This is a genomic window from Mucilaginibacter sp. P4_A11, assembly GCF_056402535.1.
The window spans coordinates 57,672-109,249 of sequence record NZ_JBFUHE010000022.1 but is presented as its reverse complement, the minus strand read 5'-3'; the positions used below and the strand labels follow the sequence as shown (position 1 = coordinate 109,249).

At 42.4% G+C, this 51,578-nt stretch carries 45 protein-coding genes and 1 tRNA gene (1 of these 46 only partly in view); 24 read left to right on the top strand and 22 right to left on the bottom strand.

Annotation, left to right across the window (positions count from 1 at the left end):
- On the top strand, positions 1–173 hold a 173-nt coding region (locus tag AC1DUD_RS28940; protein ID WP_477381043.1), incomplete at its 5' end, for a sugar transferase.
- 78 nt (positions 174–251) lie between these two features.
- A complete protein-coding gene (locus tag AC1DUD_RS28935) occupies positions 252–494 on the top strand; it encodes a PA2169 family four-helix-bundle protein (RefSeq protein WP_477381040.1) in 243 nt (80 codons plus the stop codon).
- 378 nt (positions 495–872) lie between these two features.
- On the opposite strand, the gene malQ is transcribed toward AC1DUD_RS28935, so the two are convergent.
- The 4 genes from malQ to glgX are packed head-to-tail and all read right to left on the bottom strand — an operon-like array spanning position 873 to position 8,961.
- Positions 873–3,149, bottom strand: a complete 2,277-nt coding sequence (gene malQ, locus AC1DUD_RS28930; RefSeq protein WP_477381038.1) for a 4-alpha-glucanotransferase — start codon at positions 3,147–3,149, stop codon at positions 873–875.
- An 11-nt stretch (positions 3,150–3,160) separates the two neighbouring features.
- Complete coding sequence (gene treY / locus AC1DUD_RS28925; protein WP_477381036.1) at positions 3,161–5,014, bottom strand: malto-oligosyltrehalose synthase; 1,854 nt, start codon at positions 5,012–5,014, stop codon at positions 3,161–3,163.
- Positions 5,007–6,839: a malto-oligosyltrehalose trehalohydrolase gene (gene treZ / locus AC1DUD_RS28920; protein ID WP_477381034.1), complete on the bottom strand. Its 1,833-nt coding sequence runs from the start codon at positions 6,837–6,839 to the stop codon at positions 5,007–5,009. Before treZ ends, treY begins: the two co-directional genes overlap by 8 nt.
- Positions 6,832–8,961 (bottom strand): glycogen debranching protein GlgX, encoded by a 2,130-nt coding sequence (glgX, locus tag AC1DUD_RS28915; protein ID WP_477381032.1) that lies wholly within the window; start codon positions 8,959–8,961, stop codon positions 6,832–6,834. Before glgX ends, treZ begins: the two co-directional genes overlap by 8 nt.
- A 203-nt stretch (positions 8,962–9,164) precedes the next feature.
- Between glgX and AC1DUD_RS28910 the strand changes: the two genes are divergently transcribed.
- The 5 genes from AC1DUD_RS28910 to AC1DUD_RS28890 all read left to right on the top strand — a co-directional run bounded on the left by AC1DUD_RS28910 (position 9,165) and on the right by AC1DUD_RS28890 (position 13,885).
- A complete protein-coding gene (locus AC1DUD_RS28910) occupies positions 9,165–9,548 on the top strand; it encodes a TraR/DksA family transcriptional regulator (protein WP_477381030.1) in 384 nt (127 codons plus the stop codon).
- A complete protein-coding gene (locus AC1DUD_RS28905; RefSeq protein ID WP_477381028.1) occupies positions 9,545–9,769 on the top strand; it encodes a hypothetical protein in 225 nt (74 codons plus the stop codon). Before AC1DUD_RS28910 ends, AC1DUD_RS28905 begins: the two co-directional genes overlap by 4 nt.
- Complete coding sequence (locus AC1DUD_RS28900) at positions 9,769–10,500, top strand: DUF72 domain-containing protein (RefSeq protein WP_477381026.1); 732 nt, start codon at positions 9,769–9,771, stop codon at positions 10,498–10,500. Before AC1DUD_RS28905 ends, AC1DUD_RS28900 begins: the two co-directional genes overlap by 1 nt.
- Positions 10,501–11,223: 723 nt before the next feature.
- Positions 11,224–12,351, top strand: coding sequence for a redoxin domain-containing protein (locus AC1DUD_RS28895; protein WP_477381024.1), 1,128 nt, complete (start codon positions 11,224–11,226; stop codon positions 12,349–12,351).
- Position 12,352: 1 nt separating this feature from the next.
- Positions 12,353–13,885: a trypsin-like peptidase domain-containing protein gene (locus AC1DUD_RS28890; RefSeq protein ID WP_477381022.1), complete on the top strand. Its 1,533-nt coding sequence runs from the start codon at positions 12,353–12,355 to the stop codon at positions 13,883–13,885.
- Positions 13,886–14,341: 456 nt separating this feature from the next.
- Here the strand turns inward: AC1DUD_RS28890 and AC1DUD_RS28885 are convergent.
- The 6 genes from AC1DUD_RS28885 to AC1DUD_RS28860 all read right to left on the bottom strand — a co-directional run bounded on the left by AC1DUD_RS28885 (position 14,342) and on the right by AC1DUD_RS28860 (position 18,087).
- Positions 14,342–14,428: transfer RNA gene (locus AC1DUD_RS28885), tRNA-Ser, on the bottom strand.
- A gap of 98 nt (positions 14,429–14,526) precedes the next feature.
- The gene (locus AC1DUD_RS28880) at positions 14,527–15,507 is read right to left on the bottom strand and encodes a YihY/virulence factor BrkB family protein (protein WP_477381020.1); all 981 of its coding nucleotides are present in this window, start codon (positions 15,505–15,507) and stop codon (positions 14,527–14,529) included.
- Between the two features lie 11 nt (positions 15,508–15,518).
- On the bottom strand, positions 15,519–15,926 hold the full coding sequence (locus tag AC1DUD_RS28875) for an acyl-CoA thioesterase (RefSeq protein WP_477381018.1): 408 nt from the start codon (positions 15,924–15,926) through the stop codon (positions 15,519–15,521).
- Positions 15,926–16,978, bottom strand: coding sequence for an endolytic transglycosylase MltG (mltG, locus tag AC1DUD_RS28870; RefSeq protein ID WP_477381016.1), 1,053 nt, complete (start codon positions 16,976–16,978; stop codon positions 15,926–15,928). The genes AC1DUD_RS28875 and mltG overlap by 1 nt, the downstream gene beginning before the upstream one ends.
- A 28-nt stretch (positions 16,979–17,006) precedes the next feature.
- On the bottom strand, positions 17,007–17,315 hold the full coding sequence (locus tag AC1DUD_RS28865) for a rhodanese-like domain-containing protein (RefSeq protein WP_477381014.1): 309 nt from the start codon (positions 17,313–17,315) through the stop codon (positions 17,007–17,009).
- Entirely contained in the window at positions 17,293–18,087 is a 795-nt protein-coding gene (locus AC1DUD_RS28860) for a PASTA domain-containing protein (protein ID WP_477381012.1), read from the bottom strand. The genes AC1DUD_RS28865 and AC1DUD_RS28860 overlap by 23 nt, the downstream gene beginning before the upstream one ends.
- Positions 18,088–18,329: 242 nt before the next feature.
- On the opposite strand from AC1DUD_RS28860, the gene AC1DUD_RS28855 reads away from it, so the two are divergent.
- From AC1DUD_RS28855 to AC1DUD_RS28845, 3 genes are all read left to right on the top strand, one after another.
- Positions 18,330–19,313 carry a D-alanine--D-alanine ligase gene (locus tag AC1DUD_RS28855; protein ID WP_477381010.1) on the top strand — a complete coding sequence of 328 codons (984 nt, stop codon included), beginning with the start codon at positions 18,330–18,332 and terminating at the stop codon, positions 19,311–19,313.
- 111 nt (positions 19,314–19,424) lie between these two features.
- Positions 19,425–20,060: an ABC transporter ATP-binding protein gene (locus tag AC1DUD_RS28850; RefSeq protein ID WP_477381008.1), complete on the top strand. Its 636-nt coding sequence runs from the start codon at positions 19,425–19,427 to the stop codon at positions 20,058–20,060.
- Positions 20,060–21,169, top strand: coding sequence for a hypothetical protein (locus AC1DUD_RS28845; protein WP_477381006.1), 1,110 nt, complete (start codon positions 20,060–20,062; stop codon positions 21,167–21,169). Before AC1DUD_RS28850 ends, AC1DUD_RS28845 begins: the two co-directional genes overlap by 1 nt.
- Before the next feature lie 3 nt (positions 21,170–21,172).
- Here the strand turns inward: AC1DUD_RS28845 and prmC are convergent, their stop codons facing one another.
- Positions 21,173–22,042 (bottom strand): peptide chain release factor N(5)-glutamine methyltransferase, encoded by an 870-nt coding sequence (gene prmC / locus AC1DUD_RS28840; RefSeq protein ID WP_477381004.1) that lies wholly within the window; start codon positions 22,040–22,042, stop codon positions 21,173–21,175.
- A 33-nt stretch (positions 22,043–22,075) separates the two neighbouring features.
- Here prmC and ribD point away from each other — a divergent pair, with 33 nt between their 5' ends.
- From ribD to bioB, 5 genes are all read left to right on the top strand, one after another.
- The gene (gene ribD, locus AC1DUD_RS28835; RefSeq protein WP_477381002.1) at positions 22,076–23,131 is read left to right on the top strand and encodes a bifunctional diaminohydroxyphosphoribosylaminopyrimidine deaminase/5-amino-6-(5-phosphoribosylamino)uracil reductase RibD; all 1,056 of its coding nucleotides are present in this window, start codon (positions 22,076–22,078) and stop codon (positions 23,129–23,131) included.
- Entirely contained in the window at positions 23,132–24,010 is an 879-nt protein-coding gene (locus tag AC1DUD_RS28830; RefSeq protein WP_477381000.1) for an EamA family transporter, read from the top strand.
- A gap of 9 nt (positions 24,011–24,019) precedes the next feature.
- Entirely contained in the window at positions 24,020–24,634 is a 615-nt protein-coding gene (locus AC1DUD_RS28825; RefSeq protein WP_477380998.1) for an IMPACT family protein, read from the top strand.
- A gap of 92 nt (positions 24,635–24,726) precedes the next feature.
- The gene (gene mgtE, locus AC1DUD_RS28820) at positions 24,727–26,079 is read left to right on the top strand and encodes a magnesium transporter (RefSeq protein WP_477380996.1); all 1,353 of its coding nucleotides are present in this window, start codon (positions 24,727–24,729) and stop codon (positions 26,077–26,079) included.
- A 179-nt stretch (positions 26,080–26,258) separates the two neighbouring features.
- Positions 26,259–27,266, top strand: a complete 1,008-nt coding sequence (gene bioB, locus AC1DUD_RS28815; RefSeq protein WP_110582511.1) for a biotin synthase BioB — start codon at positions 26,259–26,261, stop codon at positions 27,264–27,266.
- Between the two features lie 77 nt (positions 27,267–27,343).
- Here the strand turns inward: bioB and AC1DUD_RS28810 are convergent, their stop codons facing one another.
- Positions 27,344–28,117 (bottom strand): hypothetical protein, encoded by a 774-nt coding sequence (locus AC1DUD_RS28810; RefSeq protein ID WP_477380994.1) that lies wholly within the window; start codon positions 28,115–28,117, stop codon positions 27,344–27,346.
- A gap of 144 nt (positions 28,118–28,261) precedes the next feature.
- The gene (locus AC1DUD_RS28805; protein WP_477380992.1) at positions 28,262–28,753 is read right to left on the bottom strand and encodes a YajQ family cyclic di-GMP-binding protein; all 492 of its coding nucleotides are present in this window, start codon (positions 28,751–28,753) and stop codon (positions 28,262–28,264) included.
- 193 nt (positions 28,754–28,946) lie between these two features.
- On the opposite strand from AC1DUD_RS28805, the gene ppk1 reads away from it, so the two are divergent.
- The 3 genes from ppk1 to AC1DUD_RS28790 all read left to right on the top strand — a co-directional run bounded on the left by ppk1 (position 28,947) and on the right by AC1DUD_RS28790 (position 32,610).
- Positions 28,947–30,992, top strand: coding sequence for a polyphosphate kinase 1 (gene ppk1, locus AC1DUD_RS28800; protein WP_477380990.1), 2,046 nt, complete (start codon positions 28,947–28,949; stop codon positions 30,990–30,992).
- Positions 30,993–30,994: 2 nt separating this feature from the next.
- Positions 30,995–31,873 carry a Ppx/GppA phosphatase family protein gene (locus AC1DUD_RS28795; RefSeq protein WP_477380988.1) on the top strand — a complete coding sequence of 293 codons (879 nt, stop codon included), beginning with the start codon at positions 30,995–30,997 and terminating at the stop codon, positions 31,871–31,873.
- A gap of 173 nt (positions 31,874–32,046) precedes the next feature.
- On the top strand, positions 32,047–32,610 hold the full coding sequence (locus AC1DUD_RS28790) for a UbiX family flavin prenyltransferase (protein WP_477380986.1): 564 nt from the start codon (positions 32,047–32,049) through the stop codon (positions 32,608–32,610).
- A 71-nt stretch (positions 32,611–32,681) separates the two neighbouring features.
- Here AC1DUD_RS28790 and AC1DUD_RS28785 read toward each other — a convergent pair whose 3' ends face one another.
- Positions 32,682–34,181, bottom strand: a complete 1,500-nt coding sequence (locus AC1DUD_RS28785; RefSeq protein WP_477380984.1) for a malate:quinone oxidoreductase — start codon at positions 34,179–34,181, stop codon at positions 32,682–32,684.
- Between the two features lie 304 nt (positions 34,182–34,485).
- On the opposite strand from AC1DUD_RS28785, the gene AC1DUD_RS28780 reads away from it, so the two are divergent.
- Complete coding sequence (locus tag AC1DUD_RS28780; RefSeq protein WP_477380983.1) at positions 34,486–35,028, top strand: hypothetical protein; 543 nt, start codon at positions 34,486–34,488, stop codon at positions 35,026–35,028.
- A gap of 19 nt (positions 35,029–35,047) precedes the next feature.
- Here AC1DUD_RS28780 and AC1DUD_RS28775 read toward each other — a convergent pair whose 3' ends face one another.
- Complete coding sequence (locus tag AC1DUD_RS28775; RefSeq protein ID WP_477380981.1) at positions 35,048–39,343, bottom strand: hybrid sensor histidine kinase/response regulator; 4,296 nt, start codon at positions 39,341–39,343, stop codon at positions 35,048–35,050.
- A gap of 165 nt (positions 39,344–39,508) precedes the next feature.
- Here AC1DUD_RS28775 and AC1DUD_RS28770 point away from each other — a divergent pair, with 165 nt between their 5' ends.
- Positions 39,509–39,721 (top strand): VF530 family protein, encoded by a 213-nt coding sequence (locus AC1DUD_RS28770; protein WP_477380979.1) that lies wholly within the window; start codon positions 39,509–39,511, stop codon positions 39,719–39,721.
- 156 nt (positions 39,722–39,877) lie between these two features.
- Here the strand turns inward: AC1DUD_RS28770 and AC1DUD_RS28765 are convergent, their stop codons facing one another.
- From AC1DUD_RS28765 to AC1DUD_RS28750, 4 genes are all read right to left on the bottom strand, one after another.
- A complete protein-coding gene (locus tag AC1DUD_RS28765) occupies positions 39,878–41,176 on the bottom strand; it encodes a DEAD/DEAH box helicase (protein ID WP_477380977.1) in 1,299 nt (432 codons plus the stop codon).
- Between the two features lie 81 nt (positions 41,177–41,257).
- A complete protein-coding gene (locus tag AC1DUD_RS28760) occupies positions 41,258–42,055 on the bottom strand; it encodes a tRNA pseudouridine synthase A (RefSeq protein WP_477380975.1) in 798 nt (265 codons plus the stop codon).
- A 108-nt stretch (positions 42,056–42,163) separates the two neighbouring features.
- Positions 42,164–42,388, bottom strand: coding sequence for a CDGSH iron-sulfur domain-containing protein (locus AC1DUD_RS28755; protein WP_110583172.1), 225 nt, complete (start codon positions 42,386–42,388; stop codon positions 42,164–42,166).
- A gap of 99 nt (positions 42,389–42,487) precedes the next feature.
- On the bottom strand, positions 42,488–42,715 hold the full coding sequence (locus AC1DUD_RS28750) for a hypothetical protein (protein ID WP_477380972.1): 228 nt from the start codon (positions 42,713–42,715) through the stop codon (positions 42,488–42,490).
- A gap of 146 nt (positions 42,716–42,861) precedes the next feature.
- Between AC1DUD_RS28750 and AC1DUD_RS28745 the strand changes: the two genes are divergently transcribed.
- The 4 genes from AC1DUD_RS28745 to AC1DUD_RS28730 all read left to right on the top strand — a co-directional run bounded on the left by AC1DUD_RS28745 (position 42,862) and on the right by AC1DUD_RS28730 (position 47,978).
- Positions 42,862–43,893: an aldo/keto reductase gene (locus tag AC1DUD_RS28745; RefSeq protein WP_477380970.1), complete on the top strand. Its 1,032-nt coding sequence runs from the start codon at positions 42,862–42,864 to the stop codon at positions 43,891–43,893.
- Between the two features lie 169 nt (positions 43,894–44,062).
- Entirely contained in the window at positions 44,063–44,881 is an 819-nt protein-coding gene (locus AC1DUD_RS28740; protein WP_477380968.1) for a peptidoglycan-binding domain-containing protein, read from the top strand.
- 257 nt (positions 44,882–45,138) lie between these two features.
- Entirely contained in the window at positions 45,139–46,470 is a 1,332-nt protein-coding gene (locus tag AC1DUD_RS28735) for a Gfo/Idh/MocA family protein (protein ID WP_477380966.1), read from the top strand.
- Between the two features lie 146 nt (positions 46,471–46,616).
- Positions 46,617–47,978, top strand: a complete 1,362-nt coding sequence (locus AC1DUD_RS28730) for a 3-keto-disaccharide hydrolase (RefSeq protein WP_477380964.1) — start codon at positions 46,617–46,619, stop codon at positions 47,976–47,978.
- A 161-nt stretch (positions 47,979–48,139) separates the two neighbouring features.
- On the opposite strand, the gene AC1DUD_RS28725 is transcribed toward AC1DUD_RS28730, so the two are convergent.
- The 3 genes from AC1DUD_RS28725 to AC1DUD_RS28715 all read right to left on the bottom strand — a co-directional run.
- Positions 48,140–49,168, bottom strand: coding sequence for a GntR family transcriptional regulator (locus tag AC1DUD_RS28725; protein ID WP_477380962.1), 1,029 nt, complete (start codon positions 49,166–49,168; stop codon positions 48,140–48,142).
- 119 nt (positions 49,169–49,287) lie between these two features.
- Positions 49,288–50,298: a cytochrome d ubiquinol oxidase subunit II gene (locus AC1DUD_RS28720; protein ID WP_477380960.1), complete on the bottom strand. Its 1,011-nt coding sequence runs from the start codon at positions 50,296–50,298 to the stop codon at positions 49,288–49,290.
- Positions 50,299–50,300: 2 nt separating this feature from the next.
- Positions 50,301–51,578: the 3' portion of a cytochrome ubiquinol oxidase subunit I gene (locus AC1DUD_RS28715; protein ID WP_477380958.1), read on the bottom strand. The gene runs 39 nt beyond the window's last position; 1,278 of the gene's 1,317 nt are visible here — the last part of the coding sequence; the start codon falls outside the window, past its right edge; the stop codon is at positions 50,301–50,303.

Below are 51,578 nucleotides of genomic sequence, written 5' to 3'. Positions count from 1 at the left end.
AACCAGGCCTTACTTCTATAGGTCAGGTAAATTATGGTTATGCAGAAAACGTTCRGGAAATGAGGCATCGGGTTCGTTATGACCTTATTTATTTGAAAAACATTAATTTTAATAACGACTTAAGTATCATTTTTCAAACCATAAAAGTGATGGTTCAACTTAAGGGTAAATAATGCGAAAGCATCTACCTGAAGAAATTATTTCAGGGCTAATCGGAACAAAGCGGTAAAAGCGGACGGGATCTGGTCGCATTGATTGGCGACAGCGCGAGCGGTACTGTACATGGCACCTGGATTGATGTGAAGTCGCTTTTTGGTGGAAGCAACCGCGCCGGTATTTTGTCTGAAGCGGAGTGCGATGAGGATGCGCTCAAAAAGGCGTATAATGACACGTTAACTAAGGGTGTACTACGTGCAACTGTAAATGGCCAGGCTCAGGAGATCTATGCGGAACGTAACCAGATCAAAGTAGCACGCGATGTTCCTGAAGTATGATTTTTGATTCATCAAATAATAAAGTGTTGCCTAAAACCGGCTACTCTTTATGGTTGATTCTTCAGGAAAAATGCTTGTTCAACTGTTCAATGATCTTGTGTTTTGAATAAATCGGTTCGCGCCATTCCCGAAGTAACTTTCCATCGTGTATATTTGTCTTCGAAATGGCGGTTGAACCAGGTTCGTTTCACCGATAATATTATAAGCTATATAACAGGAAGCGGTAAGATGTTTATATTATAATTTATCGATCAAACCTGTTTTTTCCGGATGACTTTTAAAACATCCTTTTTTAATAACATCCGTTTAAGTGTTTTTAATTTAAAAATGAACTCACTTGAAACAAATCGCATACTCATAACGCATAATGCCCGATAATTAACGATTGTATTTTCTTACCATTTCTCTTAGTGAAGCCGACAGCTCTTCAGTAAGCAGAAAATCATTCATACGCCATGTCCAGTTTCCTTTTCTAGAGGCAGGCACATTTAACCGGGACCGCTGATCAAGTTTGAGAATATCTTGCATTGGCGCTATTGCTATCGCGGAAACTGAGGCATAACAGGCTTCCAACATCAGCCGGTTCAGGTTATTGCGGTTTACATGATTGCTGAAATAACCATTCAAATTATCTCGCTCCTGAGCACTCAGGTCTTCCTTAAACCAGCCGAGTAAGGTATTATTATCGTGGGTGCCGGTATAAGTTATACTGTTTACGACATGATTATGGGGGCTATGCACCGAAACCGGCATATCATTACCAAAAGCGTATTGCAATACGTTCATACCGGGAAGCTTGAACCTGTCCCTGAGCTCATAAACACCATAGTTGATGTCGCCGAGATCTTCGGCAACAAAAGGCAGATCGTGCAATTCTTTTTTAAAGACCTGAAAGATAGCTGCACCAGGCCCCAGTTGCCACGAGCCGCGTAAGGCGTTATTTTCCTCCGCCGGTACCTCCCAGAAATCATAGAACCCTCTGAAATGATCCAGACGGATCAGATCATAAAATTCCATATTTTTTCTCATTCGGTTTAGCCACCAATTGTAATCAGTCGCTTTGTGTTCTGCCCACGAATAAACAGGCATGTTCCATAACTGGCCGGCAGCATTAAAATAATCCGGTGGCACGCCCGCAATGCCGGAGATATCTTTATTGGCATCCAGTTTGAAAAGCTCAGGATGTGTCCATACATCTACCGAATCATAGCTGATGTAAAAGGGGAGATCTCCAAACAACTGCACGCCATTTCGATGCCCAAAGGCTTTAAGTGCCTGCCACTGACGGGAGAAGATGAACTGCTCCCACATGGATCTGTCCATTTCCTGTTCATGTTGATCTCGGAATATCCGGATGGTTTCCGGATCACGGTGTTTAAATGGGGCGGGCCATTCATGCCATGGGGTACCTCCGTGATGCGATTTTACAACTTCATACAATGCAAAGTCTTGTAGCCAGGCCTTCTCTTTTATTTTAAATGTCCCATATTCATTCTTTAAGTCATCTGGTTCAATTTGGCTGAAGCGATGGTAAGCGATTTTCAATAAGCTGCTCTTTTTAGATGCCGCACGGACGTAATTAATCTTCGTGCCGTTATATCTTCGGCATTTAACTATTTCCCGTTCTGTTAAAAGCCCATCATTTACCAGGTCATCAGGGCTGATGAGCAGTGTATTGCTAGCCATGCTGGAAAAGGCGCTATATGGTGAATTCCCGGATGACGTGGTTGTTGGGTTAACAGGCAGCAATTGCCAGTAACGCTGATGCGAAGAACTGAGAAAAGTTACGAAGCGCCTTGCATCTGGTCCCATGTCACCGATGCCATAAGGAGCAGGGAGGGCTGTTATTGGCAAAATGATACCTGCAGCTCTTTCTTTAGATGATATGTCCGATCTTAGTAGTAAAAAGGGCAGATCAAACAATAATTCCTTCAAGAAGATTTGCTCATTCCATATCTTCTTTTCATCGTTCAACACATTTCTCCATTCAAGTGGGGCGTCATGAGGTAGTATGATTTTGGTGTCGGCCCAATCTGATGTATTGATGGCTGCTGTGTGCAAGGCGGATACTACTATCAGCCATTGCCTTTGATATACGCGGGCAAAAGCGATAACCTGGTCTTTGTAAACACCTTCAATTAATAACGGAATATAATGCCCTTCGGTAAACAGCTTAGGGTTATTTTTACGTTGAAGTAAAAGCTTGTGCGTTAACCATAATTTGATTGCACCATTATGCCTGGTTTGCCAAAGCTGACCAACATGCTGGGTCTTTGCATTTTTTAATAAAGCGGCTCTCGATGTATAATCTACAGGACGCCGGTTATCGGGATCTACAAGGCTAAAATCCCACAATTCACAGCCCTGGTAAATGTCCGGCGTGCCGGGGCAAGTAAATTTCAATAAAACCTGCGTGAGCGAATTGCTAATGAAAGCGTCTGCGATCCGTTGCTGAAAGCTTGTCATGCTTTTCAAAAAATCAATATCGTTTACCAGTTTCCTGGCAAAGTTTAACGTGGCCTGTTCATATTGCTCATCAGGCGCAGCCCATTGGGTATGCGTTTTAGCTTCCCGGAGCGCCTTGGTCAGGTAAGCTTCCAGCCGATCGCCTGTCTTATCATCCGGTTGCCCGGGTAGAGCGATGAAACCAACCAATGTTTGGTATATTAATATTCGTCATTGGTGTCGGGCGTATTTATTGTTTTAAATTTGTGGTTGTCCCGCTGCCAATCGCGGACCTGGTTTAGCCATTTATCCGGTATGTCTGTTAGTACATTCAGCCTGGCCCGTACATCTTCGCCACGTTTAGTATCATGGCTGGATGTACCGTTCATTGACACTGGCCACCGATCCTGCCGATCTTTCATCAGGTGGTGAAAATGACGAATTGTGATTCCGAATTCTTGCGGCGAATCACCCACTTCATTGTGTCCGATAAAACGATCGTATGTATACATCAGCGTATCTTCCACACCTTTGGCCATCAACGGGCCGGTAAATTGCATACAGCGCTGATAAAATTTCAGGATAGCTACTTTATCTTTATTCTTGTGCTCGCCGATAAACAGGTTACTTAAATATCGGGCTGTTATCGAAAGTTCAGGATTGGCGTTGACAATAAGTTCAAAAATTGCTTTTACAGCCGCGGCTTCAACCGGGGCAAGAGGCATTTGATTACCATAGTAACGGTACATCGGGCATCTAATAAGAAAGCCTGCAATAGTTTCCTTCCATTTTTCAGCAGCTATGCTTGTTATATTCGGATCCGTTGGTTTCAAATTTCGGAACATGTCATAAAGGTTATCCAATTCACCAGCCATATGTCCGTAAAGAATATCACTTTTCTTTTCAACTATTGCCCTTCCGACAGGTTTATGATCGGAGGTCAGCTCCCGGTAAAACTCTGTAAAAGTTTTTTTGCTTTTGGGCTCACTGAAGAGGTTGTTAATCACGCCCAAAAAATCGTAACCAGTATTGCCCTGAACCGGCCAGTCTTCCGGAAACTGTTCGCCCTGCTCCAGTATTTTCTCTACCACAATATATGTTTGCTCGCCGGCCATTGATCGTAACCTTTCAAGATAGGCTTTGGGGTCAAACAACCCATCAATGTGATCAACACGCAATCCCTGGACCAGGCCCTTATCCAATAATACTTTTAAAAAGCTATGATAGGTTGTAAACACCTCTTCATCCTGAATATTCAGGCATATCAAACCATTTACCGTAAAAAACCTACGGTAGTTGATCTGATGGTCACTGTCCTGCCAGAAGCTGAGTTGGTAATATTGCGCGTCAACGATTTGATGAAGCAAGGCTTTATCTTTGTTAATCCGGTTAATTGCCGATTGAATATAATCGTCCATCTCTTCTAACTTTGGTTTTGCAAGCCCGGTGATTAGTTCAGCTATACCCTCAACTGACAAACTGCCATTTAATCCTGATAGCGATTTCTTTAACGCGATTTGTGTGGAGGCATCGCCCGATCTCAGGATTTGTGAGACAGATTTTATGTTTAGGGGATACTGCTGTTTGGCATAGTTGAGCCTGAATTTACCGTGCTTGTATGAGATCTGTAATTCATCATTAGCAAGTGCTATTTCTGGCGAGCTTCCGAGGATGGGTACCATTAACTTTCCTCCAAAAGCCATAGCATCCCAGGTGATATCGAAGAAGCGCGAAAATAGAGATTCCTGTCCTTTCTCCAGAACATCCATCAGCCATGCATTGCCCGGATCAAAAGCCATGTGATTGGGTACAATATCCTGTATCCAATTCATCCCCAGATTTTTCAGTTTGTGGCTGATGGTTTCCAGTTCCTGTAACGAACCAATCTCGGGATTAACACGGTGGGGATTAATAACATCGTAGCCGTGGTTACTGCCGGGTACCGCTTCAAAAATTGGTGAAGCGTAAATGGTACTTACCCCAAGTTCGTGCAAATAGGGGAGAATGTCTATCAGGTTTTTGAAGGTAAAACCTTTATTAAACTGGATACGGTAAGTGGAAACGGGATCAAACATGCTGCTTAAATATTAAAATGCTTTCGGGCGATAGTGTTATCAATGAGTCATTAATACTAAATTCTGCGTCGAAAACGGGACCGTTCCATTGCGTGGAAGCTGAATTGAAAACAAGGCTAACTTCAGACTGTAACTCAATAATTTGTTGTTCTTTTGAAAAATTTAGCAGGCATTGTAAGGTATGTCCTCCACCAAAGCGAATCACTGTTAGTATGTTCTTTTCCTTGTCGGCTGTAACCCGTAGGTTCTTTCTGTCGGGTAAGCGTAAAGCTGGGTGCATTTTACGCAACCGGATCAATGCCTGGTAATAGTTAAAGAGGGTTCGGTGCGGTTCTTGTTCGGGCTTATCCCATTGAAGTTTGGATTGCCGGAATGTGTCTTCATTTTGCGGATCAGGCGCTTCGCCTTTGTTATGGAATGCTGCGAATTCAGCTTTGCGGCCTTTGCGAACCGCTTCGATCAGTTCAAGGTCTGTATGGCTTACAAAATATAAGAAGGGGGAAGGTTCGGCATATTCTTCTCCCATGAACAACATTGGCAGAAAGGGGGCGATCATAACCGCGGCGGCCATGAGTTTTTGCATTTCAAAATTGAACAGCCGGGCCGACCTTTCACCCAACATCAGGTTGCCAACCTGGTCATGATTTTGTGAAAACACCACGAATTGCCGGCCCGGATTTTCCAATGGGTCGGTCCCAAAGGTCTTTTCCCGGTGGTTAGAATATTGACCATGATAAACATAAGCATGTTCAAAAGCGCTTTTAAGATCGTTAATACCATTAAAGTCACTGTAATACCCTTCCTTACAACCTCCGGCGCAAACACGCAAAGCATGATGAAACTCATCGCTCCACTGGCCATCCAAACCGTATCCGTCTTTTAGTAAAGGGTCAATAAATCGATGGTCGTTCAGGTCACATTCGGCAATCAGATAGTGCGTTTTCCCAGTTTTCTGCATCAATTCATCAACGTTTTCTTTTAGTTCCTTCAGGAAATACTTTGGGCTAAAATCCTTGATAGCGTGTACCGCATCCATTCTTAAGGCATCTACATGGAAATCGCGAAACCACATTAAGGCATTCTCTAAAAAATAACGCCTTACCTCATCACTCCCCGCATCGTCAAAATTGATGGCATTGCCCCACGGTGTTTGGTATTTATTCGTAAAATAGGGGCCATATTGTTGAAAATAATTCCCTTCCGGTCCAATATGATTGTAAACCACGTCTAATATAACTGCAAGTCCTCTTACATGGCAAGCGTTCACAAATTGTTGCAAACCTTCTGCTCCGCCATAGTTTTGCTGTACTGCAAAAGGGAAAACACCATCATAACCCCAGTTTCGTTCACCCGGAAATTGTGCTACAGGCATAATTTCAATGGCGGTAATGCCAAGAGTGAGCAAGTGATCAAGCCTTTCTTCAATTCCGGCAAAGGTACCTTCAGGGCTAAATGTACCGGTATGTATTTCGTAGATCAGATATTCATCCAGCGGGATGTTGATCCAGTTATGATCAGTCCATCTTATATTGTGTACATCCACCGCGCGGGAAGCGCCATGCACTCCGTAAGGCTGATGCAAAGAATAAATGTCCGGGCAGGCTTTCCCGTCAATAACAATATGATAGTCCACGCCAGGTTTCAAAATATTATTGGTAAGCAACTCCCAGTAACCGCGCATTTTTCTGGTAAGTGGAAGCTCGTGCCCGTTGCCTGTACGGATAGATACCTGTGTCGCATTCGGTATCCAAAGCAATACCTCTGCCTCGCCTGTGCCGTTAAAATTTGTACCTAATGTCCTCTTATGTACTATTAAGTTACTCATGATCATCTTTTACATCCTGCAATAAAACAACCGAACGCCCTTCTACATGTACCGCCTGTTGTGGGTGGAAAATTTGATCAAAGACGAAGTCGGACTTGCTGGTGTCAATGATTACCTTCCACTTGCTGCCGTATGTTTTATGGGGTAGTTTATAATCAAGCCCCTGGTCATGTGCATTAAAAACCAGGTAGAAGTTATCATCCGTTACTTCTTTACCTTCAGAATCAACACCGTGAAGCCCTTTTCCGTTCAGGTACATGGCAACTGATTTTGCAAAATTTTGTTGCCAGTGGCTTTCTTCCATCTGAGTGCCATCAGGAAGAAACCACGCTATGTCTTCAATATTTGAGTCCTTAACGGCCACGCCCTTGAACCATTCTTTCCTTGAAAAAACCGAATGGGTATTGCGCAGTTTGATTAGTTGACGGGTAAACGCCAGCAAATCCTGGTCAGCCGCGGCCCAGTTGAGCCAGGAGATCTCGTTGTCCTGGCAATAGGCGTTGTTATTACCCTGTTGGGTACGGCCCGATTCGTCGCCGGCCACCAGCATTGGTACACCCTGCGATAGGAAGAGGGTAGCCAGAAAATTTCTTCTTTGGCGCTGTCGCAGATCATTGATGCCCCGGTCATCGGTAGGGCCTTCGGCTCCACAGTTCCATGAACGGTTATGACTTTCCCCGTCATTATTGTCTTCGCCGTTGGCATCGTTGTGTTTTTCGTTGTAAGATACCAGGTCGTTCAGCGTAAAGCCATCATGTGCTGTAATAAAATTAATACTGGCAGTTGGACGCCGGTAATCTTTATACAGATCGGCGCTGCCCGTAATACGGTCGGCAAATTCAGGCAAGGTATTTTCTGATCCGCTCCAATAATCCCGGATACAGTCACGATACTTGCCGTTCCATTCAGCCCAGCCGGGAGGAAATTTACCAACCTGGTAGCCGCCTTCGCCTACGTCCCAGGGTTCGGCTATCAGCTTAACCTGCGAAATCACAGGATCCTGATGAATGATATCAAAAAATGCCCCAAGTCTGTTCACTTCGTGTAGTTCCCGGGCCAATGTAGCTGCAAGGTCAAAACGGAAGCCGTCAACATGCATTTCAGTGATCCAATACCGGAGGCTATCCATCATCAGCCTTAATACGTTCGGCAGGTAAGCGTTAAGTGTGTTCCCGGTACCGGTATAATCATTGTAATATCGTTTTTCGTCGGTGAGGCGGTAATACGTAGCGTTATCTATACCCTTAAAAGAAAGCGTTGGCCCCATGTGGTTGCCTTCGGCAGTATGGTTATACACCACATCCAGTATCACCTGGATCCCGGCCTTGTGAAGTTCCTTAACCATCGTTTTAAACTCAGTAACCTGTTCCCCTTTAGAGCCCGAAGCTGAATACCGTGAATCGGGTGCAAAAAAGCCAATGGTATTATAGCCCCAGTAATTGCATAGCCCTTTCTCCTTCAGGTGCCGGTCTGAAATAAACTGGTGTACAGGCATCAACTCAATAGCGGTAATGCCGAGTTCCTTAAGATATTTTATAGTGACCGGGTGCGAAATCCCTGCATAGGATCCTCTCAACTCCTCCGGGATGTCCGGATTAAGTTTTGTAAAGCCTTTTACGTGTGCTTCATATATAACGGTATTATAATATTGATAAGCAGGAGCTGTGTCTTCTTCCCAGTTGAAATGATGGTCAATAACTACGGATTTTGGCAGATAGGGGGCGCTGTCCGTTTCGCTGAAACTCAGGTCTTCCTGTTGATCGCCCAAATTGTAGCTAAAGAGGGCGTCATTCCATTGGATTGTTCCGGAGATCGCTTTTGCATAAGGATCCATCAATAATTTATTGGCATTAAAACGGTGCCCGTTTTCAGGTTCATAGGGGCCGTGAATACGAAAGCCATACAATTGCCCCGGCGCAAGATCTTTAATATAAATATGCCATATAAAATCTGTTCTTTCCGTTATGCGTATTTTGGCAGTTTCCTGCTGGTCATTCTCCGCGTCAAACAAACACAGTTCAACACCGGTGGCATTTTCTGAATATAACGCGAAGTTTACGCCGTTACCGTCCCAAGTCGGGCCAAGAGGAAACGGTTTTCCTGGTAAAATATTTTCTTCCATTAATTGATATTAAGTAGTTGCCCGGTGTCGTACCGGTCAATCGCCTATATAATTTATTTTAAGCCAAAAAGTTTTTGCAGTAGGATGAATTTTTGTATTTGTAATTAAAATAATTACATATTTTGCAATATTGATTATTTTAACAGATTATTCCCATTAAAGAATTATGTCAACCATTTTTATAAATGTTTGTTAACCAAATCATGGAACAGGAAATTACAAAAACGAGGTACAACGACATTGAATTAGTTGAATTCAGGACATTGATCAATGAAAAGATCAATATTGCGCGCGAAGAATTGCTGGACCTGGTTGGGACGCTCAGCGCTTCCAACTCTAACGGCGATGACGCCGCAATCGCCGGCAAAACGCTGGAAGATGGTTCAGCTACTTTTGAAAAAGAACAGATCAACCAGTTGGCTGGACGGCAGAAAAAGTTCATTGAGCAGCTTGAAGCCGCACTGACACGTATTGAAAATAAGACTTATGGAATTTGCCGTTCTACAGGTAAACTGATTCCTAAAGAACGTCTGAAAGCGGTTCCTCATACCACCCAAAGTATGGAAGCAAAACTTAAACAAGCATGAGCTCGGCATTTGTAAAGGAAGGGGAGGCCAGGCACCTTAAAGATGTAGCGCCGAATCTCGGGGCACTGCTTTTCTTTTTGCGTGTAGAAAATAACGGCACGGTAATACGTGATGAAAAAATCTACTTTAGCCAAAGGCATGCCCGTGATATTTATGAAATGAGTGACGGCTTGGTCTATGCATTGGATGATGACCATCACTGGTATATTATCCTCGACTGATGGAAGGAAAATTCTTTGGCGGCACCAGCGGTTTACAGATAGATGTGCCCAAGCGCGATTTTCCGCCTAAATACAGCCACCTGTCCCGGTTGGGTTACTATGCTTTGCAGGAAAACAGTATTGAGATCAATAGCTCATTTTATAAAGTTCCACAGCCAAAAACAGTTGCGCGCTGGGCCACTGAAGTAAACGGTGATTTTCGCTTTACTTTTAAACTTTGGAAAGGGATCACTCATGTGAAAAACCTGTTTTTCAATCCACAGGATGTTAGCTCCTTTAAGGAAGCGATCCAATTACCCTCCACGCAACAAGGATGCTTATTGGTTCAGTTCCCACCAAGCCTGCATGTAAAAGCTCTGCCACAGTTAGAGATATTGTTGGGCATGCTAAATTCCGAAGCGTGGCCTGTTGCTGTTGAATTCCGTCATTCTTCATGGTACAGGGACGATGTGTTGGAATTGTTAAACAAGTATCAGGCAGCTATGGTATTACAGGATATGCCTAAGTCTGCCACGCCGATGGAAATAACCGCTGATAAACTAATTTACCTTCGTTTCCATGGCCCGTCAGGCAATTACAAGGGAAGTTACAGTGAAAGTGTTCTTGCTGAATATGCCTCGTATATTGGTGAGTGGCAGGAGGAAGGTAAAAGTATTTATGCTTATTTTAATAATACAGCTGGAGCTGCACTGGAAAATCTACATTTTCTGAAAAAATGTATTGAAGAATGAGATTTTGATATTCAAAGTGATAAAACTGATTTGGTGAGTAACATGAAGCTTACAAATTTACTCACCAAATTGCTCTCATTTTAATGCTAACTGAGCTTTTTGGTGGGCAAAATTATACCAATAAATACAGCTCACAAATACCGACCTTTTCAGCAGAGAAGTATTTAAAGATCAGGAAACAGAAGAGCGGAAAGAAGATGGGACAACTGATCTGAAATTATTTGAGGAACATTCCCGTTAACGCGATTTCATGGGCAAAACGGCCGTAGTACTTCTCTGTAATTATCCAAGTTTACGTAAGAACCCAAATTGGGGTAATCATTTTGTTTCCTATACTAGTATTGTCAAACTTCTGGCTAAATACCAATCTCTAGTACAAGGTAAAATTTAATGCTTGAAGTTCTTATCTGTCTGTACAATCACGGGCTGCCCCGGAACTATCGCTTTTTATCGTCGACTACAGGTGGCCGGTGGACCAGGTAGTTGTGTTCGGTCCCTGATAGGATTCGTCTGGTCGATCTATTGAACCAGAGCGGAAGTTGCGTCCGTTAATGAGAAAATCTAAAAAAAATTCATTTCGGATGGGCGCTTTTCGTTTTCGGAGATCATATACTAAAGTACTATGATGAGATTTTGGTAGGCAATAATGCAAATTAACGGTGTATCAAACGATGCTTGAAATACTATAAACCCTGATCCAGATCGAATCCACAAAAAACTATTATGAAAAAACTATTAAACATTATTTTAAGCATGGCAGCGTTGAACGCTGCAGCGCAAACTTCCCACTTTACAATTAATGGGCAGATTGGTAATCTCGACGGGAAGAAAGTTTATTTAAGCTTTATGACAGATGGAAAAGGGCATGAGGATTCGACCGTACTGGCCAACGGCGCATTTCATCTTACCGGTCAGATGAACCCGTACAGTTCTGTACGGTTGGCACTTGATCATAAAGGCCTTGGGCGGGAAATTGCTACTCATGGCGGGGATGTTATCTATTTTAATTTTGCAAACGAAACGCTTAATATAACTTCTAAGGACTCTTTGGCGAATGCGCAAATGGGCGGTTCTAAAACCTATGAAGAATATTCGGCTTATGTGAAAGCGGTAGGTCCGATGCCCTGGGATATTGACCATATTTCCAATGCCGAGATCGCTGCTGCACCCGAACTTGTGAATGATACCGCATTCACCAACCAGGTTGCACGCCACCATTATAAAATGATCGCCGATTTTCAAACCAAAAATCTTGAATTCGCCAAAACTCATCCGGACTCCTACTTTGCACCGATTGCGCTGTTTGGGACTGCTTCAAATGATAAGACTGTTGCGATTGCCGAACAGGTATTCAAAACCTTTAGTCCGGCAATACAGTCAAGTGATAATGGTAAAAACATCAAGGAATTTATCGAAGCGCATTACCGGCTGAAGATTGGTGGGGCTGCGCCGCTTTTTACACAGGTTAGCCCGGCGGGTAAACCTGTGTCGTTAGCCAACTATAAGGGCAAGATCGTGCTGGTTGATTTTTGGGCCAGTTGGTGTTCACCTTGCAGGCAGGAGATCCCAAACCTTTTGAGCCAGTATAAAATGTATAAAGATAAAGGCTTCGAGATACTGTCGGTATCGCTGGACAATAATCGTGACAAATGGCTGAAGGCTATACAACAGGAAGGGATGGCATGGCCGCAAGTAAGCGATCTGAATGGCAATAGCAACAGTGTCGCCCGTCTTTACGGCGTTTCAGCAATACCTGCTACCTTTCTGGTAGATCGTGAAGGTAAGCTGATAAGCACGAACCTGCGCGGCGAAGATCTGAATAAAAAGCTGGAAGAAATTTTTAAGAATTAAAATGCACACAAGGTTTCTTCTGATCCTGTGCTGTTTCGTAATTACCCGTTATGCAGCGGCACAAGATATTGGCTCAGCAGTAGCTAAAGTTAAGCCAGCATGCGTTCGTATGTGGGGGTTTGATACCCTGCAACAGCAGCGTACCAGTGCACAGTTCAGTGGCGTTGTGGTGAAAGGCAATTTCATCCTCACAGCCGCTCATGTTATTTCGCCGGGCAGTACTTACAAGGTTTTTTTCCCTGATGGCGGTGAAGCCATTGCGCAGGCATTGGGGAAAATTGAACTGTCGGAAGACAAGACGCGTCCTGACGTCGCACTAATGAGGATTTTGAAAAGTAAACAATATCCCGGGGTGGCTATGAGTCTGGCTGATCTCCATGAGGACGAACCCTGCCTTAGCATTGCCTATCCTGAAAGCCTTGATCAAGCGCAACCCACCATTCGTTTTGGTAGGGTTATCGATCCGTTGAACAGTCGTGGGTTTATCCGCTCGACAGCATTGATGGAACCGGGTGATTCCGGTGGTCCTCTTTTTAATTTAAGCGGCGAACTCATAGGGCTGCACAGCGCAATTGAGGTCCCTGAATCAGCCAACTATGACGTACCTATAAACTTGTACCGAAAATATTGGTCTGCGCTCCAGGTACCGCTTGTTTACCACAATTGGCCGGACAAGGCGGATAGCCTCCAAAAAATGAGCAGAACCATCCATTTTGCCTGGCCCAAAGCCGGAACTTACGCCGGATCCTGTGTCAGGGTCACGAGCCGGTTGGACGGTAAAGCGCAAACGGTGCTTGGGGCGGTGATCCAATCATTCGTAGTTTCAAAGAGTTCAATGGTAGGTGATTCAGTTTTCATTCTTGGTAAACCGGGCATGGTGATATCACGAGATAAAGAGCATGATCTCGTGCTCATTCGCACGGCGCAAAAGCTTAAGGGCTTAAATATTAAGCAGATCGTCAGCCCAGATCCGGGGGATATCTTGTTTGCGCCCGTAATAGATTCAGTGGTGACAGGTATACTAAGTGGTGGCCCTACTGAGCTTCGGAAAATTAACAGTGCAGGATTTTTAGGTGCTACACCTGTACACGGCATCAGTCCAGAAAAAATCTATTTTGTTCGCCCCGGTTCACCTGCGGCACAGCATGATATCCGGGCTGGCGATATAATCCCTGGCCTGAACGATTCATTGACCAGGCATTGGCCGGGTGACACCTTGCAACTCAAACTGCAAAGAGGTTCACAAACCTTAATAAAGAATATTGTACTCATCTACCCACCTCAAATGCTCCATGACCATCCTGCGGACCATTTTGCCGGTGGCAGAAGTCAGCGCAGGGACGGGTTCAGGAGTGTTTACAGTACAGACCTGATCTTGCGTCCCGAACAATGTGGCGGCCCTGTATTCGATGCGCGGAAACATTTTGTAGGCATTAATATAGCACGCTTTAGCAGAGCCAATTCTATATTAATTAACGCACAAGTTATCAAAGACCTTATCATAGCCAATTCGCAACAATATCATGGCGAATGAATTTCTAAGCCTTTACGATAGATCGTATCTATTGAGTGTTTATGATCACTCGGTTTATTAAAAGTTTAACCCTGGTGTTCTTTCAGGATGGTTAGGTTCTTTATTGGCTGTCTAATATTGATAGCAATCAGGTCAGGTATTTAAAAAATTACAGATCAGGTTGGAAGCTTTTAAGCCTCTAACCTGTATCGCAACTTGGGGCAAATCTTCAATTTCCGGTTGTTCTAATTTTCCTAACATAATGGCAAGTATTTAAACCTACCAAAACTAAGTCCCCATTTTTTTTAAATAATATGCCCTTCGTCAGTTTTAATAGTGCTCGCTATCACGCTGCGTTGAATTTACCACCGGCATTAACTCTTGATGCCAGGCTATTTACAGGACCTGTGTCAAAAAAAAAGCCTGCCATCGTTTGATGTGCAGGCTTTTTAATAATTTGATATCGAAATAAATCAGCGGAGAGCTAGGGATTCGAACCCCAGGAACCTTTCACAGTTCAACAGTTTTCAAGACTGCCGCAATCGACCACTCTGCCAGCTCTCCGGGGACAAAAGTACAAATCCGGGGCGAATTGCCAAATTTGAATTTCATTTTTTTTAATTTAATTAAATAATCTATATAAACTACTGATTAACAGAATTTTAATTTTTTGTTTGAGGGATTTTTTTCGTTCGAAAAGTATTAAAACGAGGTTTTACGATGCGGATTGTGCGCTTTGAAAGCTCTACGGACGCATTTAATTCGAACCCGATGATCAAAATTAATGAGTTTATATACATCCAGATCATAACCACAATGAGCGTTCCGATAGATCCGTAAACCTTATTGTACGAGGAGAAATTATTGATATAATAGGAGAAACCCAGCGATGTTAAAACCGCCAGCGCAGTAGCCAGTATGGAGCCGGGGTTTATAAAATTCCATTTCTTTTTATGCGCGGGGGCATAGCGGTATAAACAACCTATGGTCACAAAAATGATCACCACAATAATAACCCACCTGAATAACATAACCGGGTAAACCCAAAAATGATTTTCAGATGCCACATGCGATTGGATGAATTTAATAATGGATTGCCCCAAAATGAGTATGGCAATTGCCAGTAACAATGCAAAGCTGATGGCTACAGTGATTCCGGTTGCTACCAGGCGCTTTTTAATCCAGCTCCGCTTATCATCAATTAATGAGGATTTATTAAAAGCTTTCATAAGGTTTATAACCCCGTTAGTTGCAAAATACAGGGTTGAAAGGAAACCGAAGGAGAGCAGCTTACCGTTTTGGTTGCTTACGATATCAAAAATGGTTTCCCTGAAGGCCATATAGGCGTTTGTAGGCATTACAGAGGCCAGTACCATCATCAGGTTGCCTTTAAAATGTTTTATAGGCACGTAGGGGATAAGTGTAAACAGAAAGATGGTAGCAGGGAAAACGGCCAGCATAAAACTATAGGCCAGTGCATAAGCACGGTTAATAAGAGAGTTATTGGTGATTTCTTTTACAAAAAAATCAATAACGGTATATAAAGGCAGTGGCCTGAAACCCGGAATGATGACAGACTTTGTCCACTCGATGATATACCTGTAGAAACTAAACCGGAGTAAAAAGCGGTGCAGCCATTTCATTTACACCAAATCTACTTAAAAAAGGGCATTAATCTATCGGCAAAATCCTGTGGCGGGAGGCAGGGGCGGTTAGTTTTCATGTTGATGAACACCAGTAGCGTTTCGCCTGTATTAATGAGTTCGCCCTTAGGGTTTGTAAGCTCATACCTGAAATGGATACGGATCCCGGGTAGTTTATCCATGATTACTTTGATACTGATCTCTTCGTCGTACAAAGCAGGCTTCAGGTACTTGCAGTTCAGTTCAAGCACAGGCATCATAATGCCCGACTCTTCTATGCCTTTATAAGTAAGGCCAAGACTACGGAGCATCTCTACACGGCCGACTTCATAAAATTCGGCATAATTACCATAGTACATATAACCCATCTGGTCGGTTTCGCCGTAGCGCACCCGTATTTTGGTGGTGTGCTCAAACATTACCTGCGGATGTTACGCTCGTTAAGCATCTGCTGAAATTTATGTGCGTTAACCAAATGATCGGCCACGTTGGTTGCAAAAGCATGGTAGCCTGAGAAATCAGCTTTGGCGCACATATAAATATAATCGTTCTTTTGATAGTTCAATACCGCTTTTACAGCATTAACCGATGGCATCATGATAGGGCCCGGAGGTAAGCCGGTATGCAGATAGGTATTGTATGGGGAATTGTATGAAAGGTAACGTGTAAGTACACGTTTTATAGTAAAATCATTTAACGCGAAGATCACGGTAGGGTCGGCATCAAGCTTCATTCCCTTTTTAAGACGATTAAGATATAAACCGGCTACAGCAGGCATTTCATCATCATGCAAAGCTTCGGCATCTACTATCGATGCTAAAACAGAAACCTCCTGCGGGCTGAGATTTATGGCGGCGGCCAGTTGTTTACGTTCAGGAGTCCAAAAAGCCTGGTAGTGATCGTACATCCGTTTAAAAAACTTTTCGGGACTTGTATTCCAGTACATCTGGTATGAATCGGGCATGATCACTGTGTATACGTTATCAGTGGTGAAACCGTACTTGCTTACAAAGCTTGCCGAATCAAGCAGCCTGATAATTGCCATTGAATCAGGTTCGATCTTTTTTGAGATGAAACCGGCAAATTGTTCTTTAAGTCGTAGTCCATGAAATTCAACCTTAACAGGCTCCTGCGTACCAGATGCAAGCATGTTAATAAGCTTGCGGTTGCCCAGGCCTTCATGCAGGCGATATTTGCCGGGCTTTACACGGGTAGTGTAATTCATGTTCCGGGCTGCCCAGGCAAATGATGCTGTATCTTTTACAATGCCCTCATCCTGGATGGTTTTAAAAACATCACTAAAAGTTGCACCTGTGTGAATGTATAAATACTCCTGTTTATCGGTAACATTAGGCCCAAAGTACTTAAGATAATAGTTAAACCCTGTGAAGCCTAAAAGCACGATGACAATGATTACCAGTGCTATGATGAATTTTTTGAATATGCCTGATCCTTGTTTTCCCGCGGTCATGATATTGAATAGATGATGTTTGTTATATTTATTTCAATTTTTGAATAGAGATTAGTCCGCCGCTTAGATTCCTCACATTGCGATAGCCGTGTTCTTCTAATATAGCTCTTGCGGTTTCGCTCCTTAAGCCAACTTTGCAGATAACGATTATCTCATCGGTTTTGTTGTAGCGTAAACTTTTAAGTGTACTTTCCAAACTTGACAACGGGATATTATCGCCTCCTATGTTATAGGTATGGTATTCAATAACCTCACGCACATCTATCAGGTTAAGATTCTCACCTTGGTTTAAGCGCTTGAGTAGTTCGGTTGCTTTAATTTGCCGGTGGAGCTGCATCTGTTTTTGTGCCTTGTGAAACAGTGATGTTTATACGCGTACCTATACTTGTTTTGCTTAACGAATCGGTTTTCATTGGATATTGCGAAACTACAACCACGTTGGTCGAATCGGTAATAGTACCCTGGTAAGTAACGATACCAACAGTCAGCCCCGCACCTTTAATAGCAAAACGGGCAGCATCCAGGTCAAGGTTTACCAGTTCTGGGATTTCCACCTCACTTGCTCCTTCGCCATCGCCTAAAACAAGATCAATTTTTGACCCTTTAGGGAGCTTAGTACCTGGTTTTATAACCTGGCCGCCAAAACGTACTTCCAGGATCCTGTCTTTGGCAATGTCAGACCGGTAAGTTGTATCGCCAACTTTCAATCCATAGTTTGATATAGTGGCAACAGCTTCACGGTAATTGCTTTGTTCAAGATCGGGCAGGGACACGGGGGGTGCCTGAAGAGTTACCATAGTAAGGTAGATCACACGGTTTTCCTTAACGTTGGTTCCGGGATCAGGGTCCTGTTCAACTATGGTGCCGGGGGCCACATCCTGTACGTAAACAGAATCAATTTTATAGCCAAATCCCTGCTCTTTTAAAATATCCATAGCCTTATCAATGGTAAGGCCTTTAAGCTTTGGTACAGGTATGCCCGAACCGTGACGGGTATAGTAACCAAGACTGAAAAATGCTATTAAAACAACGGCTATCACTGTCACAATAGCCATTAATACGTTATTCCGGAATGATTTTGATTTTAAGTAAGCCCCAAATTTGCTCATCAGTATATGTAAGGGTAAACCTTTTAATTAAGTATCAAACATAGGAATTATTTTGTTAGCCGTAAAGTTTTAAAGTTGTCCGCAAGTCGGTAAAGTCCGTAAGTCAGATAGTTAGTTTATAGTTTGGTTGTATTGATTGAGATGTTCAGAAAAAATTATGACTACATGATCTAATTACTAAATTTGGGGGTCTGCTTCCGACTTTCGGACTTTACCGACTTTCGAACTTTCTGACTAAAATCATGAAAAATATTGCCCTTTTGGCCGGAGGCTTTACCGGTGAATATGAAGTGTCCCTGAACAGCGCTAAAAATATAGCTGCTAACCTCGCAGCTAATAGCAACTATAAAGTTTATACCATCCTGATCACCCGCGACAGGTGGTTTTTTGAAGCCGATGATACTGCCGTTGATGTAGATAAGAACGATTTCACCATCACCCTTAACCAGGAAAAAATAAAATTCGATTTCGCTTTTATTACCATTCACGGTACCCCCGGCGAGGATGGCAAACTGCAGGGATACTTTGATATGCTTGGCATCCCATATAATACCTGCGATGCTACAACATCGGCTATTACCATGAACAAGGCTTACACCAAAGCCATTGTTAACGGGATCCATGGGTTGCACACGGCACATTCCATGCGTTTATTTGAGCGCGATGTGCATGACGTTGCTACCATAGCGGCTAATTTAAAATTTCCGTTGTTTGTTAAGCCAAATAACGGGGGCAGCAGCGTTGGTATGAGCAAAGTGCAAAACATTGCAGGTTTGCCCGATGCGCTGAACAGGGCTTTTCAGGAAGATGCACAGGTACTGGTAGAAGAATTTATTAAAGGCCGCGAGTTTAGCATTGGAATAGCCCGTTTGCAAGGCAAAATAAAAGTATTGCCAGCTACGGAAATCATTACCTCTAAAGACTTTTTTGATTATGAGGCTAAATATACAGATGGTATAACCCAGGAGATAACCCCCGCAGATCTATCTGCCGAAAAGGTTGAAGAAATTGCCGGCATAGTTACCGAAGTTTACACCCGCCTTAACTGCCGCGGTATGGCAAGGGTCGATTTTATTTTATTGGAAGGCAGTACTGATTTTTATTTTATTGAGATCAATACCACCCCGGGCCAGTCAGCGGCCAGTTTGATTCCGCAACAGGTAAGGGCTGCAGGTATGGACGTTGGCGAGTTTTACAGCGCGCTGATTGAAGGAGCAGCGCTATAATTTCGGAATTGGGATTTTCGATTTCGGATTTATTTGGATAATTAAGTTAGAGACGCGTTTAAGGCGTCTCTTTTTGTGTAACAACAGGTTCATTTTGTTATCAAATCAACAATGCTGAAATTTCAAAATTTTACAAAATCATACGGTAGTTACCCGGCTTTAAAAATTGAAAACCTGCAATTACAGGCCGGTATTTACTGGATAAAAGGCATAAACGGCTCCGGTAAAAGCACCCTGCTAAAATCTATTGCAGGGATATTGGCATTTGATGGCGACATTTTGATTGACAACAGCATCAGCATCAAGAAACAACCTGTAGCTTACCGTAAGCTGGTAAACTTTGCCGAAGCCGAACCCGTATTTCCTGATTTTTTAACGGGATCAGAAATGATTGCCCTGTTTGCCGATGCCAAAGATGCCCCAACAGGGCAGGAGGAGCATTATATTAACAGCATGGGCATGCAAAGCTTTGTTGAGCGCCCGGTTGGCACCTACAGCAGCGGTATGATGAAAAAACTTTCGCTGTTACTGGCCTTTTTAGGTAAGCCAAAATTGATTCTGTTGGACGAACCTTTGATCACTATTGATACAGCCTCGTTAGCCAGACTAAATACCTGGATCAGGGAAAGGCATGAGCAGGAGGGAACCAGCTTTTTATTATCATCCCACCAAATACTGGAGGACGGCTCATTGCCCGTATCTGGCGAATTATTAGTTGAAGATCAAACCCTAAAGTTTATCAGCTAATGAAGCCGCTAACCAATGTGTTGTTAAAAATATTTGCCAATGGTTTTTTCCGGGTTCATGCTGGAATTTTGTTTTTTATATTTCTGGCGATGGTTGGTGTTGTGCCACCTCAATATTTAATAGGCTATCATAAAGCCTTAATGCTGGCTATGGATAGTAATTCGATAGTGATGGCGCTGGTATTTGCGGCCTGGTTGATTTATGCCATTAAAAGCTGGCATTATGTATCTGGGCAGATCTTTGCCGAAGGTCAGCATTTTTTATTTTACAGCAGTAATTCTCTGAGCCGGGAGAAGCAATTAAAAAGCTGGTTTTGGGTACAGGCTGCTATATTATCGCCAATAATAGCTTATGCAATCATAACAATTTGTGTTGGCTTTGCTAACCATTATTATGTATTGCCGGTTTGCATCTTCTTGTATTTGTTAGGGCTAAGTTATTTAAGCGCGGTTATTTATACAAGGCAGATTAACCGTCTTGTTGATGGCAGTAGTCAATCGTTATTATTAAAGCTAAGCAGCAAATGGCGTAAGCCTTATTTCAGCCTTTACGTTTACCATCTTTTTGATAAGCGCAAAGTGCCATACCTGATCACCAAGGCATTGTCATGGCTTATCATTACCGGGGTGTTTTATGTATTTGCTGATGTTAAAACAGATGCACGTGTAGCCGGCATAGCCATACTCGCGGTCGTAACCGCACATATTGTTTTGATATTTGAAGAACGGAAGTTTGAAGAGAACGGATTAGGTTTCTCCCGCAATTTACCTTACAGCAGGCAAAGACTCTTTCTGAATTTTACAGGTGTTTATTTCTTGTTACTGATTCCCGAAAGTATTTGGTTGTTCAGCAGGTTTAACCCATTGATGGCAGCCGAGTTGTTACTATTGGCTTTAAGCACCGCAATGTTGTTCCACTGCCTGCTTTATTGGTTCGGGCTTAATATGGATAAATACCTGCAATGGATCCTGGGTTTATTTATAGTACTGTTCTGGATCATTATGTTTAAGCTGCTTTGGGTGCTTGTTCCATTAAACCTCGGTATAGCTTACTGGCTGTTTTACAACAACTATTATAAGTTTGAAGGAGTAGTAAGCGATAAGTTGTGATGATTAAATTTGTGCTTTTATCATCCTGTCCCTGCCGCTCATATCTTTTCTTAACACTATGTTTTTAAATCCTTTACCTGCTAATAGCTCCACTGTTTCTTTGCCCTGATTTTCATTGATCTCGAAGTAAAGTAAGCCACCCGAAATCAAATTATTTAAAGCAAAATCGGCAATAGCCCGGTAAAATATCAGCGGATCGTGCTCGGGAACAAACAACGCTGTGTGCGGTTCAAAATCAGTTACGTTGCTGTGCATCTGCTTTTTGTCGTCAAGCGTTACGTAGGGAGGGTTACTTACAATGATAGCATATTGAGCCTCCTCATTGGTTGGTTTGATATTTAAAATATCAGCCTGAATAAAATTAACCTCAACCTCATTTAGCACAGCATTTTCCTTGGCCATTTGCAAGGCCCCCTCAGATATATCTATCGCAGACACGTCTGCATCCTGCAAATTCTTTTTTAGGCTGATGGCGATACAACCACTACCGGTGCCTATATCCAGAATAGAAAACCTTTCGCTCTTCACCTTTAACCTTTCACCTTCGGAAGACAAAATCCATTCTACCAGTTCCTCAGTTTCGGGGCGGGGGATCAGCACATACGGGTTTACCTTGAAAGGTAAGCCGTAAAATTCGGTAACACCCAAAATATATTGAACCGGTTTACCTGTCTTAAGTTCGGCGAGAATGTTTTTGATGTGTTCTGACTGTTCGGCGGTTAATGCTCTTTCAGGGAATGCTTTGATCGATGCCCTTGATAGGCGCGTAATTTCAGCGATGACAAGCAGCGTAATAGCCTCTGTTTCATTAATGTCGTAAACACCATTTATCTGCTGTCGGTAATCTTCAAAAACATCCTTAATCGTAATCATGCAACAAAGTAACATAAAAGCTACTTTTGCAGCATGCTTGAACATGAAAAATATATGCGCCGCTGTTTGGAGCTTGCCCAGCTTGGCGCAGGTTATGTTAGTCCGAACCCGATGGTTGGTGCGGTTGTGGTTCACGATGGAAGGATAATAGGAGAGGGCTATCACCAAAAATATGGCCAGGCCCATGCTGAAGTTAATGCCATTGCTCAGGTAACTGAAAAATTTGATAACCACGCCGAACTGCTCAAAAAATCAACTATATATGTTTCCTTAGAGCCTTGTGCGCATTATGGCAAAACGCCTCCTTGTGCCGATCTGATCATCAAGCACCAGATCCCAAAGGTTATAGTTGGCTGTCGCGACCCTTTTGCCCAGGTTGATGGCAAAGGCATTGAAAAACTGCAAGCCGCCGGCATTGAAGTAATTATCGGCGTACTTGAACAGGAATGCCAATGGCTTAACCGCCGCTTTTTTACTAAAGTACAAAAACACAGGCCTTATATTATACTAAAATGGGCGCAAACCCAGGACGGCTTCTTTGCTCCGGCAGATGGCAGCCAATTCTGGATCACTGGTTCTGAATCACGAAAACTGGTACATAAATGGCGCAGTGAAGAAGATGCTGTGCTGGTTGGTAAAAATACCGTACTAAGCGATAATCCTCAATTGAATACTCGTTACTGGGATGGCCCTTCGCCTAAACGTGTGGTAATTGACCGCCGGCTGGAATTAAATAAAGGGTTGAATGTATTTGATCAGTCGGTCGAAACGTTGATATTTAACGAGGTTAAGTTTGATGTAGATGGTAAAAACAGGTACATAGCACTTGAGGATTTTGATCGCTTTGTGCCGCAATACATTTTATACCAGTTATACCTTCAGGATATTCAATCGGTTATTATTGAAGGAGGCGCACGTACGCTTGAGGCGTTCATAGAGGCTGGTCTCTGGGATGAAGCCCGGGTGTTTACCGGCGATAAAGTTTTGAACAAAGGGATAAAAGCACCGCAAATAACAGGTATACTTGCCGATGAATATCCTGTAGGCGCCGATCGCTTACAATTTTTATACAATAAGCCAGTTATATAAATGCTGTTTGTTTTTTTAAGTATTTGCTGTAGTGTTATCGTTTCTATTTTGCTGAAACTGGCAAAACGCTACCATGTAGATGTTTACCAGGCCATCACCTGGAATTACTCCATGGCTATTTTACTTACCTGGTTCTTTTTTAAACCGCAGCTGAATATTATTCAAAACGGGCCTGTTTTTAATTACCTGGCTTTGGGCATCCTTTTCCCGGCCATATTTGTGATCATGGCTACATCGGTGCGAAAAGCCGGCATTGTACGTACAGATGTGGCGCAGCGCCTGTCCTTGTTCATTCCTATACTGGCAGCGTTTGTTTTATTTGGTGAAGCTACGGGTACAATAAAGGCCATCGGTATCGCGTTAGCGTTCATTGCCATCATCTGCTCTGTTCCCTGGCAAAAATCGGCGGGTAATAAAGTGGAAAAAGGTTCGTGGATTTACTTGTTAATTGTTTTCCTGGGTTTTGGCGTTATCGACGTGTTGTTAAAACAGCTTACCAAAGTGAGTAATGTGCCTTTCACAACAGCCATATTTGTGATCTTCATTATAGCTTTTGTATTAACCTTTGCCGGTTTAATTTACCAGGTATCTACTAAAAAAACAAAATTCTCCCTGCCACAAATAGTTATAGGCTGGATCCTCGGCATAGCTAACTTTGGCAATATCCTGTTTTATTTAAAAGCACACCAGGCACTGGCCAATAGTCCTTCGGCGGTATTTTCATCGGTAAATATTGGCGTTATTGTGGTTGGCACATTGGTTGGTATCTTTGTATTTAAAGAGAAACTGAGCCTGCTAAACAAGATCGGCATAGCCGTAGCGGTATTGGCTATTGTTATTATTTATTTCCCGCAAACATTGGGCTTCCTGCACTTGTAATATTTTTGAATGCTTTTTGACGATACTTATAAAACTATAGAAAATCCTGCCGAAGGTATCTTTCGCGACCGGGGCAGCAAATTCCTGGCCTATGCTTTCCCTATCAATTCTGAAAATGATATCAAGGCTCTTGTTGCCCAATTAAAATCAGAGCATCCTAAAGCCAATCATCATTGCTGGGCTATGCGATTAACTATTGATCGTTCTGTATTCAGGGTTAACGATGATGGAGAGCCTTCAGGAACTGCAGGCAGACCAATCCTAAACACGCTTTTATCGAAAGATCTCACTAACCTGGTAGTTGTGGTTGTCCGTTATTTTGGGGGCACTTTATTAGGTGTGCCCGGCTTAATCAATGCTTACAAAGTTGCAACCGAAGAAGCATTGAACCAGTCGGTTATTATTTCGAAAACAGTAAATGACGTTTACACGGTCTCGTTTGATTATCTGCAAATGAATGACGTAATGCGCATTATTAAGGAAGAAAATCTTACTGTGGTTAATCAGCAATTTGATAATGATTGCAGCATTCAGCTTTCCATTCGTAAAACACAGGTTGAACAGGCGCTTTTTAAATTGAGCAAAGTGAGCGCTGCAAAGGTTAAGTATGACCATAGTATCTAACAGTTGAACTCCTTTACATTACTACTTCAGGCACTGTTTTTGTACCGATTTAATTCCTTAATTGTGGTGTAATTGTTTTAATTTAGTCGGGTATGCAATCTTTTGATTTAGATAAAACCGACCTGCTCCGCATTAAAACAGCGCTCGAAGCCGATGATGCTGAGTTAGAGAATGTTCTGAAGGAATACCACGCTTCGGAGATTGCTATACTATTTGAAAAACTTCAGCAGGAAGAAAAAGAAAGGATCATTAATATCCTTCCTGCCGACGTTGCTTCGGAAGTTTTATCGGAAATGGATGAAGAGCATGGCCCCGCCGAGTTGCTTGTAAACCTTGATCCCGAAAAACGTACCGAGATAGTTGAAGAGCTTGACTACGATGATGCTACCGACATCATATCCCAGCTTGATGAGGAAGACCAGCAGGAGATCTTAGAGGATCTCGACCATGAAGATGCCAGCAGCATCCGTGCACTGATGACCTATGCCGAGGATACAGCCGGTGGTTTGATGAACTCGGAGATTATCAAGGTAAATATCAACCTTGATAAAAAAGATGCGTTAGATGAGATCATCCGGCAATCCGAAGAGATGGAAGAATTTTATACCATTTGCGTGGTTGATAATGACGATATCCTGAAAGGCATCCTCTCCATTAAAACGGTTATTAAAGCCCGCGCCGATGCCCGGATCAGTGACTTGGTAACTACCGACTTTGTTTACGTAAAAGCTGACCTTGACCAGGAAGAGGTAGCCCGCCTGATTAAGCAATATAACCTTACCAGTATCCCGGTTGTTGATGGCCATATGAAGCTGCTTGGCCGCGTTACAGTAGATGATATTATCGACGTAATGGAGGAGGAGAACACTGAGGACATCCTGAAAATTTCTGGTGTATCTGAAGACGAGGAACTGAGCGGTAACTGGCTGGAGGCTGTAAAAAGCCGCTTACCCTGGCTGGTAATTAACCTGGGTACGGCATTCCTCGCGGCTTCTATCATCCGGGACTTTGATTCTACCGTTGCAAAGCTTTCTATTATTTCAGCCTATATGACCATTATTGCGGGTATGGGCGGTAATGCGGCCACACAGGCTTTGGCAGTAACCGTAAGGCGTATTTCGCTAAGCGATCTTTCCGATAAGCAAGCTTACAATACCGTATTAAAAGAATTTTTAGTAGGCATGATCAATGGTGCTGCCAACGGCCTCATCGTTTTTATTGTAGCTTTCTTTTACGATTCCAATCCGCTGCTTGGTTTGGTACTGTTTTTGGCAATGACGGGCAACCTCATTATAGCAGGTTTAACCGGAGCTTCTATTCCGCTGATATTAAAAAGGGTAGGGATTGACCCGGCAGTAGCTTCATCCATTATCATTACCACTTTTACCGATTGTATTGGCTTTTTATTACCGCTTTGGTTGGCTACTAAGCTTTTGTTGAAATAATAATTCCCGTTGGCCGTGTCCTCACGGTCAACCCTTCGCGTGGCGGTTTGTGGGGACACAAACCGGGGGGGTCGGGAGTTGACTAATTAGATTTTATGCCACCCAAACATCATTTTATTTTACGCATTTTTGCTTTTAGCGTTTTATTATAAATTTGAACCATCAAAAACTGAGAGAGAATGACTGAAGTTAGACACAACTGGACGAAAGAAGAAATAGCTGAAATATACCATACGCCACTGCTTGACCTGATATACAAGGCAGCTACTATACACCGTGAAAATAAGGACTATGCAGAAGTACAGATCAGTTCATTGATCTCTATAAAAACCGGCGGATGTTCTGAAGACTGCGCTTACTGCCCTCAGGCTGCCCGTTATAACACAGGTGTAAATGTGCACGCCATAATGCCTAAAGATGAAGTTATTGCTGCTGCCGAAAAGGCAAAAGCCGGCGGTGCATCACGTTTATGTATGGGCGCGGCCTGGCGCGAAGTACGCGATAACCGCGATTTTGACAAGGTAATTGACATGGTAAAGGCCGTAAACAGCCTCGATATGGAAGTTTGTTGTACCCTGGGCATGCTTACCGAAAGCCAGGCACAGCGTTTAGCGGATGCTGGTTTATATGCCTACAACCATAACCTGGATACATCTGAAGAAGATTACAAACGTATTATCACTACCCGTACTTACGATGAACGCCTGAAAACACTTGAACATGTGCGGAAAGCTAAAATTACCGTATGCAGTGGTGGTATCATTGGTTTAGGCGAGACGGTTGCGGATAGGGTATCCATGCTGAAAACATTATCAAACCTGCCTAAACACCCCGAATCAGTACCAATTAACGCTTTGGTGCCTGTAGAAGGAACTCCATTAGCTGATCAGCCGCGTGTTTCTGTTTGGGATATGGTAAGGATGGTGGCTACCACAAGGATCATTATGCCTAAAACCGTAGTGCGTTTATCTGCCGGTCGTACCGAGATGAGTACTGTGGAACAGGCATTCTGCTTTATGGCCGGTGCTAACTCTATTTTTGCTGGCGAGAAGTTGCTTACCACGCCAAACCCATCATTTGATACCGATATGGCTATGTTTGAATTGCTTGGCTTATCGCCGCGTAAAGCATTTAAAAATGGTCGCCCAAATGAGGTTAAGAAAGAAGAAGTTGAAGTAGCAGGTTAAAACTACTTAATCAATAAAATGCAAAAGCGACTGTTCCTTTTCGGGACAGTCGCTTTTGTTTACATTAAAACAGGTTGTCACCTTGCTCTGAAATTGCTGTTGAAATCACCAATTATCCCTTTCAATTCACCTTTATTATCAGCTTTATCAAACCTATCAAAATAAACAAGCTTTGTGTTCCCGATAGATTTAAGCTTACCGAAATTTTCGGGTAAATCAAAGTGATCATACCAGGTTATGTACACGTGACCAATGGATTTTAACTTGCCGACATTTTCCGGTCCATCAAACCGGGTGTAATAAGTAAATAGTGTGTTGCCTATTGATTTTACCTTGCCTATGTTTGAATAATCATCAAATTGATCATATAAAGTAACAGGCATGCCATCTACCGACTTTAATTTCCCAAATTGATCCTTCGCATCAAACCTGTCATACCATTTAATACTGATATTTCCCACGGTCTTTATTTTTCCCTGGTTATCCATATCAAAGCGGTCGTAATAGGTAAACCGGGTATCGCCAATGGATTTTATTTTGCCTTGATTATCCAGGTCAAACCTGTCATAATACTTAATAGGTGTATTGCCTATTGACTTTAGCTTGCCGATATTATCGAATCCATCATACTGTGTAAGGTATTCTAAATGCCCGTCGCCCATTGCTATAGGTATAGTACCTTTAATTAATAGATAGAGTATGACCTCATCATTAGTTAGTTCCGTATTCTTTAAATGTTTAAATCTGGAAGAAATTTCTTTTGGGGAATGATCGCCCGGAATGCTCTGTGCTTTGCAGAATGTATTCAGATTTAAAAACCACGCCAGTATCAGAAAAGGTTTAGATAGCATATTTAAGATTTGGTTGATATAACGATAACGGGTATCTGTTACTATTATATGATGCAAAACTGTACTGATGGTTTAGTTTGAAAAGCAGGTAAATAAAAAAAGACGCATTTTGATGCGTCTTTAAAAATATCATGGGAATTTCAATTAATCCCTCATATTAATATACTGCAAAGGCTGGCCGAAATCATCGGCTCGGCAAAGACTGATCACAGCTTGCAGGTCATCGATCTTTTTACCTTGTACACGTACCTGGTCGTCCATAATAGAGGCTTGTACTTTAAGGCCGCTGTCCTTGATCTTTTTTACAATCTTTTTAGCAACTTCCTTGTCAACGCCTTCTTTGATTTTGATCTCTTTGCGGATCATGTTGCCTGAGGCGTACTGCTCCTTGCCAAAATCCAGCGCTTTGGGATCAAGATGCTGTTTAACCATACGACTTATAATGCTGTCCTGAATAGCTTTAAGGCGCATATCATTTTCGGTAACAATGGTTACTTCGTTGGCCTTTTTATCCAAATCGATAGTGCTTTTTGAATCGTTAAAGTCGTAACGGTTCAGGATTTCTTTTTTTGCGGTATTTATCGCGTTATCAAGCGTTTGTCCGTCTATCTTGCTAACTATATCAAATGTAGGCATACGTTGTATATTGGTTATAAATGTTTTGTAAAACTAAAGTATTGTTAACACACATCGCAATATTGTAACAAATTGTTTAATTTCTGCAATAAATAATGATGAATAAAAACAGGTTAATTCCTCATGAGTTAATATTAAGTTAACAAATAAATAAGCAGATTTGTAACATCTGGCTGTAAAGCAAGAAATATTTATGGATAAACAGGTTCCCTTAATTAACAGAGAAATAAGTTGGCTATATTTTAACGATAGGGTTTTGCAGGAAGCTGCCGATCCAACCGTTCCCCTGATTGACAGGATCCGTTTTTTAGCAATATTTTCATCCAATCTGGATGAGTTTTATCGTGTAAGAGTTGCCACACTCTCCCGCTTAGCAGCCCTTAACGAAAAATCGAAAGAGATACTCGGATATAATCCTAAAAAAGTACTTAACCAGATCAAGAACATCGTAGTAAGACAGGAACGTAAGTTCAATAACCTTTACGAAAACATCATTGTTAAACAACTGGCCGAAGAAAAGATCTTTATCCTAAATGATAAACAGCTTAACGTAACCCGTGGTACCTTCGTGAAAAACTATTTCAGGGAGAAGCTGCTGGCTACATTGGTGCCTATCATGCTTAATGATACCTTACCGCTGCCTGAACTTAGGGACAGGGCCGTTTACTTTTTTGTTAAGCTTACCACCAATAAAAAAACAAGGTTTGCACTTATTGAGTTCCCTGATAATCTTTCGCGCTTTGTAAAACTGCCCGATACCAATAATCTGAAGTTCCTCATCCTGCTTGATGATATCATCAGATATAGTTTAGAGGACATCTTTTTCATTTTTGAGCATGACAGTATCGAGGCATATTCAATCCAGCTTACCCGCGACGCGGAACTTGATCTGGATAAGGAAGTAAGCGAAAAATTTATCGACTCCTTATCAAAGAGCCTGTTAAAGCGTAAAAAAGGGAAACCGATGCGTTTGTTGTACGACTCGGATATGCCCATGGATATGCTGAAGTACCTGGTGAGTAAAATGGGCCTGCATGGTGAAAGCCTCATTCCAGGTAACAGGTATCATAATTTTAAAAATTTTATTTCATTCCCGAATGTTGGCGGTCCGGAACTGGAATACAGCAAATATGTGCCACTGCCGGTTGCTGATCTTTCATTTGGTAAAAGCCTTATTGAACTTATCGCAAAAAAAGATTACCTGGTAAGCACACCTTATCAATCGTACGATTACGTGATCCACTTTTTACGAGAGGCAGCTATTGACCCTAAAGTAAAAGAGATCAGTATCGCCGTATATCGCCTGGCCGAAAACTCAAGGGTGATCCATGCTTTGATAAATGCTGCCAAAAACGGCAAAAAGGTAAACTGCCTTGTCGAACTAAGGGCCCGTTTTGACGAACAAAATAATATTCACTGGAGCAACAGGCTTGAAGAAGAAGGTGTAAATGTACTTTATGGCGTCCCCGGTTATAAAGTACACTCAAAAATATGCTTAGTTAGTCGCACCGAGAAAGGGAAGCTGGCTTATTATGCATGTCTTTCAACCGGCAATTTTAATGAGAAAACTGCTCAGATCTACGCCGATCATACTTTATTTACAGCTAATAAAAAGATCACCGATGATCTGGTGAATGTTTTTAAGGCCATTAACAGAGGTTTATTACCCAAAGGCCTCAAAAGCTTAATTGTATCGCCCATTGACTCAAGACCTGCGATTTACCGCCTGATTGACAATGAGATAAAAAACGCAAAAGCCGGTAAGCAAGCCTATATGATCCTAAAAATGAATAGCCTTGCAGATGAAGATCTCATCAACAAACTTTACCAAGCCAGCAATGCAGGTGTTAAGATCAAAATGATTATCCGGGGGATGTGCTGTTTAATAGCAGGAGTGAAGGGTTACAGTGAAAACATCGAGGTGATCAGTATTGTAGATAAATACCTTGAACACGCCCGGGTGCATATTTATTGTAATGGCGGTAAAGAGCTTATTTACCTTACGTCGGCCGATTTCATGACCCGCAACATTGACAATCGAGTTGAGGTTGGTTTCCCCATATATGATGAAAAGCTAAAGCAAGAAGTACGTGACATTATCGATATTCAGCTTGATGATAATACCAAAGCACGGGAGATCAACAGCCAGAACACCAATAAATATCACAAAACAAATTCGCCCGAAAGCCACAGGGCGCAAATTGAAATATATAATTATCTAAAAAATAAAACAAAATAACATTGAGATACGCCGCTATTGATATAGGTTCAAACGCCGTGAGGCTGTTAATTGCCGACATAATTCAAAACACCGGATCGGTGTCATTCAAAAAAAACACATTGATCCGTGTTCCGCTGCGTTTGGGTGACGATGCTTTTATACAGCAGCATATATCTGAAAAAAAAGCTACCGAGCTGGTTAAATCAATGGTTGCCTTCCGCAACCTGATGGATGTATATAAGGTTACGGATTATTTAGCCTTTGCAACATCGGCTATGCGAGAAGCAAAAAACGGAGAAGAAGTGATTAAGCTGATCAAAGAGGAGGCAAACATCGACATCGAAATTGTACATGGATCTAAAGAAGCCAGCATTATTTATGCCAGCCATGCCGATCAAAACATCGATAAAAGCAAAAACTATCTTTACGTTGATGTGGGTGGCGGCAGCACAGAGATATCGCTGTTTTCTGCCGGTGAAATGATCGTTTCCCGTTCGTTCAACATAGGCACCATTCGTATCCTTGACAACCAGGATACTGAGGAAACATGGAACGAGATGAAGGATTTCATACGCGATAATACCCGCAACTTCAAACAATTATCGGGTATTGGTACTGGTGGCAACATCAATAAATTGTTCAGGTTATCTGAAGAAAAGGAAGATATGCCGCTTACTTTTGCCAAATTAAGATCTTTATATACCTACCTGAGTTCGTTTTCATTAAAAGACAGGATCAACGTACTTGGCCTAAACCAGGACAGGGCCGATGTTATTATTCCGGCATGTGAAATTTACCTCACCGTAATGAAAAATGCCAACATCAAAAACATCTACGTGCCAAGGGTAGGTATGGTTGATGGAATTATCCAAACTTTAATAGAGAAAAATCTCCAATAAACAGGTTAAAATTATTTTAACAAATTGTTTAAAAATTAAAAAAGTGTTACTACATTTGTAGTGCCCTCTCAAGGGCATGTTTTTCATAGGTAGATGTAGGGTCGGGTACAAGTTATTCGACCCTTTTTTGTGCCCCTAACTTTTTGTGTGTTTGGGTTGTTGAAGGAGTAATTATGAAGAAAAAGATAGTTGTTGCTATTACGGGCGCCAGTGGTTCAATATATGCCAGTCTGCTGCTAAAAAAACTAAACCAGTTACAGGATCAGATTGCCGAAGTAGGCGTTGTAATGTCAGACAATGCCAAAGACGTTTGGAAATTTGAACTCGATAATGAGGATTATACTCAGCTTCCGTTTAAATTTTATGCTAAAAGAGATTTCATGGCTCCCTTTGCCTCCGGTTCGGCAAAGTTTGATACCATGGTAGTTGTTCCATGCTCTATGGGTACACTTGGCCGCATAGCAGGAGGGATCTCTGATGACCTGATCACCCGGGCCGCTGATGTGATCCTTAAAGAACGTCGTAGGCTGGTATTGGTAGCCCGCGATACCCCGCTTAACCTTATCCATATCCGTAATATGGCCACTGTTGCGGAAGCAGGCGGTATCATTTGTCCGGCAATTCCATCATATTACAGCAAGCCCCAAAGCATTGAAGAGCTGGCTATGACAGTAGTAAACCGCGTGATTGATTTAATAGGGTTGGAGAATGAGAGTTACGAGTGGAAGGGGATGTAATGACTACTGTGATATCAGCTTGTAAATAAAAGCTAATATCACAGTAGAGGACAATTAATCAGGCGGTCAGCCTAAACCAAGCCCAAAGCCTTACTTGTCCTCGCCCTTGTCTCGTCACTTAAAGCCTCATTATTAGCCAATGACTCACCATATGAAGGGATCATTTCTTTAAGTTTCTGCTGCCAGGCATCTGTTTTGGCGTGGTTTTTAAAGCAGCGCTCAATAAGCTGGATCATGATAGGCACCGAAGTCGACGCGCCCGGAGACGCACCTAACAAGGCCGAGATACTGCCATCGGCCGAGGTTACAACCTCGGTTCCAAACTCAAGTACACCGGTATGTTTTGCGTCTTTTTTAATAACCTGTACACGTTGACCTGCTATATCCAGATCCCATTCTTCGGCTTTGGCAGTTGGCATATAGTCCTTAAGCGCGTTAAGCCTGTCGGCCGGCGATTGAAGTACCTGCGAGATGAGATATTTAGTCAGAGGCCAGTTATCGCGCCCTACAGCAAGCAGGGGAAGTATATTGTTTAGTTTAATAGATCCGAAAAGATCAAGCAACGATCCCTTTTTCAGGAAACGGGTTGAAAAGCCGGCATATGGGCCAAAAAGTAACGCATGTTTGCCATCAATCATACGAGTATCCAGGTGAGGTACCGACATTGGCGGCGAACCAACCGATGCTTTTCCATAAACCTTAGCTTCATGTTGTTTTACAACATCGGGGTTGTTGCATACCAGCCATTGTCCGCTTACAGGGAAGCCGCCAAAACCTTTGCTTTCGGCAATGCCTGATTTTTGCAGCAGGGGCAAAGCACCACCACCGGCGCCAACAAAAACAAATTTGGCATTCAGCTTTCTTTTGTTACCTGTGGTTTTATCTTTTACAGTTATTTTCCAGGTACCATCAGCATTGCGTTTAATATCCCTTACATCATGGTTAAGGCTTATGTTTACGCTTGGTTTTTGTTTAAGCTCGTCTATCAGCGCGCTGGTCAAACTACCAAAGTTTACATCGGTACCAATATCCATGAACGTTGCCGAAACCTTTTCATCAGCATCGCGGCCTTCCATAACCAGCGGAATCCATTTTTTGATCTGTGTTTTATCCTCCGAGTATTCCATCCCTTTAAAAAAATGGTGTTTGGTAAGGGCTTGCTGGCGTTTTTTCAGGTACTCAACATTCTCAGCTCCCCAAACAAAGCTCATGTGAGGCACTTTGCGGATAAAACTCTGTGGATTATTTATCAGGCCCTGGTCAATAAGATAAGTCCAAAACTGTTTGCTTATTTCAAATTGCTCGGCAATTTTGATGGCTTTTTTTATTTCAACACTCCCATCAGGAAGCTGGGGGGTATAATTTAACTCACAAAAAGCCGAGTGTCCTGTACCTGCATTGTTCATAGGAGCGGAACTTTCGGCAGCGATGACATCCAGCCGTTCAAAAATCTCAATCGTCAGATCGGGCTGCAGCTCTTTAAGCATTACACCAAGGGTGGCGCTCATAATACCTGCGCCAATTAAAACCACATCAACCGTTAAATTTGAACCTGTACCGTTATTAGTCATTTTATTATGATATCCTGCAAAGCCTGCAGTGTTATTTATAACAAGGTAAACCCCGTTTTTGAAAAATTGTTATGATGGTTTAAGTCCTGCAAATAATTAACTGGCAGGGGGTAAAATAAATCAGGCAATTTTAAGAAATTTTTATAGAAAAACTGTCCTTTACCTGTCCAATAAATGCAATAAAATCTATGTTTAATTTGTTTAAACTTAATTTATAGATTAATACCGCATTTGGTATATCTAAAACACATTAACACAAAACAGTTAAAATGATGTATATAAATAAAGTGCTAATTTATATACCATGAATCTGTTTAAACCATGTATTTATTTTTGTGTTTTGGCGATGACACTATTTGCCTGCAGACAATCAAGTAAGCAATCCAAGCCCGATACTATATCAAGTGATTCCTCAAAAACAACAGTAACAGTAGCAGGTAAAAAGGATAGTGTGATCAATAATCCGCAAAAAAAATATAGCGGGGCAACGGTTAGCGAGCCCTGCGTGAAATGTTTGCTGGCTGTTATACAGGATAGTAAAAGCTACAAGGAGAACACAAACGGCATCTCGCCGCAAAGTATAAATTATACTATTAACTGGGTAAAAGCTTCGGCACCGGCGTTAACGCCGGATACAAGTCATAAAACCAACGGGATAAGGGTTGATGTGAAGAAAGATGAAGATGGTGAGGCAACCCGCTTATGTTCATATGTTTATAATAACACAAGCGGTACCATGTACTTGCTCAATAGTCAGAATAAATATCAGCATGAGATATCAAGCATAACGCCCGCCATTTTAAAAAAAATCCGCAACAGTTGTTATTGGGGCGTAGCGTCACAATAATCACATGAAATACCAACAGCTAAACATACTTACCTTTTACATTTTTCATCATTTTGTAAGCTCCTTTTAAAACGCCGATCAGTGCTTCTGTTTTCATTGGCTTGGCAATATAATCGTCCATGCCTTCGCTTATGCACATGTCCCGGTCATCGGGGCCGGCATTGGCGGTCATAGCAATTATAAAAGGCTGCTTAAAAGCGTATTGTCGAATATGGCGCGTTGCCTCAAAGCCATCCATCTCCGGCATTTGCACATCCATAAATATGACATCAAATTTGGGATTGGCATTCAATTTATCAAGTGTTTCATACCCGTTATGGGCCAGCTCAAATTCATAACCCAGCTTCTCCAGCATCCGGCTAATGAGCTTTTGATTAACCGTATTATCTTCTGCCACGAGGATATTAAGGGGATGTTCCTTCGCAAAGTTTACATCCAGTAATTTATCCGGCTTTGTTTCGGGAACGGTTATATGTATTTTTCCCTGGAACTCGGCCTGCAAGCTTTTACCCAGTTGCGATTGTTTTACCGGTTTGGTTAATATAGCCGAAAATAAGCCCGGATACTTCTTCTTTGAACCATCGCCAATAGAGCTCAGCATAATTACCGGCAGATCTTTATAAGTGCTTTTAATTTCCCGGGCCAGGCCAACGCCATCCATTTCAGGCATTTCCATATCGGTTATCACCAGGTTAAATCCATGATTAGCAATAAGGATTTCCAGTGCCTGCCTGCCGGAAGCCGCAGCCACCGTTTGGATTCCCCATTGCTCCAGCTGCGTTTGCAGGATAAAACGGTTCGTTTTATTATCGTCAATAATAAGCACCTTTTTACCTTCAAGCTCTTCTGCGTTAAAAACAATAGGTATATGCTTTGATTGTTTACTGCTTAAAGCTGTTTTTATGGTGAATACAAAAACAGAGCCTTCTCCAAAAATGCTTTCAGCCCAGATTTCGCCACCCATTAGCTTAACCAGTCGCTCGCTGATTACAAGCCCAAGCCCTGTACCTCCATATTTGCGCGTAGTAGATGAATCAACCTGCGAAAAAGCATTGAACAAGGTTGTGAGCTTATCCTCAGGGATACCAATGCCTGTATCCATAACGCTAAAGCCTATCTCAATTTCCTTATCGCCAATTGTTTTAGATAAAAACACTTTGATAAATACCTCGCCACGCTCGGTAAACTTGATAGCATTGCCTGYTAAATTGGTAAGCACCTGTTTTAACCTCAAACTGTCGCCAATTACCTGCTGGGGCAGGGCGGGGTCAATCTGATAAACCAACTCCAGCTCGCGTTTGGCTGCATTTTGCGAAAAGAGATCCATCACTTCCTCAATACACTGGCGCAGGTCAAAATCTTCCTGCTCCATTTCCATTTTCCCTGATTCAATTTTGGAGAAATCAAGAATATCGTTGATCACATTTACTAAACTATCACCACACGATATAATGGTATCGGTATAATCACGCTGCTCGGCGTTCAGCCCAGTTTCGCCTAACAGCGAAGCCATGCCAATAACACCGTTCATCGGTGTCCTGATCTCATGGCTCATGGTGGCTAAGAATATACTTTTGGCCTGGTTGGCTTTATCGGCTTCTTCCCGGGCATCACGTTCCTGTTCTCTTTGAATCTGTAACTCTTCCGACTGGGAAAGCAGTTCTTCGTTCAAAGCCTGTAATTCTTCTGATTGATTTTGGAGCTCGATATTTAAGGTTTGCAGGTTTTCGGACTGGGTCTTTAATTCTTCCGATTGTTGCATAACTTCTGCCGTACGTTCGCCAACCTGTTTTTCAAGCAGGTTCTTTTGCTTTACTATGGCATTTACTTTATACAGGTAAATTGCATAAATGGCTGCTAAGGTAAGCAAAACCAGCAAACTGATAAACCACCAGGTAAGCCAGAAAGGAGGGAGTACAATAACGCTCAGGCTTACCTGCCTGACAGACCATTTCCCATCCGCACTGCGGCTTTTTACCCTAAATACATAATTACCGGCCGATAGGTTGGTATAAGTAGCCGTGTTTTTATTACCAACATAGTTCCATGTTTTGTCAAAACCCTCAAGCAAATAGGCATATGATTCTTTGCTGCCTAAGGCAAAGTCCATCGATACATATTCAAACGATATCACCGATTGATCATATGTTAAGGTTATCGATTTTGTTTCGGAAATATCCTCCTTTAGGGGTGAAGGATCATCGCTGTTCTGCGCTACCTCTACAGATTTATTATAGATCTGAAAATCGGTAAGCAGCAGAGGCGGATCATAAACATTATCCCTGATATTTTCAGGATTGAACATGTTAAACCCATTAACGCCACCGAAATACATGATACCATCATGGCTTTTTACTGCCGAGTGAGGTTTAAACTCTTCGGCCTGCAAGCCATCCTCAATGGTGAAATTCCTGAATTTATTGGTTTTAGGATTGTATTTGGAAATACCTTTATTGGTGCTGATCCATAAATTGCCGTTGTTATCTTCTTCAACCGCATAAGTATAGTTATTGGGCAGCCCATCTTTTACTTTAAAGTTTGTAACCTTACCGGTAGCCGGGTTTAAACGATAGATACCACCATAAGTACAGATCCAGATATTACCCAGGTGATCTTCAAAAAGGTCAAGCGCCGTGTTGTTGCCAAGTGCACTGTTTAGTTTTTCATATTGTACCGGTTTAAATGAATTAGTTGCAGCATCATACAGGTTAACGCCGCCATCATTGGTGCCAACCCAAAGGTTACCTTTTGAATCGCCAAGCAGCGAGTTGATATTGTCGCTGCTGATACTTTTGGGATTATTGGCATCATGGCGGTAATGAATAAATCTATTGGTTTTAGGTTCAAACAGATCAAGCCCGGTACCAAGTGTGCCAAACCATAGTTTTCCATCAAGCGTTTTGGCTATGGCATAAATATTATTACCGCTTATACTGGTACTATCGTCCGGGTTATGTTTAAAAGACCTGAAACTGCGCGTTTGCGGGTTCATCATACTTACCCCGTCGCCCCAGGTGCCTATCCACAGGTTATTTTTGGCATCTTCCTGTATGGTTAAAACATAATTACCGCAGATATTGCTGTTAGTATTTTTATAAACCTTAAACTCTCCTTTTTCTGGGTTGAAAAGATTCAGGCCACCGCCATCGGTACCTTCCCATATGTTGTTCTTTTTATCTTCGTAAATACTTAATACAAAGTTGTTTGATAAGCTGTTGGGCTGCGCGCTGTGCTGGTAGTGGGTGAAATTTTCACTTGTTTTTTTATAGAAGTTAAGACCTGAGGCAAAGGCACCGATCCACATATTGCCGCTTTTGTCTTTCAGGATCACATCAACCGAATTGTTGGCAATGCTGCTGTTATCTACATCGTCTTCCTGGTGGTTATTAAATTGCCCTGTAGCATAATTGAAAATATTCAATCCTCCATTTTCAGTGCCGATCCATAAGTCGTGATTACTATCTTCAGCAAGGCACTGCACACTATTATATGAAAGCGAGTTCTTGTTACGGCGATCATTTTTGTAATGAGTGAAGGTTTTGGTGGCCGGATCAAACAGGTTGAGCCCTGCGTCGCTAACACCAATCCATAAACGGTGTCCACTGTCCTCTAAAATAGCGTTTACCTTATTAGCCGATAGGGAAGAAGGCTTACCTTCATCATGAACAAAGCGGGTAAAATTATGGCTTTGGGGCTTGTAAAGATTTAAGCCGCCATAGGTTGTTCCTATCCATAATTTATTTTGACTGTCTACATAAACCGCGCGGACATTGTTATCACTTAAACTGGCTGTATCGGCCACGTTATACCGGTAATGCGTAAATTTTTTCTGCGCTATATTAAACTGGTCAAGGCCTTCTTTTTGATTCGAGATCCACAGATTCCCGCTTTTATCAAGTGCTATCTTGACTAAAATATCGCTGGCTATTGAATTGTTATTGTTTGGATTATGGCGATAATGGATAAAACGATCAAATTTACGGTCGTACATATTTAACCCTCCACCGCTGGTCGAGATCCACAGGTTGCCGTTTTTGTCTTCAAGTATGTCCTGAACAAAGCTGTTACTGATACTATTATTATCGCTAACAATATTTTTAAAAACCTTGAATTTGTTACCATCATACCGGTTAAGTCCATCACGTGTGCCTACCCAAATAAAACCGCGGCTATCCTGTATAATGCAGTTGATGTTCAGTTCGGAAAGTCCTTCACGGCTGCCAATATGCTGAAAATGAATGGGGCGGTTTTGTGAGAACGCGCATAACGAAATAGCTTGCAACAACAAAACAAAGTAACACTTATAGCTATTCATTAAAATAATTTTGGGCGATTTGAAGAAGCGGGTTAAACTTAGCAGCATTAAATTTAATAAAATTTACGATTTATTAAATATCCGCTAATATCATTTGTTACTTAAACGGGAGGGCAACAAATTTTGTTATACTATTTTGCCAAAACAAACATCTACTTTTGCTTTATGGAACAACAACCCAATAACCCTTTACATGGCAAAACCCTCGAGACGATCCTTAACGAACTGGTAGCTCACTTTGGTTGGAATGAATTGGGTACCCGGATCAGGGTCAATTGTTTCAATGATAATCCCAGTATAAAATCAAGCCTTAAGTTTTTAAGGAAAACAGATTGGGCGAGAAAGAAGGTGGAAGAATTGTACTTGGAGATAGCGTAGTTATTATAAAAGAATGTCATGTTGAACTTGTTTCAACACCTCACTCGCTAAGCCCATGCTGAGCAAGTTGGCTACCTTTCTAATGGGGTGCTGAAACAAGTTCAGCATGACATTGTGGATACTTGGTATTTGTAAGTCTCTATGAGACAGTGTTTTTTACCCGTGCTTTTTCTTCTTGTTCATTTTGGCCTTGGTACTGGCGCTAAGGTTATATGTTTTGGCGTTGGATGCTTTTTTTTCATGGAAAGCCTCACCAACGCCGGCCGGTTTAACATCTTCTTTTACATCTGCCTTTTTAGGCTTCGACTCGGTCACAATCACCAGGTCATCCGGTAGCTCGGCCACCGGGATCTTATTGCCGATCATTTGCTCAATTTTCTTTACCTGGCTTAGCTCGATATCAGTAGCAAAGGTCATCGCCAGTGTTTCTTCCTTATTGTCAGGATCGTGATTAACTATCCGGTTAATAAACAGTTCGTTATCAGCAGGCAGATCAAAATGGATCAGGAAGGGGATACCGCTCAGGTCGAGCTCTTCCTCGTTTTCGTTGGTTACGATCAGGATCCTGGCACCAGCTTCAGCCTTAAAATCCTCAACGCTCTTGAATCCTTTTGTATCGAAGAACTTTGGATTTAAGTATGCTACACCTGTACGTAAACGGCTTTTGAGGCTTTGAAAAAGCTTTTCAGCAGTTGTCTGACTGTTTACAAATACAACAGTTTTAGTAAACAGTTCTTCGTCGTACATGAACAGATTAAGCAGGTTTAGCTTGGTGCCAAAGTTAGGTACGTTATATAACAGCTGTTCATGAGTTTCAACAGCCGTTTCGCCCAGTTCATCAACCTCAATTATTGCCGGTTGCTTCATGAATGGATCGAGCATTTTTTCGAGCTTGGCATGCATGACTTCGGTGAACACCAGATGCTGACCTTTGTCAATGCTGTTAGCCAACTCAACAACGGGTAACTGCAGGCCTTTTTTTACTATCTGGTCGGCATCATCTACCACCAGTAAATCAACTTTATTTAAATTTAAAGCCAGTTTAAGGTAGATGGCCCTTGCCCTGTCAGGAGTAGCTACAACAATATCTGCACCATCGGCAAGTTCATCCATCTGGCTTTCAAACCCGGGGGTAACGTATAAGCCAACTATGCGGATAGATTTATTTTTGTTAAGACGGTCAAATTGTTCTATAACAGCAAATACGTGTTCTTTTTCCGGCACCAATACCAACACACGCGGAACGCCTTCAGGGGCATAGTTAAAGCGGTTTAATACACCTAACACATAAGCAGTGGTTTTTCCGCTGCCTTCAGGGCCAATGGCAATAATATCCTGCCCGCCAATAATGCGGTTGATAGTTTTAAGCTGGAGCTCTTTAGGGTTTGCAAAACCGGCTTCATTTACAGAACGCAACAGTTGTTTATTAAGCTTTAATTTGTCAGACCACGCCATCAGGATACTATTAAAATTTAAAATGAGGGTGCAAAAGTACCAAATTAACGCGTCATATTTTTAAAAATCAGCAGATAAGCATTATAAGGGGTGCCAATCTACACTATTAAGTAAAGGAAATGCCGACCGCTGTTCAAGATCAAGGTAACGATAGGTGACTTTTGACAGGTATAAACCCTGGGGATGTGCGGGGATAATGATCTTAGGTGTTTGTTTATTGGCAATGTAAAACTCAAATTCATCTGTACTCATCTGGCCTTTGCCAATTTCAAGCAACCGGCCTACAATGATCCTGATCATCCGGTTTAAAAAGCGGTTAGCTGTAATATTAAACCTTAACTTATCGCCTTTGACATCAATATATAGCCCTGCCGATTTTATTTGACAGAGGGTGTGATCAACCCTGTCGGGCATTTTGCACATGGCGCGGAAATCGGTATAATTCGGCAGTATAGAAACAGCTTGTTTCATCGCGTCGAGATCAAGGTCCTGATCGCGGTAAAAAGAACTATAGTTACTTAAAAACGGATCTTTATAATTGTGGATAAAATAATCATAGCTCCGTTTTACCGCATCAAAACGGGCGTGGGGATCTCCCTGCATCGAAATGATGTCAAATACGGCAATATCATCAGGCAAGAGTTTATTGAGCCTGAATAGCAGATCATAATCTAAATTATCGGCTATATCGGCATGGAAAAAGAATTGACTGGCATGTACTTTTGCATCGGTGCGGCCACAACCAACAATACCTACCGGGTGTTTTAAAATTTTGCCAAGGGCTGTTTCAATTACTTCCTGTACAGATGAAAACTTTGAAAGTCGCTGCCAGCCGCTGTATCTTATGCCATGATAACCGATATGAAAAAAATAACGCATTGTTGTTTGGGATGTGGTTGTCAAAAATGCAGATTATTTTGAGAACACCTGATAAAACAAAAGCCCAATGTAAAAAACACCGGGCTTAATGTATATAAAAACAATTGTTTATACTTTTTTTGGCGGAAGGTCAAATGCAATGGCGTTGTGTTCAAAATGACCTTTGTGCGAACCATCACAAAATGGTTTGTTTGCTGATAAACCACAACGGCAAATTGAAAGTACTGTACGGCCTTGTAAGCCATAAGCATTACCCTGCATGTCTACAATCTCAAAATCGCCTTCTATTTTAACCGAACCGTTATTATTAATGGTAAGTTTAGTTTTCTCCATGTTTTAAATTTTGCGCAAAGTTAAATCATGGCAGTTGCCTAAAAATGTTTATTTGCTATTTAGAAGTGTTCCTGATTGGACAAAACAAGGGAGAGGCTTTTAATTAAATGATTGGTTGAATGCAACCAGCACCTGCAAAAAAACATCCCTGTCAAGCGCAAAGGAAGAGGGCTGCTCGGGCTTTACAGGCTTGCCGTTTTTTATTTTAAGTGGGAACAAGGCGACAAAATCACGGATACTGATCTCGTACCTTAGCATGGGATCGCGGCGGTGGATCTCTTCCAGTCTCATTTCAAAAAGGGAAACACTTAGCGGGTCTGCAATCATATTCAAAACTAATATTTGTTTACCTCTCTACGATGAAACATCGGCCATAAATGACAAACTAATGATGTGCAAAAATCCCTTTAGCAATCGATTCCGCATAAATTTGTGATATAGGCTACTGCCTTTACATCATAAAAACATACACTATGGAATACAGACAATTAGGCGCATCCGGGTTGCGGGTGCCGGTATTAAGCTTTGGCACGGCGACATTTGGCGGCGGTAACGAATTTTTTAAAGCGTGGGGCAATACCCAGGTTGACGATGCAAAAAAACTGATTAATATTTGCCTTGATGCCGGCGTTAATTTATTTGATACGGCAAACGTCTATTCGCACGGAATTTCTGAAGAAATATTGGGCAAAGCCCTGGAAGGACTCCGTAACGAAGTGCTGATCTCAACCAAAGCAACCTTTACAATGGGCCAGGGTGTTAATGATTTTGGTTCATCACGCTATCACCTCATCAAATCGGCCGAGGACAGCCTGCGCCGTTTAAATACCGACAGGATTGATATTTACCATATGCACGGCTTTGATGCCAATACCCCGGTTGAAGAAACCTTAAGAGCACTTGACGACCTGGTTACCAGTGGTAAAGTGCGATATATTGCCTGCTCAAATTTTTCGGGCTGGCATTTAATGAAATCACTTTCAGTATCTGAAAGATATGGCTGGAGCCGTTATGTGGCTCATCAAGCCTATTATTCATTGCTTAACCGGGAGTTTGAATGGGAACTGATGCCCTTAGGTATCGATCAAAAAGTAAGCACCATTGTCTGGAGCCCGCTATCGTCAGGTCAGCTAAGCGGAAAATTCAGAAGGGGACAGCCAATTCCGGAAAACTCCAGGACTGTACAGGGAGGTGCTCACGGCCCGGCTACAAATTTTGATCATTTATATAATATTGTGGATGCACTTGATGAAGTTGCTGAAGAAACCGGTAAATCTGTAGCGCAGGTGGCTTTGAACTGGTTACTGCAAAGACCTACCGTTGCCAACCTGGTAATTGGGGCACGTAACGAAGAACAGCTTAGGCAAAACCTCGGTGCCATTGGATGGAATTTGACGGTTGAGCAGGTTAAAAAGTTGGATTCTGCCAGCGAGGTAGACCCGATATATCCATATTGGCACCAACGCCAAAATTTAAAATTGGTACCCTTGCCAATACAGTATTAAAAAGTATTAAATAAGAAAAGCTTACGTAAAACTACGTAAGCTTTTCTTTTAAATCCCGTAACAGTACGCTGTTATAGTTGTAAGGATTGCTTTAGTTTTGTTTTAAAGGTAATGCGATATCGAAATTATGATATGATATCTAACCTTATCACTATTAAACCTTTCCTGTATGATCAAAAAACAATACCTAAAAGAAATAGCCATATCGGGTACCCAGCAAAGAAATGGCAGCACAAACAATCAAAAAGAAGTAACCAAGATTCAAAGCTGGCTTAATTTGTATGCGGTCACTAACCCTTCGGCCGGTACGGCAACAGGAATTGACGGCAGCTTTGGCCCGGGTACTGAAACAGCAGTTAAAAACTTCCAGAAGGCAAAAAATCTGCCACAAACAGGTATTGTTGATAGCACTGTTTTTGCAGCGCTAACTCAACCTATGGTAAATGCATTCAAAAGCCCTGTAGCCGGAACCGGTTTAAGGGAATTGATTGTAAATACGGCTATACAGCACTTAAGCAATGCGCCATTTGAGCTTGTTATTAAAGACCAGAGTAATAGCGGCCCATGGGTAAGGGCTTATATGGATAATAACGAAGGAACACCATGGTTTTGGTGTATGGGTTTTGTACAAACCATTATTGACCAGGCTGCTACGCAATTAGGAAAAGATTTTCGGACACTTATGCCATTAACCTATAGTTGCGATACAGTTGGTACTACCGGCATCGCCAAAGGCATACTAAGCCGCGTCGCAGCGGTGAGGGCCAATCCGTCCATTGTAAAGCCCGGCGATATTTTCCTGGTTCAAAAAACGCCTAACGACTGGTTTCATACCGGCCTTATTACAGGTGTACACGGTGATCTGTTTGATACCATAGAGGGAAATACCAATACGGACGGAAGCAGCAATGGAAACGGAGTATACAAGCGTGTGCGTAACTTTCAAACTTCAAAACTGGATGTATTTTCCATACAGCCTCTTGTATAAAAGTCTTCCCTGCGATTAATACCCCCTTGAGCCCCTTTATTGGGGCTTTCTGTTTTTATAAGCTAAAAGCTAATGAGTGCTTAAACAACATGACCATCAGCTTTAAGCCTTAAGCTTTCAGCTCAATTAAGTAACAGTTAAATTACAATTGCTTCATGAAAAAATTGACCGATAGCTTTAGCCCTTTATAAAACTTGACTAATTTGCGGGGCAGCCCGCTGGGGTATGCTTATAAATCCAATTAACCTGTTTTGAGTATGATTAACCGTAGAAAGTTTATTCAATCAACTGCCGTAGCGGGTACAAGTTTTCTGCTTGCGCCGCAACTATCAAAAGCTTCCGGATTTTTTAAGGGATCACCCAACGAAAAAGTAGTGTTAGGTATGATGGGGACTAATAGTCGCGGGCTATACCTGGCCCAAAGCTTTGCTAAACTGCCCAATGTAGAAATCGGTTACATCTGCGATGTTGACGCGAACGTGGTTGCTAAAACGATTGATGCGATCTATAAACAAACCGGGAAAAAGCCTCAAGGCTTAACGGATATCCGGAAAATGCTGGAAATAAAAGATATCGACGCGGTAGTAGTAGCCCCGCCAGACCACTGGCATGCACCGGCAACCATCATGGCCTGCCAGGCCGGCAAACACGTATATGTAGAAAAGCCATGCAGCCACAATCCTCATGAGGGAGAAATGGCAGTAGAAGCAGCAAATAAATATAAACGCCTGGTGCAAATGGGGAGCCAGCGCCGTTCATTCTCCAATGTACAGGCCATGGTAAAAGAGCTGCATGATGGTGTAATAGGTCGTACTTATTATGCTAAAGGCTGGTATACCAATCATCGTTCAACTATCGGCAAAGGAAAGCAGGTTCCTGTGCCTGCCAATTTAAATTATGACTTATGGCAGGGGCCTGCACCAAGACGACCTTACAAGGACAACCTGATCCACTACAACTGGCACTGGTTTTGGAACTGGGGCACAGGCGAGGCGCTTAATAACGGCACACACGAACTGGATGTGATCCGCTGGGGGCTTGGTGTAGACTATCCAAGCAAGGTAGTATCAACAGGAGGGCGGTTCCATTTTAATGATGACTGGCAAACGCCGGATACGCAAAATATCCTTTATAACTTTCCCAATAATACCGCTGCAGAATGGGAATGCCGGAGCTGTAATGGCTTCGAAATCGAGAAATTAAGCAGGGGAGTAGTGTTTTATGGTGATAAAGGCACGCTGTTTTATGATAGTGGCAATAGCTATCGTGTTTATGATGGAGATAATAAACTGGTAAAAGAGGTAAAGGACGATACCAAGGTTGACGGCACAAACAAAGTGAGCCCAACCGAGGCGCTTGACGGCTTTCACATGAAAAACTTTGCCGATTCGGTAAGAGGAGCCGATAAGCTAAACTGCCCGATAGAGATCGGTTTTAAATCAACCCTGCTGCCGCAATTAGGCAATATCTCCTATCGTGTTGACCGTGTATTACACATCGACCCAAGTAACGGTCATATTTTAAATGATCCTGAAGCACAAAAGCTTTGGAGCAGGGAGTATGAAAAAGGCTGGGAGGTGAAGGTATAAGAATGACATTGAGTGCGTGAGCCGTCATCTTGAACTTGTCGAAGGACGTGCGCAGAGGCCCACCCGCCATGCTTCGACGGGCTCAGCATGACACCCTTAAAAGGCATGAAGCCACAATAATTTAATCAAACAAGAAAATATCAATCATGAAAAAAATAATATACCCTGTAATTATGCTTCTCGCGTCAACGGCATTGAGTCCGGTGAACGCTCAAACCAAATTATTTGATGGCAAAACGCTTAAAGGCTGGAAACGCCTTGCCGGTACCGCCGATTACAAGGTGGAAGACGGTGCCATAGTGGGTACTACGGTACTTAACTCCGGCAATTCATTTTTAGTTACCGAAAAGGAATACGGCAATTTTATACTGGAACTGGATGCTAAAATTGAAAGCGAGCTGAGTAATTCGGGCGTGCAAACGCGCAGCCATTATGATCCGGAAGGCAATAAGGGCAAAGGCAAGGTTTATGGCAGGCAGTTTGAGATCGATCCGTCATCACGCAAATGGACAGGCGGTATTTATGATGAAGGCAGGCGCGACTGGCTTTACCCGCTTGATCTGAACCCGAAAGCTAAAGAAGCATTTAAAGTGGGCGAATACAATCACATCAGGATTGAATGCATCGGCAATGAAATGAAAACCTGGGTAAATGGCGTGCCGGCGGGCGACGTAGTTGATACTGTTGACAGCAAGGGTTTCATTGCATTACAAGTTCATGCAGTAAGTGAAGAAAAGCAAGCCGGTAAAAAGGTATATTTTAAAAACCTGAACCTGCAAACCACCAATTTAAAACCCAAACCATTTCCAAAGGATGTTTATGTGGTTAATCTTACGCCCAACAGCATAACCAGTGCAGAAAAAGCAAACGGCTGGAAACTATTGTACGATGGCAAAACCAACACAGGCTGGCGTGGAGCAACGCTTAAAGGTTTCCCTGATAAGGGCTGGGAATATAACAACGGCACTATGCACGTGTTGCCATCGGCGGGACAGGAGGAATCTGGCGGCGGCGATATCGTGACCAACGATAATTTCAGCGCTTTCGATCTGTCCTTTGAATTTAAGCTTACCCCCGGTGCCAACAGTGGCGTTAAATATTTTGTAACCCTGTCTGAAGTTACCAAAGGGTCGGCCATAGGCCTGGAGTACCAGGTACTTGATGATAAACTGCATCCCGATGCCAAACTTGGCCGTGATGGCGACCGGACTTTAGCGTCATTGTATGACCTCATCAAAGCCAACAAACAAGAGCGTTTTGTACACCCGATAGGAGCATGGAATATCGGTCGTGTGGTGGTATATCCAAACAACCACGTTGAGCACTATCTTAATGGGGTAAAAGTATTGGAATACGAACGCGGCTCAAAAGCCTTCCGTGACCTGGTAGCAATCAGCAAATACACCATCTGGAAAAACTTCGGCGAAGCCGCTGAAGGGCATTTGTTATTGCAGGATCATGGCAATGAAGTGTTTTTTAGAAGTATAAAGGTTAGGGAGTTAAAGTAACCTTAATCACCCTCCCGTCATTGCGAGGTACGAAGCAATCCCCAATAGGCAGAGCAGCTTTGCAAGTTGCCCTGTAAAGTTCGCGATTGCTTCGTGCCTCGCAATGACGCTTTTAGAATGTTTTTTAACAGCTTATCGCTCCCCCTTTGTGGGGCATTGCTCTACAACGAACTCCTCAACCTCACCGTAAATGGCACAGCAAAATGCTCGTGGCAGTTATTCAATGCAAATTCAGCCGCTTTACTGCCCATCAATTTAAAATCGGTTGATATGGTGGTGATACCATCAAGGATGATCTCTTTAAGTGCGGTTTCATTATAGGATATCACGCCTACATCTTTCGCTACCTTTAAATCGGATGCGATGATCTTTTTAATGAGCTCAACCAGGTCATCCTCAGTTAGACTGATGTATACCGTGTTTTTCTGAATGAGTTCCGTAGAAAGTGTTTCAACTATATCATACTCAAAAGCATACTGTCTGCAAAAGTTTAGAAACCCTTTCATGATCTCTTTTGAGTGATAAGTTTTACCAGGGAAGATAAGTTTGAGCGTATGGTATTTACTCAGGCTATCAAGCATACTCTTCAGGGCTTCGTAAACATCTGTAGCGAAATTCTCATATATCGCGGCAAATTTTCCGTTCACGCCGGGTACCAGGTTATCCAGCAGTATCAATTTATCCTTGGGGATGGTATTGATGATCTCATGGGCCTTCGTTTCGTTATCTAAAAAATGAGGGATAACGATGTACTTAGCATAATCGCCCTGGATGCTTTCAGTAATGATCTTTTTAAAAAAGTAAAAATCATTGTTATAGATATAAAAATCTATGGCGGCCTGTTCGCCAATAGTGGCTACAAAAGCATCATAAATGATCTTTTTATGCGCGCTGAGTTTGTTGAATAACAGGAAGATCTTGAGCGGCTTCTGAAAATCGGTATTTGAAATAAAAAAACCTTTTCCGGGAACCGAGCTTACAATGCCTTTCTCTTTTAATTCCTTATAAACGCGTTCAATGGTATTGCGTGAAGTATCCAGCGCATAGCTCAAATCATTGATGGACGGAAGCATATCGTCTTTTACGATCTGTCCGCTTTCTATTGCCCTGATAATAGCATTGGAGAGTTGCAGGTACTTAGGCGTAATGGAGTACTCGTCGATTGATAAGATCTTTAAATAATTCTTCACATCACAAATGTAATATTTGAAAGCACATCTTTATCATTAGAACCATGATGCGCTTGATTTCGCGATTGACCTGATTTAACATACGATATCATGAAATCCTGAAATCAGGCAAATCACGGTTAAGTTCTCTTCTTAAACGCGTAGTACAAATACCCCAGCGCCGGCAATATAAACAAGCTACCTACCAATAAGCCAATCCCTAAGTCATCGATACTGTTGCTGTTGGCATGTTCGGTAAGTAATGACATAGAACTGCCATCCTTAAAAATAACAAACCTCGGGAAACGCGAAAACCCAACTGATATCAGGATCATACACACCTGGAAAGCGGCCAGCACCCTGATCCACTGTCTGTTACGGCGATGTGATATGATCATGTAAAGCACTGCCAGTGAAATTGTTGCAGCAATTACCGCAACTAAACTTACGGGGTTTCCAAAAATCCAGTTGGCCAGGTGAACATGCTCAAAATGAGATGCTAAGAACACCAGCGAACCGCAGATCACAGCAGCAACGTTCATGATCTTCGCTTTACGGATATAGCGTTTAATTTCGTCTACATCTTCAGTTTCACCAACTATATAAATTGCTGCAAGGAAGCCGCACAGCGCTACGGTAAAAAAGCCGACAGACACTGAGAACCAGTTGAACCAGCTAAAAATGTAAGCATGCAAAAAATCCGTGGCTTTAGGATCAATTTGCCCTGATAAAGCACTGCCGGCGATGATGCCTAAAAACAGTGGCGTAACAAAGCTTGAATAAACGAATATATGGGTATAAAATGCCTGCGTTTTTTCGTCTTTAATAGCGTCATAATTACGAAACGAAAAAGCTGTTCCCCGGGCTATAACACCAAGCAGCATCACCAGCAAGGGGATATGCAGGTAAATACACATTTCGCTGTAAATAACCGGGAAGCCTACAAACAGCACCACCACGGTAATAATGAGCCACATGTGATTGGCCTCCCAAATGGGGCCGATGGCCTGGTACATGATTTTGCGGGTGCGGTGTTTGTTATCGGTTGACGTGAAAAGCTCGATAATACCGGCGCCAAAATCAGCCCCGCCTAATAAAAAGTAGAGGGTAATGGCCGCAAAAAGAAAAAGGATTACAATATAAAGCATCATGGTCAGGCGGTTTTACGGTCATACAATTCAGGCACCATCTGGATTTGCCTTTTTAATAAAAAGATAACAGCAACGCTCAGCGTAAAATAAATAAAGCTGAACAGGTAAAACGAGTACTGGATACCCGGCATCGGCGTAACTGCTTCGCTGGTACGCATCACACCTTGTATTATCCATGGCTGTCGACCAACCTCGGTAACCGTCCATCCGGCTTCGAGGGCGATGAAACCCAGCGGAGTAGCCCAGATAAAAGTTTTCAAAAACCATGGTTTGGAAAGCAGGTCCTTCTTTTTCCAGAGCTCGTAAAAATAAATGATCCCTATGAGCATCATCAACACACCTATGCCCACCATGATCTGGAAAGCGTAATGTGTGATGGCTACCGGCGGCTGGTTTATCACTGGGATTTTATCTAGGCCATTTACCTGTGTTTTGAAATTATCATGAACTAAAAAGCTTAATAAACCGGGGATCTCTATACCATAATTTACTTTTTTAGCCGCGGTGTCAGGAATCCCCCCTATAACCAATGGCGCGTATTCCTGGGTATGAAAATAAGCTTCCATTGCGGCCAGCTTTGCGGGCTGGCGCTTGGCTGCATTCTTGGCCGATAAGTCGCCGCTGAAAGGTTGTAATATAGCTGCAGCCGCACCAAATAGGATAGCTATTTTAAACGCTTTGGTATGGAAAGCGATATTTTTTTTACGATAGATCATCAATGCATGAATTCCCGCCACCGCAAAACCAGTTGCGGAGAAAGCCGCGATGGTCATATGCAGCGATTCGGAAAACCAGGCTTTATTGAACATGGCTTTTACAGGATCAATATTAATATATTGCCCGTTCACAAAATCAAAACCCGAAGGACTGTTCATCCATGAATTAGCCGATACTACCAGGATGCCAGAGGCTATGCCGCTTACGCCAACAATGACTCCTGCAGTCCAATGTACCCAGTTGTTTAATTTGTTCCATCCATAAAGGAACAGGCCAAGCGCAATCGCTTCAATAAAAAAAGCGACACCCTCAAGCGAGAACGGCATGCCAAAAATAGGGCCGGCGTGCTTCATGAAACCCGGCCAAAGCAATCCGAGCTCAAATGAGAGCATGGTACCTGATACTGCACCCGTGGCAAAAAATATAGCCACACCCTTGCTCCACGCAACAGTGATGTTTTTATAAACCGGATCCTGTGTTTTTATCCATTTGTAGTGTGATATAGCCATGAAAACCGGCATCACCATACCGATACAGGAGTATATGATATGAAAACCTAACGA

Coding starts and splice junctions, on each gene's coding strand:
- AC1DUD_RS28875 (WP_477381018.1), bottom strand. CDS start 15,926: ATGTTTGAGCACACCACCAAAATACGGGTGCGCTACGGCGAAACCGAC.
- AC1DUD_RS28770 (WP_477380979.1), top strand. CDS start 39,509: ATGGAACAACAACCCAATAACCCTTTACATGGCAAAACCCTCGAGACG.
- AC1DUD_RS28740 (WP_477380968.1), top strand. CDS start 44,063: ATGATCAAAAAACAATACCTAAAAGAAATAGCCATATCGGGTACCCAG.
- AC1DUD_RS28760 (WP_477380975.1), bottom strand. CDS start 42,055: ATGCGTTATTTTTTTCATATCGGTTATCATGGCATAAGATACAGCGGC.
- AC1DUD_RS28860 (WP_477381012.1), bottom strand. CDS start 18,087: ATGAGCAAATTTGGGGCTTACTTAAAATCAAAATCATTCCGGAATAAC.
- AC1DUD_RS28900 (WP_477381026.1), top strand. CDS start 9,769: ATGGAAGGAAAATTCTTTGGCGGCACCAGCGGTTTACAGATAGATGTG.
- AC1DUD_RS28810 (WP_477380994.1), bottom strand. CDS start 28,117: ATGCTATCTAAACCTTTTCTGATACTGGCGTGGTTTTTAAATCTGAAT.
- treY (WP_477381036.1), bottom strand. CDS start 5,014: ATGTTTGATCCCGTTTCCACTTACCGTATCCAGTTTAATAAAGGTTTT.
- AC1DUD_RS28765 (WP_477380977.1), bottom strand. CDS start 41,176: ATGGCGTGGTCTGACAAATTAAAGCTTAATAAACAACTGTTGCGTTCT.
- AC1DUD_RS28890 (WP_477381022.1), top strand. CDS start 12,353: ATGCACACAAGGTTTCTTCTGATCCTGTGCTGTTTCGTAATTACCCGT.
- AC1DUD_RS28785 (WP_477380984.1), bottom strand. CDS start 34,181: ATGACTAATAACGGTACAGGTTCAAATTTAACGGTTGATGTGGTTTTA.
- bioB (WP_110582511.1), top strand. CDS start 26,259: ATGACTGAAGTTAGACACAACTGGACGAAAGAAGAAATAGCTGAAATA.
- AC1DUD_RS28805 (WP_477380992.1), bottom strand. CDS start 28,753: ATGCCTACATTTGATATAGTTAGCAAGATAGACGGACAAACGCTTGAT.
- mltG (WP_477381016.1), bottom strand. CDS start 16,978: ATGACCGCGGGAAAACAAGGATCAGGCATATTCAAAAAATTCATCATA.
- ribD (WP_477381002.1), top strand. CDS start 22,076: ATGCTTGAACATGAAAAATATATGCGCCGCTGTTTGGAGCTTGCCCAG.
- AC1DUD_RS28735 (WP_477380966.1), top strand. CDS start 45,139: ATGATTAACCGTAGAAAGTTTATTCAATCAACTGCCGTAGCGGGTACA.
- AC1DUD_RS28880 (WP_477381020.1), bottom strand. CDS start 15,507: ATGAAATGGCTGCACCGCTTTTTACTCCGGTTTAGTTTCTACAGGTAT.
- AC1DUD_RS28845 (WP_477381006.1), top strand. CDS start 20,060: ATGAAGCCGCTAACCAATGTGTTGTTAAAAATATTTGCCAATGGTTTT.
- AC1DUD_RS28780 (WP_477380983.1), top strand. CDS start 34,486: ATGAATCTGTTTAAACCATGTATTTATTTTTGTGTTTTGGCGATGACA.
- AC1DUD_RS28850 (WP_477381008.1), top strand. CDS start 19,425: ATGCTGAAATTTCAAAATTTTACAAAATCATACGGTAGTTACCCGGCT.
- AC1DUD_RS28830 (WP_477381000.1), top strand. CDS start 23,132: ATGCTGTTTGTTTTTTTAAGTATTTGCTGTAGTGTTATCGTTTCTATT.
- AC1DUD_RS28895 (WP_477381024.1), top strand. CDS start 11,224: ATGAAAAAACTATTAAACATTATTTTAAGCATGGCAGCGTTGAACGCT.
- treZ (WP_477381034.1), bottom strand. CDS start 6,839: ATGAGTAACTTAATAGTACATAAGAGGACATTAGGTACAAATTTTAAC.
- AC1DUD_RS28750 (WP_477380972.1), bottom strand. CDS start 42,715: ATGATTGCAGACCCGCTAAGTGTTTCCCTTTTTGAAATGAGACTGGAA.
- AC1DUD_RS28910 (WP_477381030.1), top strand. CDS start 9,165: ATGGAACAGGAAATTACAAAAACGAGGTACAACGACATTGAATTAGTT.
- AC1DUD_RS28905 (WP_477381028.1), top strand. CDS start 9,545: ATGAGCTCGGCATTTGTAAAGGAAGGGGAGGCCAGGCACCTTAAAGAT.
- prmC (WP_477381004.1), bottom strand. CDS start 22,042: ATGATTACGATTAAGGATGTTTTTGAAGATTACCGACAGCAGATAAAT.
- AC1DUD_RS28865 (WP_477381014.1), bottom strand. CDS start 17,315: ATGCAGCTCCACCGGCAAATTAAAGCAACCGAACTACTCAAGCGCTTA.
- AC1DUD_RS28855 (WP_477381010.1), top strand. CDS start 18,330: ATGAAAAATATTGCCCTTTTGGCCGGAGGCTTTACCGGTGAATATGAA.
- AC1DUD_RS28730 (WP_477380964.1), top strand. CDS start 46,617: ATGAAAAAAATAATATACCCTGTAATTATGCTTCTCGCGTCAACGGCA.
- mgtE (WP_477380996.1), top strand. CDS start 24,727: ATGCAATCTTTTGATTTAGATAAAACCGACCTGCTCCGCATTAAAACA.
- AC1DUD_RS28755 (WP_110583172.1), bottom strand. CDS start 42,388: ATGGAGAAAACTAAACTTACCATTAATAATAACGGTTCGGTTAAAATA.
- AC1DUD_RS28720 (WP_477380960.1), bottom strand. CDS start 50,298: ATGATGCTTTATATTGTAATCCTTTTTCTTTTTGCGGCCATTACCCTC.
- ppk1 (WP_477380990.1), top strand. CDS start 28,947: ATGGATAAACAGGTTCCCTTAATTAACAGAGAAATAAGTTGGCTATAT.
- AC1DUD_RS28790 (WP_477380986.1), top strand. CDS start 32,047: ATGAAGAAAAAGATAGTTGTTGCTATTACGGGCGCCAGTGGTTCAATA.
- glgX (WP_477381032.1), bottom strand. CDS start 8,961: ATGGAAGAAAATATTTTACCAGGAAAACCGTTTCCTCTTGGCCCGACT.
- AC1DUD_RS28825 (WP_477380998.1), top strand. CDS start 24,020: ATGCTTTTTGACGATACTTATAAAACTATAGAAAATCCTGCCGAAGGT.
- AC1DUD_RS28745 (WP_477380970.1), top strand. CDS start 42,862: ATGGAATACAGACAATTAGGCGCATCCGGGTTGCGGGTGCCGGTATTA.